At 55.6% G+C, this 57,671-nt stretch carries 48 protein-coding genes, 4 tRNA genes and 6 rRNA genes (2 of these 58 running past the window's edge); 46 read left to right on the top strand and 12 right to left on the bottom strand.

The features are described 5' to 3' along the window. The 8 genes from flhA to AC097P_RS00510 form a co-directional block, all read right to left on the bottom strand. Nucleotides 1-1,738 carry the 5' portion of a flagellar biosynthesis protein FlhA gene (gene flhA / locus AC097P_RS00545; protein WP_479608420.1) on the bottom strand. Its footprint begins 344 nt before the window's first position, so the window shows 1,738 of its 2,082 coding nt (coding positions 1-1,738); it begins with the start codon at nucleotides 1,736-1,738; the stop codon falls past the left edge of the window. Then, nucleotides 1,735-2,889, bottom strand: coding sequence for an EscU/YscU/HrcU family type III secretion system export apparatus switch protein (locus AC097P_RS00540; RefSeq protein ID WP_479608419.1), 1,155 nt, complete (start codon nucleotides 2,887-2,889; stop codon nucleotides 1,735-1,737). Before AC097P_RS00540 ends, flhA begins: the two co-directional genes overlap by 4 nt. Before the next feature lie 147 nt (nucleotides 2,890-3,036). Continuing rightward, nucleotides 3,037-3,426: a chemotaxis response regulator CheY gene (gene cheY / locus AC097P_RS00535; RefSeq protein WP_479608418.1), complete on the bottom strand. Its 390-nt coding sequence runs from the start codon at nucleotides 3,424-3,426 to the stop codon at nucleotides 3,037-3,039. A 101-nt stretch (nucleotides 3,427-3,527) separates the two neighbouring features. Further along, complete coding sequence (motB, locus tag AC097P_RS00530; protein ID WP_479608417.1) at nucleotides 3,528-4,430, bottom strand: flagellar motor protein MotB; 903 nt, start codon at nucleotides 4,428-4,430, stop codon at nucleotides 3,528-3,530. A 19-nt stretch (nucleotides 4,431-4,449) separates the two neighbouring features. Next, the gene (gene motA / locus AC097P_RS00525) at nucleotides 4,450-5,310 is read right to left on the bottom strand and encodes a flagellar motor stator protein MotA (RefSeq protein WP_479608416.1); all 861 of its coding nucleotides are present in this window, start codon (nucleotides 5,308-5,310) and stop codon (nucleotides 4,450-4,452) included. A gap of 243 nt (nucleotides 5,311-5,553) precedes the next feature. Further along, nucleotides 5,554-6,090, bottom strand: coding sequence for a flagellar transcriptional regulator FlhC (flhC, locus tag AC097P_RS00520; protein WP_479608415.1), 537 nt, complete (start codon nucleotides 6,088-6,090; stop codon nucleotides 5,554-5,556). A 36-nt stretch (nucleotides 6,091-6,126) separates the two neighbouring features. Next, nucleotides 6,127-6,453 carry a flagellar transcriptional regulator FlhD gene (gene flhD, locus AC097P_RS00515; RefSeq protein ID WP_479608414.1) on the bottom strand — a complete coding sequence of 109 codons (327 nt, stop codon included), beginning with the start codon at nucleotides 6,451-6,453 and terminating at the stop codon, nucleotides 6,127-6,129. A gap of 226 nt (nucleotides 6,454-6,679) precedes the next feature. Next, entirely contained in the window at nucleotides 6,680-8,182 is a 1,503-nt protein-coding gene (locus AC097P_RS00510) for a flagellin N-terminal helical domain-containing protein (RefSeq protein WP_479608413.1), read from the bottom strand. 432 nt (nucleotides 8,183-8,614) lie between these two features. On the opposite strand from AC097P_RS00510, the gene AC097P_RS00505 reads away from it, so the two are divergent. The 5 genes from AC097P_RS00505 (at nucleotide 8,615) to AC097P_RS00485 (ending at nucleotide 15,202) form a co-directional block, all read left to right on the top strand. Further along, nucleotides 8,615-10,120, top strand: coding sequence for a flagellin N-terminal helical domain-containing protein (locus AC097P_RS00505; RefSeq protein ID WP_479608412.1), 1,506 nt, complete (start codon nucleotides 8,615-8,617; stop codon nucleotides 10,118-10,120). Between the two features lie 374 nt (nucleotides 10,121-10,494). Beyond that, nucleotides 10,495-12,699 (top strand): tetratricopeptide repeat protein, encoded by a 2,205-nt coding sequence (locus tag AC097P_RS00500; RefSeq protein ID WP_479608411.1) that lies wholly within the window; start codon nucleotides 10,495-10,497, stop codon nucleotides 12,697-12,699. A gap of 249 nt (nucleotides 12,700-12,948) precedes the next feature. Beyond that, nucleotides 12,949-14,394, top strand: a complete 1,446-nt coding sequence (gene fliD / locus AC097P_RS00495) for a flagellar filament capping protein FliD (protein WP_479608410.1) — start codon at nucleotides 12,949-12,951, stop codon at nucleotides 14,392-14,394. Between the two features lie 71 nt (nucleotides 14,395-14,465). After that, complete coding sequence (gene fliS, locus AC097P_RS00490; RefSeq protein ID WP_479608409.1) at nucleotides 14,466-14,903, top strand: flagellar export chaperone FliS; 438 nt, start codon at nucleotides 14,466-14,468, stop codon at nucleotides 14,901-14,903. Next, complete coding sequence (locus AC097P_RS00485) at nucleotides 14,903-15,202, top strand: flagellar protein FliT (protein ID WP_479608408.1); 300 nt, start codon at nucleotides 14,903-14,905, stop codon at nucleotides 15,200-15,202. The genes fliS and AC097P_RS00485 overlap by 1 nt, the downstream gene beginning before the upstream one ends. Nucleotides 15,203-15,295: 93 nt before the next feature. Here the strand turns inward: AC097P_RS00485 and fliE are convergent, their stop codons facing one another. Then, nucleotides 15,296-15,613, bottom strand: coding sequence for a flagellar hook-basal body complex protein FliE (gene fliE, locus AC097P_RS00480; RefSeq protein ID WP_479608407.1), 318 nt, complete (start codon nucleotides 15,611-15,613; stop codon nucleotides 15,296-15,298). Between the two features lie 181 nt (nucleotides 15,614-15,794). Between fliE and fliF the strand changes: the two genes are divergently transcribed. The 13 genes from fliF to fliR all read left to right on the top strand — a co-directional run bounded on the left by fliF (nucleotide 15,795) and on the right by fliR (nucleotide 26,685). Further along, nucleotides 15,795-17,483 (top strand): flagellar basal-body MS-ring/collar protein FliF, encoded by a 1,689-nt coding sequence (gene fliF / locus AC097P_RS00475; protein ID WP_479608406.1) that lies wholly within the window; start codon nucleotides 15,795-15,797, stop codon nucleotides 17,481-17,483. Nucleotides 17,484-17,504: 21 nt separating this feature from the next. Then, nucleotides 17,505-18,506: a flagellar motor switch protein FliG gene (fliG, locus tag AC097P_RS00470; protein WP_479608405.1), complete on the top strand. Its 1,002-nt coding sequence runs from the start codon at nucleotides 17,505-17,507 to the stop codon at nucleotides 18,504-18,506. Next, a complete protein-coding gene (locus tag AC097P_RS00465; protein WP_479608404.1) occupies nucleotides 18,506-19,195 on the top strand; it encodes a FliH/SctL family protein in 690 nt (229 codons plus the stop codon). The genes fliG and AC097P_RS00465 overlap by 1 nt, the downstream gene beginning before the upstream one ends. 25 nt (nucleotides 19,196-19,220) lie before the next feature. Beyond that, nucleotides 19,221-20,600 carry a flagellar protein export ATPase FliI gene (fliI, locus tag AC097P_RS00460; protein WP_479609443.1) on the top strand — a complete coding sequence of 460 codons (1,380 nt, stop codon included), beginning with the start codon at nucleotides 19,221-19,223 and terminating at the stop codon, nucleotides 20,598-20,600. Beyond that, on the top strand, nucleotides 20,597-21,070 hold the full coding sequence (locus AC097P_RS00455) for a flagellar export protein FliJ (protein ID WP_479608403.1): 474 nt from the start codon (nucleotides 20,597-20,599) through the stop codon (nucleotides 21,068-21,070). Before fliI ends, AC097P_RS00455 begins: the two co-directional genes overlap by 4 nt. A gap of 211 nt (nucleotides 21,071-21,281) precedes the next feature. Beyond that, the gene (locus AC097P_RS00450; protein ID WP_479608402.1) at nucleotides 21,282-22,358 is read left to right on the top strand and encodes a flagellar hook-length control protein FliK; all 1,077 of its coding nucleotides are present in this window, start codon (nucleotides 21,282-21,284) and stop codon (nucleotides 22,356-22,358) included. 89 nt (nucleotides 22,359-22,447) lie between these two features. Further along, complete coding sequence (locus AC097P_RS00445) at nucleotides 22,448-23,044, top strand: flagellar basal body-associated FliL family protein (protein WP_479608401.1); 597 nt, start codon at nucleotides 22,448-22,450, stop codon at nucleotides 23,042-23,044. 21 nt (nucleotides 23,045-23,065) lie between these two features. Continuing rightward, nucleotides 23,066-24,070, top strand: a complete 1,005-nt coding sequence (gene fliM, locus AC097P_RS00440) for a flagellar motor switch protein FliM (RefSeq protein ID WP_479608400.1) — start codon at nucleotides 23,066-23,068, stop codon at nucleotides 24,068-24,070. Next, nucleotides 24,060-24,503 carry a flagellar motor switch protein FliN gene (fliN, locus tag AC097P_RS00435; protein ID WP_479608399.1) on the top strand — a complete coding sequence of 148 codons (444 nt, stop codon included), beginning with the start codon at nucleotides 24,060-24,062 and terminating at the stop codon, nucleotides 24,501-24,503. Before fliM ends, fliN begins: the two co-directional genes overlap by 11 nt. Before the next feature lie 9 nt (nucleotides 24,504-24,512). Further along, nucleotides 24,513-24,866: a FliO/MopB family protein gene (locus tag AC097P_RS00430; RefSeq protein ID WP_479608398.1), complete on the top strand. Its 354-nt coding sequence runs from the start codon at nucleotides 24,513-24,515 to the stop codon at nucleotides 24,864-24,866. Between the two features lie 14 nt (nucleotides 24,867-24,880). Continuing rightward, nucleotides 24,881-25,618 (top strand): flagellar type III secretion system pore protein FliP, encoded by a 738-nt coding sequence (gene fliP, locus AC097P_RS00425; RefSeq protein ID WP_479609442.1) that lies wholly within the window; start codon nucleotides 24,881-24,883, stop codon nucleotides 25,616-25,618. A gap of 16 nt (nucleotides 25,619-25,634) precedes the next feature. Further along, a complete protein-coding gene (fliQ, locus tag AC097P_RS00420; protein ID WP_479608397.1) occupies nucleotides 25,635-25,904 on the top strand; it encodes a flagellar biosynthesis protein FliQ in 270 nt (89 codons plus the stop codon). A gap of 13 nt (nucleotides 25,905-25,917) precedes the next feature. Then, the gene (fliR, locus tag AC097P_RS00415) at nucleotides 25,918-26,685 is read left to right on the top strand and encodes a flagellar biosynthetic protein FliR (RefSeq protein WP_479608396.1); all 768 of its coding nucleotides are present in this window, start codon (nucleotides 25,918-25,920) and stop codon (nucleotides 26,683-26,685) included. A 16-nt stretch (nucleotides 26,686-26,701) separates the two neighbouring features. On the opposite strand, the gene AC097P_RS00410 is transcribed toward fliR, so the two are convergent. Both AC097P_RS00410 and AC097P_RS00405 read right to left on the bottom strand, forming a co-directional pair. Next, nucleotides 26,702-27,331, bottom strand: a complete 630-nt coding sequence (locus AC097P_RS00410; protein WP_479608395.1) for a response regulator — start codon at nucleotides 27,329-27,331, stop codon at nucleotides 26,702-26,704. Beyond that, a complete protein-coding gene (locus tag AC097P_RS00405; RefSeq protein ID WP_479608394.1) occupies nucleotides 27,328-28,398 on the bottom strand; it encodes a sensor histidine kinase in 1,071 nt (356 codons plus the stop codon). The genes AC097P_RS00410 and AC097P_RS00405 overlap by 4 nt, the downstream gene beginning before the upstream one ends. A gap of 242 nt (nucleotides 28,399-28,640) precedes the next feature. Between AC097P_RS00405 and AC097P_RS00400 the strand changes: the two genes are divergently transcribed. The 17 genes from AC097P_RS00400 (at nucleotide 28,641) to rrf (AC097P_RS00320) (ending at nucleotide 46,606) form a co-directional block, all read left to right on the top strand. After that, the gene (locus tag AC097P_RS00400; protein WP_479608393.1) at nucleotides 28,641-29,084 is read left to right on the top strand and encodes a hypothetical protein; all 444 of its coding nucleotides are present in this window, start codon (nucleotides 28,641-28,643) and stop codon (nucleotides 29,082-29,084) included. A gap of 44 nt (nucleotides 29,085-29,128) precedes the next feature. Then, the gene (locus AC097P_RS00395; protein ID WP_479608392.1) at nucleotides 29,129-29,491 is read left to right on the top strand and encodes a response regulator; all 363 of its coding nucleotides are present in this window, start codon (nucleotides 29,129-29,131) and stop codon (nucleotides 29,489-29,491) included. 42 nt (nucleotides 29,492-29,533) lie between these two features. After that, entirely contained in the window at nucleotides 29,534-31,651 is a 2,118-nt protein-coding gene (locus tag AC097P_RS00390; protein WP_479608391.1) for a chemotaxis protein CheW, read from the top strand. A gap of 24 nt (nucleotides 31,652-31,675) precedes the next feature. Then, nucleotides 31,676-32,164 (top strand): chemotaxis protein CheW, encoded by a 489-nt coding sequence (locus AC097P_RS00385; RefSeq protein WP_479608390.1) that lies wholly within the window; start codon nucleotides 31,676-31,678, stop codon nucleotides 32,162-32,164. Nucleotides 32,165-32,230: 66 nt separating this feature from the next. Further along, the gene (locus tag AC097P_RS00380) at nucleotides 32,231-33,082 is read left to right on the top strand and encodes a CheR family methyltransferase (protein WP_479608389.1); all 852 of its coding nucleotides are present in this window, start codon (nucleotides 32,231-32,233) and stop codon (nucleotides 33,080-33,082) included. Between the two features lie 106 nt (nucleotides 33,083-33,188). Then, nucleotides 33,189-33,863, top strand: a complete 675-nt coding sequence (cheD, locus tag AC097P_RS00375) for a chemoreceptor glutamine deamidase CheD (RefSeq protein ID WP_479609441.1) — start codon at nucleotides 33,189-33,191, stop codon at nucleotides 33,861-33,863. A 9-nt stretch (nucleotides 33,864-33,872) separates the two neighbouring features. Beyond that, entirely contained in the window at nucleotides 33,873-34,967 is a 1,095-nt protein-coding gene (locus AC097P_RS00370; protein ID WP_479608388.1) for a protein-glutamate methylesterase/protein-glutamine glutaminase, read from the top strand. A gap of 481 nt (nucleotides 34,968-35,448) precedes the next feature. Beyond that, nucleotides 35,449-36,983, top strand: a 16S ribosomal RNA gene (locus AC097P_RS00365). A 99-nt stretch (nucleotides 36,984-37,082) separates the two neighbouring features. Next, a tRNA-Ile gene (locus AC097P_RS00360) sits at nucleotides 37,083-37,159 on the top strand. A gap of 49 nt (nucleotides 37,160-37,208) precedes the next feature. Beyond that, nucleotides 37,209-37,284, top strand: a tRNA-Ala gene (locus AC097P_RS00355). 403 nt (nucleotides 37,285-37,687) lie between these two features. Next, a 23S ribosomal RNA gene (locus tag AC097P_RS00350) occupies nucleotides 37,688-40,567 on the top strand. Nucleotides 40,568-40,737: 170 nt separating this feature from the next. Continuing rightward, nucleotides 40,738-40,850: ribosomal RNA gene (gene rrf, locus AC097P_RS00345) — 5S ribosomal RNA — on the top strand. A 354-nt stretch (nucleotides 40,851-41,204) separates the two neighbouring features. Then, nucleotides 41,205-42,739, top strand: a 16S ribosomal RNA gene (locus tag AC097P_RS00340). Between the two features lie 99 nt (nucleotides 42,740-42,838). Further along, a tRNA-Ile gene (locus AC097P_RS00335) sits at nucleotides 42,839-42,915 on the top strand. A 49-nt stretch (nucleotides 42,916-42,964) separates the two neighbouring features. Then, nucleotides 42,965-43,040, top strand: a tRNA-Ala gene (locus AC097P_RS00330). Between the two features lie 403 nt (nucleotides 43,041-43,443). Further along, nucleotides 43,444-46,323 (top strand): 23S ribosomal RNA (locus AC097P_RS00325). Between the two features lie 170 nt (nucleotides 46,324-46,493). Then, nucleotides 46,494-46,606: ribosomal RNA gene (gene rrf / locus AC097P_RS00320) — 5S ribosomal RNA — on the top strand. The 16S, 23S and 5S rRNA genes sit together here with 4 tRNA genes alongside, the layout of an rRNA operon. Before the next feature lie 95 nt (nucleotides 46,607-46,701). Here the strand turns inward: rrf (AC097P_RS00320) and AC097P_RS00315 are convergent. After that, nucleotides 46,702-47,448 carry an FFLEELY motif protein gene (locus AC097P_RS00315; protein WP_479608387.1) on the bottom strand — a complete coding sequence of 249 codons (747 nt, stop codon included), beginning with the start codon at nucleotides 47,446-47,448 and terminating at the stop codon, nucleotides 46,702-46,704. 103 nt (nucleotides 47,449-47,551) lie between these two features. On the opposite strand from AC097P_RS00315, the gene AC097P_RS00310 reads away from it, so the two are divergent. The 11 genes from AC097P_RS00310 to AC097P_RS00260 all read left to right on the top strand — a co-directional run. Next, entirely contained in the window at nucleotides 47,552-48,283 is a 732-nt protein-coding gene (locus AC097P_RS00310) for a GNAT family N-acetyltransferase (RefSeq protein ID WP_479608386.1), read from the top strand. Between the two features lie 86 nt (nucleotides 48,284-48,369). Beyond that, the gene (locus AC097P_RS00305; RefSeq protein ID WP_479609440.1) at nucleotides 48,370-49,239 is read left to right on the top strand and encodes an HlyC/CorC family transporter; all 870 of its coding nucleotides are present in this window, start codon (nucleotides 48,370-48,372) and stop codon (nucleotides 49,237-49,239) included. Next, the gene (gene lnt, locus AC097P_RS00300) at nucleotides 49,232-50,815 is read left to right on the top strand and encodes an apolipoprotein N-acyltransferase (protein ID WP_479608385.1); all 1,584 of its coding nucleotides are present in this window, start codon (nucleotides 49,232-49,234) and stop codon (nucleotides 50,813-50,815) included. Before AC097P_RS00305 ends, lnt begins: the two co-directional genes overlap by 8 nt. Before the next feature lie 26 nt (nucleotides 50,816-50,841). Next, the gene (glyQ, locus tag AC097P_RS00295; RefSeq protein WP_479608384.1) at nucleotides 50,842-51,750 is read left to right on the top strand and encodes a glycine--tRNA ligase subunit alpha; all 909 of its coding nucleotides are present in this window, start codon (nucleotides 50,842-50,844) and stop codon (nucleotides 51,748-51,750) included. Then, nucleotides 51,714-53,969, top strand: a complete 2,256-nt coding sequence (gene glyS, locus AC097P_RS00290) for a glycine--tRNA ligase subunit beta (RefSeq protein WP_479608383.1) — start codon at nucleotides 51,714-51,716, stop codon at nucleotides 53,967-53,969. The genes glyQ and glyS overlap by 37 nt, the downstream gene beginning before the upstream one ends. Nucleotides 53,970-53,994: 25 nt before the next feature. Continuing rightward, nucleotides 53,995-54,567: a D-glycero-beta-D-manno-heptose 1,7-bisphosphate 7-phosphatase gene (gmhB, locus tag AC097P_RS00285; protein ID WP_479608382.1), complete on the top strand. Its 573-nt coding sequence runs from the start codon at nucleotides 53,995-53,997 to the stop codon at nucleotides 54,565-54,567. A gap of 63 nt (nucleotides 54,568-54,630) precedes the next feature. Continuing rightward, nucleotides 54,631-55,371: a lysophospholipid acyltransferase family protein gene (locus AC097P_RS00280; RefSeq protein WP_479608381.1), complete on the top strand. Its 741-nt coding sequence runs from the start codon at nucleotides 54,631-54,633 to the stop codon at nucleotides 55,369-55,371. 12 nt (nucleotides 55,372-55,383) lie between these two features. Further along, on the top strand, nucleotides 55,384-56,313 hold the full coding sequence (locus tag AC097P_RS00275) for a M48 family metallopeptidase (RefSeq protein WP_479608380.1): 930 nt from the start codon (nucleotides 55,384-55,386) through the stop codon (nucleotides 56,311-56,313). A 184-nt stretch (nucleotides 56,314-56,497) separates the two neighbouring features. Further along, complete coding sequence (locus AC097P_RS00270) at nucleotides 56,498-56,938, top strand: Hsp20/alpha crystallin family protein (protein WP_479608379.1); 441 nt, start codon at nucleotides 56,498-56,500, stop codon at nucleotides 56,936-56,938. Between the two features lie 32 nt (nucleotides 56,939-56,970). Continuing rightward, entirely contained in the window at nucleotides 56,971-57,351 is a 381-nt protein-coding gene (locus tag AC097P_RS00265) for an Hsp20/alpha crystallin family protein (RefSeq protein WP_479608378.1), read from the top strand. Nucleotides 57,352-57,394: 43 nt separating this feature from the next. Next, nucleotides 57,395-57,671: the 5' portion of a DegQ family serine endoprotease gene (locus AC097P_RS00260; RefSeq protein WP_479609439.1), read on the top strand. Its footprint extends 1,187 nt past the window's final position; the window shows 277 of its 1,464 coding nt (coding positions 1-277); it begins with the start codon at nucleotides 57,395-57,397; its stop codon lies beyond the right edge, outside the window.

The raw sequence follows: 57,671 nt of genomic DNA, 5'->3' as shown, positions 1-57,671 counted from the left end.
ACAAGGCTACGCGCACCCGCTTAGCCAACTCCGCAGGGTCGGTAGTAGTACTGGCATGCTCTGCAATGGATTCGATGATGGTGCGGATGTCGCGGATGTGCACGGATTCGTCCAGCAGCAACTGCAGCACTTTCTGGAATACGGCAACCGAGACCATTTTGGGGACCACTTCTTCTATCAGTTTGGGAGCCAGCTTGGCGACGTGTTCCACGAGTTGTTGTGTCTCTGTGCGACTGAGTAATTTGGATGCCTGAACTTGCATCAAGTGTGACAAATGGGTGGCCATCACAGTCTCGGAATCAACCACGGTAAACCCGACCATTTGCGCCGTTTCTTTTTGTTGCTCGTCAATCCAGTGTGCTGGTAAGCCAAATGCAGGGTCGGTCGTGGGTGTGCCTATCAGCGGTGTGGTGATGCCACCCGGATTAATGGCCAGATACATGCCGGGGAAGGCCTCGCCCTCTCCGACGATGACACCGCGCAGCGTGATGCGGTAGCCGCTGGGCTTGAGCTCCAAGTTGTCGCGCACATGCACTGGTGGCGGCAGGAAGCCGACCTCTTGCGCAAACTTGCGGCGCACGCCCTTGATGCGGGTTAGCAAATCACCTTGGCGCGTCTTGTCCACCAGAGCGATAAGACGGTAACCCAGCTCCAAGCCCAACTGATCCACCGGTTGCAAGTCGTCCCACGACGCTTCGCCATCGGTCGTGGCTGGTGCCATCTGAGCCTGCGGGTCGACGGGCGGTGGCTTATGGGCCAGCAGCCATGCACCGTAGCCCAGTACCGCAGAGATGGTCAGGAATACGAAGTGCGGCATGTTGGGAATGACGCCCAATACGAACATGATGATCGCCGTGATGCCCAAAACCTTGGGCGATACAAACATCTGGCCGACGATCTGCTTGCCAATGTCGTGTTCCTTGCCCACGCGGGACACCACCATGGCCGCAGCGACGGAGATCAGCAGGCCCGGAATCTGCGCAACCAGTGCATCACCCACCGCCAACAGGATATAGGTGTTGGCCGCCTGCGAAGCGGTCAGGCTGTGCTGCAGGATACCGATCGCAAAGCCGCCAAAGATGTTGATCAACAAAATCAGGATGCCGGCAACCGCATCCCCCCGCACGAATTTGGATGCACCGTCCATCGAGCCGAAGAACTCGGCTTCTTCACCGACTTCTGCGCGCCTGCGCTTGGCCTCTTTCTCGTCGATCAGACCAGCATTCAAATCCGCATCCACGGCCATCTGCTTGCCGGGCATTGCGTCTAATGTAAAGCGCGCCGACACTTCAGCAATCCGCTCAGAGCCCTTGGTGACCACGACAAAGTTGATGACCACCAAGATGGCGAATACGATCAGACCTACCGCGAAGTTGCCACCGATCAGGAAATGCCCGAACGCCTCGATCACGGCGCCTGCCGCGCCGGGGCCCGTGTGGCCCTCCAGCAGCACGACACGGGTGGACGCGACGTTGAGTGACAGGCGCATCAACGTGGTCAGCAGTAGCACGGATGGAAATGCAGCAAAGTCCAGGGGCCGGATCATGTAGGCCGCCACCATCATGACCATCAGTGCGACGGCGATATTGATCGTAAAAAACGCGTCCAGCAGCAAGGGTGGTAGCGGTAGCACCATCATCGCCAGAATAGCCACCACCAACATGGGTGCCGAGGCACCTTGTATCAGGCCAGAGTTCGTGCTGAACCAGCGCCGTAGAGATTGGATTTGCGCGTTCATGCGTGTGCCGCCTTAACGGTTTTGGACAGTGGATCCAGGTCCGGGGGTACAAATGGGTGTGCCAGCTCTCCAGGCATAGGGCCATCCCCACGCATGGCCGCGCGCAGTTTGTAGACATAGGCTAAAACCTGGGCTACCGCGGTGTAAAGGCTGGACGGGATGTCCTGGTTCAGTTCCGAGTTGGCGTACAAAGCCCGCGCCAGCATCGGCGACAGCAGGACTGGTATGGCGTGGTTCTTGGCCACGTCCCGGATCTTCATGGCCAGCAGATCCGTGCCCTTGGATATGACCTGCGGCGCAGCCATGGTTTTTTCGTCGTATCGGATGGCCACGGCAAAGTGTGTGGGGTTCATGACGACGAAGTCGGCCTTGGGTACCGCGTTGACACTGTTCTTTTGCGCCATTTCGCGCTGTTTTTGCCGGATTTTGGCCTTGATCTGGGGATTGCCGTCGGACTCTTTTCCCTCTTGCTTGACCTCTTGGTGCGACATCTTCATCTCGCCCTTGTGTAGGAAAGTTTGCAGGGGAACATCCACCAGAGCGGCTAATAGCACCACCAGTAGCAATAGGCCCATGCCACTGGTCAGCCACTCCGTCAGGTGGCGGATAGCCGAGCTGGAGGGTTGCAGGATCAGCGCGGATACGGTCTGCAGGCCGGAACTCAAAAACATACCGGCGATCGCAAACAGAATGCCGGTCATCAACGCCATCTTCAGCACGGACAGCAGCTTCCTCTTCGTCAACAATCTGCCAAAACCTGCCAGCGGGTTGACCCGGCTGAAGTCAGGCATCAAAGGCTTCAGGCTGTTGACCCAGCCACCGGACGCTACTGCAGCAAAAATTGCAGCGGCCGAGATGATGCCTGCGAATGCAGCACAGCCCGCCAAACCGATGCTAGTGGCGTCTGACAGGCGTGTGAGCATGCTGCCCGTCTGCTGGACCGCGACGGCGTCAAAAGACAGTTGTTTGCCCATGCTATGTTGCAGGCGCTCGAACAGAATGGGTGCGAGCACCATGACGCTGACGGCGCCGGCTCCCAAGATTGCGAGGTGGGAGAGATCTTCTGAGCGTCCTACCTGACCGTCATCCCGCGCTTTTTTTAGCTTGCGCTCGGAGGCGGGTAGGTTGCGATCTTGACTGCCTTGTTCCATGGTGGGGCTCTATAGTTGCCACCATTGTCGTAACGGACCTATGGAACTAAAGGTCAATAAGCGAGGGTATATGCCTGCTTATTGGGAGCCCTGCAATCGCACATCTGGCCGGCAAACCGTTGGCCGCCAGCAGATGGGTTGGAAGGCTTATTTCAATCCTGTTTTGGTCAGGATGTGGTTGACTTTGTCTTCCAGTGTTGCCTTGGTGAAAGGTTTGACGATGTAGCCTGCGGCACCTTGCTGCGCTGCCAGCACAATGTCTTCCTTGCGGGCTTCGGCAGTGACCATCAGTACGGGAAGATGTTTGAGCTTGTCGTCTTTCTTGATTTCGCCGAGCAACTGGAACCCGTTCATATTGGGCATGTTGATGTCGCTGACGACGAAGTCGAAAGTGGAGCTGCGCAGTTTCTGCAGCGCCACAACGCCGTCTTCTGCCTCGTCCGCGTCGACGAATCCACTTTCCTTGAGCAGGTTGCGCACGATGCGTCGCATAGTGGAGAAGTCATCGACGACTAAAAAGCGCAGTTCTTTTGACATGGATTACCCTTTCCCGGGTGATTTTTGCATATGGCTAAGTATCACCGAATTTTGCGTTGAATCAATGGGCTGGTTACGCAACCGCAGCGGCCTTGGGTGTTTCAATTTTCCCCCGTGGCGTCGGCAAGGACCCGTTGCCCGCCCAGCAGGCGGTCTTCAGCGTCTTTGGTCATGACCAGTATGCTGATGCGGCGATTGCTGGGGCTTAAAGGATCGTCTGCGTCCAGCAACAGGCTGGAGGCCATGCCCACTACGCGGGCCAGCTTGTCCTCCGGCATGCCAGCGTTGGCCAGTTCGCGCCGTGACGCGTTGGCGCGGTCCGCCGAGAGCTCCCAATTGCTATAGCCCTTGCCAGCATTGCCATAGGCGCTGCGATCCGTGTGGCCGTCCAGGCTGATCTTGTTTTCGACACCCAGTAGAGCGTTGCCGATTTCCCGCAGGATGTCGCGCATGTAAGGTTTCAGGGTTGCGCTGCCACTGTCGAACATGGGGCGCTTCTGGTCGTCAACAATCTGGATCAGCAGACCGTCCGGGGTGATCTCCAGTCGGATTTGCGACGCGAATTCGGCCATTTTGGGGTTGTTGGAGATGGCGGCGGCGATTTTTGCGCTCAGCTCGCCAAGCATTTTGGCGTCGCGCTTGGCGGCCTCGGCCTTTTTGAGTTCGCCGGACATTTTTTTGGCCTTCTTGTCGGCGCCGTCCCCCCGCTTGGCCTGGCCCGTGCTTTGGGTCAGGTCGCTACCACCGCCGTTGATGACGCTGCTGCTTGCACCGGCACCCGTACCGCCCTGTATGGCAACTTTGAGCGGCGATTGGAAATAGTCTGAAATTCCCTTTTTGTCGCCTTCAGAGGTGCTGCCCAAGAGCCACATTAACAAGAAGAATGCCATCATGGCAGTTACAAAGTCGGCATAGGCAATCTTCCAGGCACCCCCATGCGCAGCGTGGCCACCTTTTTTGACCCGCTTGATGATGATGGGCTGCAGCTTTTTGGCGTCAGCCATGCTCAGGTATCCATGGCCTTCATTTCTTACCCTTCACGTAGCTTTCTAGCTCAATGAAGGTGGGGCGCTCCGTGGAGTAAAGAACTTTGCGGCCAAACTCAATGGCGGTGGTCGGGTTGTATCCCTGCATGCTGGCCAGCAGGGTGGAGCGAATGCATTGCAGTTCCTTGCCAGCTTCTTCGACCTTTTGTTCCAACACACCAGCCAGGGGCTCAGCAAACGCGTAGGCCAGCAAGATGCCCAGGAAGGTACCGACCAGCGCCGAGCCGATCATTCCGCCCAGCACGGCCGGCGGTTGGCCCACCGAACCCATGGTGTTGACCACGCCTAGCACGGCCGCCACGATACCGAAGGCAGGCAGGCCACCAGCAACGCGCTGGATCGCCGCAACGGCGGCGTGCTCTTCGTTGTGGTGGGTTTCGATTTCGCTGTCCATCAGTGATTCGATCTCGTGGGCATTCAGGTTGCCCGAGACCATCATGCGCAGGTAGTCGGTGATGAATTCCACAACGTGGTGGTCATGCCCCACGGCGGGATACTTCTTGAACAGCTCGGATTCGTGCGGCTCTTCGACATCTTTTTCGATCGCCATTAGCCCCTCCTTGCGGGCCTTCTGGAGGATGTCGAACATAAGTGCCATCAGCTCCATGTAGCGGGCCTTCGTGTACTTGCTGCCTTTGAAGCACGTGCCCAGACCTCTTATTGTGGCCTTGACCACCTTCATTTGGTTGTTGGCCAAGAAGGCCCCCACTGTCGCGCCGCCAATCGTGATCAATTCGAAGGGCAGAGCGTGCAGGATCACCATGATGTTGCCACCGTGGAAAATGTACACGCCGAAGACGCACACCAGAATGACCAGCCAGCCGACGATTACGAACATAGGCGCATTGTGACAGGGAGGCCTAAAACCTCAAGGGTTGAACAGACTGGCTTTTGATGGCCTATCAATATCATATCGGCGCTACCCGGATGTGCTTGAGAAATTTGACCAAGGCTTGGTGTAGCGTGTATGGGCTGCGCTCCGCACTGGTTGAGCGTGATGGCCTGTTGGCAGAAACCTTCAAGCCAAATCGGGCTGTAGCCCTCGTGCACAGAGCGTAAGCAGCTACTAAATTTATAGCGGCTAGTGCAGCAGGATTCCACCGGCTGCTGATCCCTTGCCAGCCCGTGCGGGCGGCGTGCACAGGCCACACTCGAAGTGGCGGCTGTTTTCGTAGGCTTCGCTGACGAAGTGGCCACCGCACTTGCAGCACTTGGTCATGGACAGCATGTTGTTGTCAATGAACTTGACCAGTCGCCAGGCCCGGGTCACCGACAGCAGAGGCTCTACGGCGCATGCCGTAATCTGTTCGCTGTACAAGCGGTAAGCCTTCATGATGGCGTCAATGTCGTCCATGGCGCACACCTTGGTCAGGTACTCATAGGTGTTCTGGAACAGCGACGCATGGATATTTGGCTGCCATGTCAGGAACCACTCGGTAGAAAACGGCAGTTGGCCCTTGCTGGGGGAGCGGCCCGCCACTTCTTTGTACAGCCGGAGCAAGCGTTCGTAGGACAAATTCGTCTCGCTTTCCAATACCTGCAGGCGGGCGCCGAGCCGGATCAACGCGACTGCGCGCTCTACTTGCTTGGAATCGTTCAAAACGCTTTTGGTGGCCATGGTGTTGCTCCGGGAGAAGGGGGCGAAGGGTTTTGCTTACAGGGTTTCGGCGTAGCGGCCGGCCATCAGGATGCTGGCATGCAGCTTGGTTGTGGCGTCGTTGTCAACCTTGTTCACCGAGTGGTTGGTCAGCAGATTCCAGACCATGTCATCGTCCACACGGAAGCGGCACAGCAGCATGTTGCCGGAGGCGATCTTCATGATCTGGGCAGGGGACAGTGCACCAATGAGGTCGGCCGACTCTTCGGACATGCCCAGGCGGAACAGTGCTTCGGGTTTGTCCTGGCGGATCAGGTTTTGCGCCAGCATGAGGTAGGTCATGTTAGCTTCGCGGATTTCGTTCAACAGCTGTTCGTTGGTCATTTCGGGCTCCTGGTGTGAGCGGTAATTCGTGTGAATCACCATGGAGCCAATTCTGGGCTGGAACGGCAAAAACTTAAATCGGATTGTGGCTAAAGCGTGTGTCGGGGAGTCCCCTTCAGGTTGTAAGGCAAATCCCTACAAACAAGATACCGCGGGAAATACGTCTCCACGCGCCACGCGGTGGCACAAGCTGCCGTCAACAAATAATACAGACTTGCCCCAGGGCTTAGCCCTTGAGGAGCGCCAATACGCTTTGCGGCAATTGGTTGGCCTGGGCGACCATTGCGGTACCGGCCTGTTGCAGAATTTGCGTCCGCGACAGGTTGGCGGTTTCTGCTGCGAAATCCGCGTCCATGATCCGTGAACGAGAAGCCGACAGGTTATCGCTGGTGGTATGCAGGTTGGAGATAGTGGTTTCAAAGCGTGACTGTAGGGCGCCGAAGCTGGCGCGTTGCCCATTTACCGTGGCAAGTGATGCGTCTACTGTAGACAGTGTGCGCGTCGCTGACTCGACGGTTGACACATCCAGCGTGCCGGCTGCCTGCAATTGGCTGCCGGACGCTGCGAGCGTGAAGTAACCGACGCCCGCCGCGCTGGCCGTGTTGGTGATACCGAAGGATTTGTCCGAATCCAGTGTGACCGCGCCCGTAACGTAAGCGCTGCCCCCTGCTGCGACCGCCACTCCGAGGGTGAAGGCACCGGACGTGGCCGATGACGTCACCGCGATGTCCGCGCCCGAGTCGTTGGTCAGCGTGATGCCGTTTCCTGCCGTGTTGATCTTGGCAGTCACACCGGTTGTAGCGGTTTTGTCGTTAAAGGCGTTGACCGCACTGGCCAAGCCATCCGCCGTGCTGCCTGCCGCGCCCACGGTGAAAGATATGGTGGCGGGCGTGGCGACAGGATTGTTTGAAGCAACGGACAAGGAATAACTGGTGCTTGCAACGAATGCCGTTGCGTCAATGAATGTACGCGCGGTGGCGGTTACGCCCGTGGTGCCTGCTTGGGCATTGATGTTGGCGGCCACGGTTTTGGCGCTGTCTTTTGCAACCACTGTAACCGTCGCACTGCCGGCGGCACCATTGACCACAATGGAATTGGCCGCAATCGTGCTGACCGCACCAGCAACCGCCGTTGAGGGATTGGCGCCGGCAGTGGAGCCGGTCACCAAATCACCCACGCCGCCAGCCGTGGGGGCAACTACCGAACCGATGCGGTTGTTGCCGAATTTGCTGGTGCTGAAATTGGCCGTGGTGGCGGTAATGGTCTGGTTGGCGTTGGCACCCACCTGAAAGGTGGCGGAGCCAAAGCTGCCATCCAACAGGTTTTGACCATTGAACTGGGTGGTTTTGGCAATGCGGTCCAGCTCAGACGTGAGCTGGCCCACTTCAGCGTTCAATGCCGAGCGGTCGCTGGCCGAGTTAGTCGCATTGGCAGACTGCACCGCCAACTCGCGTATCCGTTGCAAAATCGTGCCTGATGAGCCCAGTGCGCCCTCTGCTACTTGTGCCAGAGAGATGCCGTCATTGGCGTTGCGAGCGGCCTGCGTCGACCCGCGAATTTGTGAGGTCATTCGGTCGCTGATGGCCAGGCCCGCAGCGTCGTCCTTGGCGCTGTTGATGCGCAAACCTGAAGACAGGCGTTGCATCGAAGTGGACAGCGAGGTCTGCGACATGGCTAGATTGCGCTGCGCAGTCAATGAGTTGACGTTCGTGTTAATAGTTGAGGCCACAGCTTAACTCCTTAAAAATTGAATTGGCGTCGCCGCCGACTTCAAGGTCTGCCAGGCTGCAGACAATCAGTAACGATGGGTAAATTGTGGAGAAGGCGTGCACAGTTGATAGGTCGATAAACGAGTGAAAACCCGGCTAATTTGCCGCAGACAGGCTTTCTGAATAGGGGTAAACCCCTGTTTTTGCGAAATGGTGGGTAAAAGGTATTTAGATCTTCATGCTTCACTGCGGCGTACGTGATACGCCAAAGTAGCAGATGTAAGGGCTCAAGTTTCTGGAAGACAAGCCGAAATCAATTGCAACGGGTCATGACAAACCCGCCGTCCGGATAGTGCTTAGACTGGCACACCGGTCATGGAGGCTGGCGGCAACGCAGGCTTTAGGATCGGCATTTCGCCGGATTTGGAAGGTTACTTTTTAGGAGTTATCACATGTCGGCTACTATCAACACCAATGTCAACTCATTGACGGCGCAGCGCAACCTCTCGGCATCACAAATGTCGCTGTCCACTTCGATGCAACGCCTGTCTTCGGGTTTGCGCATCAACAGCGCCAAAGACGACGCGGCTGGACTTAATATTTCAGAGCGCATGACCGCACAGATCCGTGGCTTGACACAAGCTGGGCGCAACGCTAACGACGGTATTTCCTTGGCGCAAACGGCCGAAGGCGCCCTGGGTGCTGCTGGCACGATCTTGCAGCGGGTCCGCGAGTTGGCCGTGCAGTCCGCCAATGCCACCAATTCAGCCAGTGACCGGTCGGCGCTGAATGCTGAGGTTGGTCAGCTCACATCGGAGTTGGACCGTATCGCTAAAACAACCCAGTTCAACGGCCTGAACCTGTTAGACGGTAGCTTGGGTTCTGCTACCTTCCAGGTGGGTGCCAATGCCAACCAGACCATTACAGCCACTACGGCCAATTTCAGCACCAGCAAGTACGGCAACAATCGCATAGGCTCGGTCGTTGCCGCAACGGCGGGCGGTGTGGGTGATTTAGTGACCGGCTCCTCAGCTGGCGCCAATGCTTCCTTTACAGTTGCGAATGCCGCAAACACGACTGCTGCCAACTCCATCGTCGTCAACGGCGCCGCTGGCAGTGCAACAGTTACCGTGGCCGCCGCCGATAGCGCCAAAACCGTTGCCGCCAATATCAATGCACAAACGGGTACAACCGGCGTATCGGCCACTGCCCGCACCGCGATTGACATGACGACACTCACGGCCAGCACCAGCTATTCCCTCACTGTCCTGTCTAACAATTCAACAGCCGCCACGGTGTCGTTCACCGTTGGGTCTACCGGGAACACCGCAGACGGTCTGGCCAGTGCGATCACCGCCTTCAACGACAAGACCGCTTCCACGGGCGTGACCGCCAAGCTCAATTCCGCAGGGACCGGAATAACGCTGACCAACGAATCCGGTGCAGACATCAAGGTTAATTCAGCGGCAAATGCGGCCGGTGCTTTCACGGTCGGAACTGTAACCACAGCCGCCAACGCCGCCGGTGTTACCACCACCAGTGGAGCCGTCACCTTGGATTCAGACAAGTCGTTTGGCATCACCAATACCGCCAGTGCGGCAGGTTTGGGATACTTTACAGCGGCAGCGTCGGGCAGCCAGTTGCAAGCTGCCAGCACGCTGGATGTGTCGACTGTCGATTCCGCAACCCGGACTTTGAGTACAGTGGATTCGGCGTTGTCTGCCGTCAACGGGCAGCGTGCCAGCTTTGGTGCCCTGCAGTCGCGCTTTGAGAACACTATCTCTAACCTGCGCACCACGTCTGACAACCTGAGCGCATCCCGCTCCCGGATTCAGGACGCAGACTTTGCAGCAGAAACCGCGAACCTGTCGCGTTCGCAGATTCTGCAACAGGCCGGCACGGCGATGGTGGCCCAAGCTAACCAGTTGCCACAGGGTGTACTGGCACTGCTGCGCTGATCCAACTCTCGCAAGCTGTGACGGCCCAAGCCGTGACCCCACCGGAAAGCGGCGGACGTCACGGCTTTTTCGTTGGTGAACCGCCAGTCCCATTGCACCGTCGACGACCAATTTCAGCATCGCTCCCATCTATCCAGCAAGACGTTCCCAGTTAACCGCCAACTTGCGCTATCCAGCGCAGTCCTGCGCCACCAAGTCGATGCGGTCGCAGTTGTAATGCGGAAAATGTTTGAATGGTGACGGGACACAGGGTAGTATTTGCGAGCAGGCATCCAGTTCTTGAATCGAGTAGTGTCCGCAGCTTTCGCTATTCAAATCGCAGGGAGTTCAACCGGCTTGAGGAATTCTACAAATCCTTCTCGGAATAAACCAAAATGTTGATAACTATTGACCGAAACGCAAATTGCCCGTGCGGGAGCACTAAGAAATATAAACATTGCTGTCAGCGCAAGGAAAAAGCAACGGCCGCTAGCAAGCAAAATGCGAATTTCACCTTGGTTCCCAATTGGTTGAAACTTGGTACAGACCATTTGCGTGCAGAACGCATTGCGCCAGCACAAAATCTTTTTGAAAGAATTCTGGAAGTAGATCCCAGGCACCCAGATGCACTTCACTTGCTTGGCCTCATTGCACACAAGCAAGGAAATATGCAAAAAGCAGTTGATCTCATCCAGCAAGCGATTACCCAGCGCCCAACCAACGCATCTTATCTAGGGACTTTAGGGAATACCTATAAAGATTTGGAACAATTCGATCTGGCGATTGAGAGCTATCGCCAGGCGTTGGCGTTGAAACTAAACACAGCGGATATTCACAATAATCTTGGTGTCGCACTGCACGCGCAAGGCAAGCTGGATGAAGCAATTCAAAGTTATAAAAAAGCCCTTGAAATTATTCCAAACAGCGCAGAAATTATAAATAACCTGGGGCTTTCACTGTACGTGCAAGGGTTCGACACGCAGGCCATCCAGGCGTTTAAGAAAGCCACAGAATTAAATCCTAATCTATTTCAAGCATATTTAAATATAGGGAAGACGATGGTGCATCGCGCTCCCGTTGAGGCGATTCGATTCTTCGAAAAATCCTTGTCCCTAAACCCCAACTATTACGACGCATGGATCCTTCTCGGTATGTCATTAAGGCCATTTGGGGCAATAGCCGAGGCTGCTGCTTGTATTAATAGCGCGTACGCATTGAAACCCAGCGGTGGACTGAAAGTATTTCTTGCAATGCTGTTGCCACCCATCATGGGCACTAAAATCGAAGTTGAGTTAAGTCGAAAATCCTTTGAAGACAATTTGGAAGCAATTTCCCAAGAACAAATTACGATAGTTAATCCGATAAATGAAATTTTTTTTACCAGTTTTTTCATGGCGTTTCACGGACTAAATGATAGATATTTACAGAAGAAAGTAGCAGATTTCTATGCGCAGGCCTGTCCGAGCCTGCTGTACGTGGCACCGCATTGCGAGCTACCGCGGAATCCGGGTCGGCGGCGAATCGGTTTTTTATCTAGGTTCATTTCAAAGCACTCTGTTGCTTTGAGTTTTAGTGAAATAGTTACTGGATTGGCTTCGCTAGGGGGTTTTGATGTTAGTTTAATATCCTGGACCAAAATGAATGCGCACGCCCTGCAGGAAACATACCCAAATTTCGCAGGTGTTCATGTGAGTCTTTCGGAAGATCTTGCTGTTTCGCGGCAACAAATAGCTGAACTGGAATTGGACATTTTGGTCTATTTGGACATTGGAATGGATACGCCCACCTACTTATTGGCATTTGCGCGTCTGGCACGCAGGCAATGCGTATTGGGAGGCCACCCGGTTACCACCGGGATAGCGAATATGGATTACTTTATTTCGTCCGAGTTGATGGAGATAGAAGGGGCCCAAGAGCATTACACTGAAAAATTGGTGCGGCTTCCATTTGGCTTGTTTTATTTCAAACGCCCCACATTGCCAACATCATTCAAGTCGCGCGCTGAATTGGGCATGCCGTCGGGTGGCAACGTCTACATTTGCCCGATGATGCTACAAAAACTGCATCCGGACTTTGACGATGCGATGGCACGAATACTGGAGCTGGACCCAACCGGTTACATAATTTTAATTAATGACAAAACATACGGTTATTGGCAAGTCATGCTCGAAAAGCGATTTGAGAGAACCATACCGGAAAGTGTGCGCGCAAGAATTCAATTTCTGCCGTGGGTAGCGGATTACCATGACTTCATGGGTATGGTTAGGGCGGCAGATGTGGTGCTCGATTCATTTCATTTTGGTATCGGTACAACGGTTATTGCTACATGTTCAGTTGGAACGCCATTTGTTAGCAGACCATCAGAATTTATGCGTGGAAGAGTGGGAATGTTTTTCGCCAACTTAATGCGTGTGCCGGAGTGCATAGCGCGGGACTGCGAGGACTATGCCCAAAAGGCAGTCGCCTTTGCCACAAACAGAGTTATGCGAGAAGAAACCCAAAGAAAAATTCTTTCCAACAACCATGTGTTATTCGACAATGCGCAAGGCATCCAGGATGGAATCGATTTCTTCGGGAAGTTGGATGTTGAGGTTGTCTAACGCAGGTACCGCGATGGTGATCCAGGCCAACCAGTTGCTACAAGGTGTATTGGCATTGCAGCGCTGATTGGCTGAATGTTTGAGTGATTGATCGCTCAAGTCGCGCAACAAATTACCGATATGTAAAAGTGAGAGGGGTGCGAGCCCCTTTTTATTCTTTGATTTTGGGGTTAATCAAGGGTTTTTTGGTGCTTATGCCCCGGTTGAGATTGGGATAATACCTAGTCATTGAAGGTGTAGGAGGCTAATATGGCAATTTCATCTGCGGGCATCGGTAGTGGGCTCGATGTCAATAGCATCGTGAGCCAGTTGGTGGCATTGGAGAAACAGCCACTTAAGTCTTTGCAACTCAAAGCGACCACGCTTCAGGCGCAGGTATCTGCGTTCGGCCAAGTGCAGTCACAGTTTGCCGCGCTGACCGATGTGGCAACCCGTATCGCGGATCCAAATTCCTGGTCTGCCCGTGTTGCATCGTCGTCCAATACTAGCGCTGCCACCATCACTGCTACCAATGCAGCAAGCGCTACATCGTTCAGCTTGGATGTCGATGCGCTTGCCTTGAAACAATCGGCTTCTTCGGCCGCGATTGCGCCGGGCGCCATGCCCGGGGCTGGGACGTTGACTTTCCAGTTGGGCACATGGACCGGCGCGGGTGCTACCTTCACGCCGGGAACGTCTCCCAGTGTTGCCGTCACGGTAGGAGCGACGGATAGTTTGGCGACCATTGCCGGCAAGATCAATGTGGCCAACACCGGTGTTGTTGCATCGGTTTTCAATGATGGGGTCAACCAACGTTTGCTGTTCCAGTCTTCCGCTACAGGGGCAGCAGCCGGGTTTCGGGTGCAGTCTGCAGATGCGCCGCTGGCCGGGTTGGTGTTTGACCCGCAAAACAAACCCGGAGTTGGCATGGCCGCCGCCGGAATTCCCGTGCAGTATGGGCAAGATGCCAAGGCACGCATCAACGGGTTGGCGGTTACCTCGGCCACCAATACCTTGGAAGGAAATTTTGCGGGTGTGACTATCACCTTGGCGGCCACTACGACGACGAGCTATGGCCTGCCTGGCGAAGTGAAGAACTCGGTGACGATGGCGATACGGCAAGACGTGACGCCGTCCGTCAAAAACGTGCAGGATTTTGCAACGGCTTACAACACGCTGGCAAAGTCCTTGGCCGACCTGACAAAATACGATGCCACCACAAAGACGTCGGGACTGTTCCAGGGCGATCCTGCCATCGTTGGCTTGCAAAATGTGTTGAACAGGATGCTGGGGTCTATCAGCCAGGGCGCAACGTCCCAACGTTTGGCCGACGTGGGGCTGATCAAGCAACGCGACGGAACGATCAATATTGACACCTCAAAGTTGAGCGCGGCCGCCAACAATGGCACCTCCTTGCAGCAGCTCTTTACCAATAACAACCAAAACCCGCTAACCAACGGATTCGCCCTGAAATTCAGGGACTTTGGACAAGGAGTGGCTCTCAGAGGGGGGTCGGTCTTCAACGAAGCGGCATCGCTGCAAAAGCAAATTACGAGCAACTCCTTGGATCAGACCAAAGTCAATGACAGAGCGGCCCTGTTTGAGGCAAGGTTGCGCAAGCAGTATTCAGCCCTGGATGCGCAAATGGCGAGTCTGTCGGCGCTGAACTCCTATGTGGCGCAACAGGTGACCACTTGGAATAAATCAACGGGCTGATATTGCATATAGACCTTTAGTTTTGTCTCCTTTATGCCGATAATTCTCACAAGGACACAAGGAGTTTGAGCATGTTTAACCCCGTTGCCACGCGATCAGCCTCTGCCTACAAAAGCGTAGGTGTTGAAACCAGTATCAGCAGCGCTGACCCCCATAAGCTGGTGTCGTTGTTGTTTGATGCACTCGGTCAGGCTCTGGGTAGTGCGCGCCTGGCCATGCTAAGCGGTGACATCCCGCTAAAAGGGCGCAAGATTGGCCGCGCCGTGCGTATTCTGGAAGAAGGCCTGATGGCCCCGTTGAATCTGGAAGAGGGCGGGGAGTTGGCGGCCAACCTGAAAGACTTGTACAGCTATTGCGTTACCCAACTCACTCTGGCCAACGTGCGCAACGATGTTGCTGGATTGGATGAGGTCAGCCGTTTGATCGAGGTGGTCGCCAGTGGCTGGAAAGAGATTAACGGGAAGAGCCCAGCATATTTGCAACCCGTTTCCTTATCTGGAGCAGTTTGATGTCCCGCTTGCTGATTGACTACTACAAGGCAATCGAAGACAGCAGCGCCAAAATGGTAGACGCTGCCAAGTCGGAAGCCTGGGAAGATGTGGTGCGTTTCGAAGGTTTGTGCGCTGTTTTGATTGAGCAACTGCGCTTCAAAGCCCGCGAAGAAGAGTTGTCACCCGAACATCGGTCCGAGAAAACCCGCATCATGAAGCGCATCTTGCACAACGATGCACAAATCCGCTTTTTGGCCGAACCGTGGCTCGCGCACTGCGACGAGCAACCGGACGGGTCGCGCCATTTTCTGCATTGATTCGCTACTATTTTTATAGTTGATCACGCACATCCAACAGGGCTGCCAGCCTGTTTCTCCGATACTTCGCGAGTCAATTCGCGCCACGGGAAGTTACACCTGCATATTCATGATGTCAGTGTAAGCCTGAACCATACGGTTGCGTACGTGTAGCGAGGCCTGGAATCCGATTTGCGCCTTCTGTATGGCGACCATGGTTTCTTCCAGGCTGACTTTGGGATTTTCCATCTGCACTTCCTGCTGCAGGCGCGTGGCTTCGTTCTGCGCGGCGCTGACCGAATTCAGCGCGCCTTTGAGGGCACCTGCAAAGCCACCGCCCACCCCCTGGGCACCTGCCGCCGCAGCAGGACGCACGCCGGTGCTGGGGCGGACCGTCGTCGGCATGGTCACGGGGCTGAGCTTGAAATCCATGGTGGATCTCCCTGGTTGTTTGGGGTGCCGCAATCCTATTACCCGTGCTCGGTGGTCATTATTTTGAATTGGTAGGGAAAGCCGGTGCTTATCACCCTAATGTTTTCGGGGGTGGGTCGAATAATCAATCCCAGTCCTGCGGCCAACCCCGCCTCTTGCATCGGAATCATCGGAACACACAATGTCTGCAGTTGCCACCATTCCTGTCAATCCCACCCTAGCCCAACGCCTGGCCGGTCTGGACCAAGGGCAACGGCTGCGTCTGGCGATGGGTGTGGTCCTGTTTGTAGCCATCGGCATCGTTGGCCTGGTCATGGGCCGCCACGCTGAATGGCGGGTGCTGTACTCCAATTTGGCCGACAAGGACGGGGGCGCGGTGATAGCCCAGCTGAGCACCCTCAACGTTCCCTACAAGCATTCTGAAGGCGGCGGCGCTATTTTGGTGCCAGCAGACCGCGTGCATGACGTGCGACTCAAGTTGGCGTCGCTGGGCCTGCCCAAGGGGTCGGTCAATGGTTTTGAGATGATGGAGTCCAACCGATTCGGCATGACCCAGTTCCAGGAGCGTCTGACCTTTCAACGTGGGCTCGAAGGTGAACTGACCCGCTCTATCCAGGCCCTGTCTTCCGTGCAGAACGCCCGCGTGCATCTGGCCCTGCCCAATCAGAACGGTTTCTTCCGCGAACAGCAAAAGCCCTCTGCGTCTGTCTTGTTAAGCCTGCACCCTGGCCGCACGCTGGACCGTGCCCAATTGGCGGGCATTGTGCATTTGGTGGCATCCAGCGTGCCCGAGATGGCGCCGTCAGCCGTCAGCGTGCTGGATGACACCGGCAAGTTGCTGTCCAGCCCATCAGATGGATCGGGCAGCGCCTTGGGCGTGGACGCCGAGCAACTGCAGTACGTGCGCCAAGTGGAACAGCAATACAGCCAACGCATCCTGGATATTCTGGAGCCCATTGTTGGCCGGCAAAACGTCAAGGCCCAGGTGACTGCCGAGCTGGACTTTTCACAGACGGAGTCCACGACCGAATCCCACAAGCCCAACCAGGCTGCGGACAGCAGCGCCATCCGCAGCCAGCAAGTGGTGGAAAGCACCAATGCGGCGTCCAACAGCCCACCATCTGGCGTGCCGGGCGCCACCACAAACCAGCCTCCGGGTGCGACATCGGCGCCTATTAACGGTGCGGCCCAGACTCCGGGGGTGGGTGGGCAGTCCGCCTTGGCTGGTGGCGGTAAGCGGGAGTCCATCATCAATTACGAGGTGGACAAGACGATTCGTGTGGTCAAAGGCGCGTCCGGTATCGTCAAGCGCATCAATGCAGCGGTGGTAATCAACCATAACGTGACCACCAACGACAAGGGTAAGACCGTCACCACACCACTGACCGATGCGCAGATCGAGAAGATGACTGCCCTGGTGCGCGAAACCGTGGGATTCAACAAGGAGCGGGGCGATTCAGTCAATTTGCTGAATGCCGCATTTGTCGCCGAAAAAGTGGCGGTGGTGGACATACCGTTCTACCGCCAGCCCGAGGTGATAGATCTGGCCCGGAGTTTCGCATGGCCGCTAGGTACCCTGCTGTTTGGTTTGCTGGTGCTGGTGGGCGTTATCCGCCCTGCGATGAAGGCCATGGGCACGGCGTCGGCGACCGGAGGGCAGGCCAGCAATGTCAGCATCAACCAACTCGACGCCCTGGAATCTGACACGCCGGAGCGACCACAACTGAGCGGTCCTGGCGGCGCGAACGACCCGGCTGCACTGTCAGGCAGCGAGAAGCAACTTGAAGATGCCCGACAGTTGACGCGTGACAACCCGGCCGCTGTGGCAAACATCATCAAAACGTGGATGAACGGCGAGGCTCCGGCTTGATGGCCGGCGCAAAATAGCACCATGGCACAAGACGAAGGACTACAAGACGCGGCAATTCTGATGATGTCTCTGGGCGAGGCAGAAGCATCGGAAGTGTTCAAGCACCTGTCGCCGAAAGAGGTGCAAAAGCTGGGCGAGGCGATAGCCAAGACTACGCAGATCACGCGCGAGCGTGTAGACGATGTCGTCACCAAATTTACCGGGGTTGCCGCATCCCAGAGCCTGCTGGTTTCCAACTCGGGCGACTATGTTCGCTCGGTGCTTAAGCTCGCACTGGGTGACGACAAGGCCGCGCTGCTGATCGACCGGATTCTGCAGGGTGGCGACGTTTCGGGCATTGAAAGCCTGAAGTGGATGGACCCACTGTCGGTAGCCGAGCTGCTGCGCAACGAGCACCCCCAGATCGTAGCGGCCATCCTGGTGCACCTGGATTTCGACCAAGCGGCCGACGTGCTGAAGAACCTGACCGAGCGCCAGCGCAACGAGGTCATGCTGCGCGTGGCTACCATGGAAGGCATACAGCCCACGGCGCTGAAAGACCTCAATGAGGTACTGTTCAAGGTACTTGCCGGTGGCGACAAGATCCGCAAGTCGTCGTTGGGCGGTATCAAGACTGCGGCCGAAATGATTAACCTGATGGGCACCGCCATCGAGGGTACGGTCATCGAATCCATTCGCAACCACGATGCAGACCTGGCCCAGAAGATCATGGACAAGATGTTTGTCTTCGATGATGTGCTCAAGCTCGACGACAAGGCCATCCAGATGGTGCTGAAGGAAGTGTCATCCGACGTGCTGATCGTGGCACTGAAGGGTGCCCAGCCCGAGCTCAAGGAAAAAATCCTGGCCAATATGTCGTCCCGGGCCGCGGCCACGCTGCGCGAGGATCTGGAGTCGCGCGGGCCGATGCGCTTGTCTGAGGTAGAAGCCCAGCAGAAGGAAGTGTTGAAAATTGTGCGCCGCCTGGCGGACGAGGGCCAGATTGTCATCGGCGGTGGGGGTGGCGACGACGCCATGGTCTGATGACACGCAGCAACCAAAGCCGCTTTATTTCCAGTGCCGATATTGGTGCTGTCGTCGGCTTTGATTTCGGTGCGGTGGACCAGGCTTCGGTGCGTTTTGCCGCCAAGGTCAAGGCCCGCGAGGAAGCAGATGAGCGTGTCCGCGATGAGCAGGCCCGCCAGCTCGGGTTTGCAGATGGCTACGCCCAAGGCCACGCGCAGGCGACGCTGGAGGGCCAACGCCACATCTCGGAATACATAGAGATTCAAGGCCAGGACGCAGCACGGGAATATTTGCAGCGACTGGAACATGCCAATGCGCAGTTAGACCAGTCACAGCAGGTCATGGCACAGGGCGTGCTGGAGTTAGCCTGCGAACTCGCCCGCCAGGTGTTGCGGCACGAGCTGTCCAGCAATCCAAACGCCCTGCAACCCGTCATTCGCGAAGCGCTGGGGCTGCTGGCCACAGATTGCAAGGCCGCTGTGGTGCGTTTGAACCCGCTGGATCTGGATGTGCTGGAGGACGTGTTGCGGCAGGAATTTTCTGGTCTGGCGCTGACGCTGTTGGCGGACTCCAAGGTCACCAGGGGTGGCTGCCTGGTTGAGGCCGCCGGAACCGTTGTCGATGGCACGATGGAAAAACGCTGGAGCCGCGCAGTGGCCAAACTGGGGTTGGAGTCGTCGTGGGAGGTGCCGCGTGGAGATAACTGAAACCACAACCAAATGGACCGAGTACTTGGAGCGCGCCCGGAACAGCGTGGAACAGGACAGCACGCTAGAAGTGCGCGGCACGCTGACCCGCCTGACCGGGCTGGTGCTGGAAGCCAGCGGCATTCGTGTGCCGGTGGGCTCCCAGTGCGTGGTGTCCATGAAGGCGCGTGAACCAGTGCTGGCCGAAGTAGTGGGCTTTGCCGGAGAACGGGCCTTTTTAATGCCTGCCGGTGATGTGCATGGTTTATCCAGCGGCGCTGGGGTCGCACCGGCCGCAGCCTATATTCCCATACCCCGGCTGGGCGATTCCGCGGTGTCCAATGTCGCTTTCGGTGCCGGGATGCTGCGGTTGCCGTTGGGCAATGGCTTGCTGGGCCGGGTGGTGGACGCCCAGGGCAACCCCATGGACCGTCAAGGTCCGATTACCGAGGTGTCTTCCAAACCGCTGGACCGTCGGCCCATCAATGCCATGGACCGGGCGCCGGTGCGCCAGCCGCTGGATACCGGCGTGCGAGCCATCAATGCCTTGCTCACCGTCGGGCGCGGCCAGCGTATTGGCCTTTTTGCCGGGTCTGGCGTTGGCAAGAGTGTGTTGCTGGGCATGATGGCCCGCTACACCGAGGCCGATGTCATTGTGGTGGGCCTGATCGGCGAACGGGGCCGTGAGGTCAAGGAATTCATTGAAGATATTCTGGGCGCTGAAGGTCGCGCCCGCTCCGTGGTTGTGGCGGCACCGGCCGACGCACCGCCACTGTTGCGCCTGCAGGGCGCGTCGTATGCGACAGCCATTGCCGAGAGCTTCAGGGACCAGGGGCAGCATGTGCTCTTGCTGATGGATTCGCTGACGCGCTACGCCATGGCCCAGCGTGAGATCGCGCTGGCCATTGGCGAGCCACCCGCTACCAAGGGTTACCCACCGTCTTGTTTTGCGAAGCTGCCGCAGCTGGTGGAGCGTAGCGGCAACGGCCTTCACGGTGTTGGCTCTATCACCGCTTTTTATACGGTACTAACCGAAGGCGATGACCAGCAGGACCCTATAGCCGATGCCGCCCGGGCGATTCTGGACGGCCATATTGTGTTGTCGCGTCCACTGGCTGAATCCGGCCACTACCCGGCGATTGATGTAGAGCAATCGGCGTCGCGGGTCATGCACAACGTGGTGTCGCGTGAGCACTTCGAGCTGGCGCGGCGCTTCCGGGCGATCTATTCCAAGTTCGAGCGCGGCCGCGATTTGATCCAGATTGGTGCCTATGCCCAGGGCTCGGACCCCGCGCTGGACGAGGCGATAGCGCTGCACGACGGCATGAGCCAATTCCTGCAACAGGACATGTTCCAGGCAGCGCCCGCGGGGTATGTGCTGGACGAGCTGCTGGCGGCGACTAGCGTAGGGGTGGGTGCCGCATGAGCGCATTGAAAAGCATCCTGTTGGCCATCGAGCACGCCACGTTGGCACGTGACGCATTGGCCAAGGCCACGGCCCGGGTGGAGGGCACCCTGACATTTGCCAGGTCGCAAATGGCACAACTCGAAAACTACTCTGCGGATACCGATACCCGCTGGACGGGCACTGCCACCCGCGGCGTGTCCGTGGAACTGATGCGCCACCAGTACCAGTTTATGGACCGTTTGCAACAGGCCATTGCCATGCAGTCGGGCGTGCTGACCCAGTCCGAAGGCCAACTGGAGCATGCCAAGGCCAAGTTGCTGCAAGCTGAAGTTCGGTTATTGGGCTTGAACCAGATATTGAAGTCTCGGCAGACAGTCTTGTTGCGTACCCAACGACAGCGCCAGCAGCGCCATACCGATGAATTTGCAGCGATGCAGCACGCCCGTAATCGGGCACTGCCAATGAGTGGAGAGAAGCATGACGATTGAAACAGGTTCGGCACAAAACACATCACGCCCTACAAATACGGAGTCCAAGCCATCGAAAGCTAAGCTGGGAGATGCGCATGGCCCTGGAACCGGGGGGCTCGGGGGGTTTATGGCCGTCCTGGCGTCTTTGGACACCCCCGAGGAGACGGTGCCTGGTGTTACCGGTGTTCCCTTGGCAGTGGAATTGAGTGTTTTTCCGGGACCCGCACCGGTGTTGAAAGGACCCGGGGCCACGGACGTAATCGAGTTGGAAGAAGTCTGTGGGGATCTGGGTCTTACACCACCAGAGGACGACAAGGCCTTGCAGATCGGGCTGGGCGACCTTGCAATGCTCATGCCCGCTCCTGTGCAACCGGAGGTGGCGGTGGATGCAACTGCCCTGCTGGCCCAGGCTGCGCAGTGGTTCAATCCGCCACCAGCTAGCAAAGACCCCGCCCTTCCCAACGTAGCGGCTGTGCCGACAACGGATCTTGTAGGAGTGACAAAGGTGGCAACGGCTCCGGTCAGGCCGGAGCGCCCGGTCCCGGTTGTGGAAGTAGCCCTTGGTGTGGGAACCACTGAGCCTCCCGACAGCGGTGGTAAAGCGCAAAAAGATGCGTTAGCGCGCCTGGCGTTTGCTCAGGAGGCTCTGTCCACGCCCACCAATACCAATACAACGGCACCCGATATCCGCCAACTGCAGACAGTTCATCGATTGGTGGACGAGTCGTTGAATCCGGTTGTCGCGATGCTATCGGCGGCCAATGCTGTGACCCCTGCGCGGCGGGAAGATAGTGGGCGCGAGCGGTCGGTTTTCCGGTCCAACTTCTCGGACGGCTCTGCACCGGGTCAGACATTTTTGCAACCCGTAAACGGGGCGTCCGCACCTGTAGCGCCTGAAGCGGTGGCGTCCACTGCTACATATGTCGCGGACCAGGTCGCCTATTGGATTTCCAATGATATTCAGAACGCAGAGATGAAGCTCGATGGGATCGGAGACAAACCAGTGGAAGTGAGCATCCGCATGCAAGGGAACGAAGCCCACATTGCGTTCCGCTCCGACGAAATACACGCCCGCGCAGCGCTGGAGAATGCCAGTCTGCATTTGAAGGAAATGCTGCAAAGCGAGGGCTTGGTATTGTCTGGCGTGTCGGTGGGAACAGCGGGTGCTGGAAACTCGGGCGATCAAGAGCGCAGGCCACGCCAGGGTGCGCGTCAAGCGGGCGTGGTTTCCGTGCAACCGACGCGCGTCGAGAGGGGGGGTGTTTTCGGCCGATCTACTGGTGGCGCCTTGGATCTTTTTGTTTAGGGCGCTGAATGTGTCACTATCTAGGCCACGCTGCGACAGCGCGGTCCAATCGGCAATGAAGCCTTTTACTTTCGAACCAAGGAGCTTACGTGGCTGCTAAACCAGATGCTGGCGATGGAGACGCCAAGGCCCCGGCCAAGAGCAAGCTGATGTTGATCATCATCGTCGCCGCGGTTTTGGTGTTGGCGATCGGCGGGGGAGCGTTTTTCTATATCAGCAAGCAGCGCGCTGCGGCGGAAGAGGGGGACGATGCCACTCCGGCAAAAGCAGCATCACACTCCGCGCCCGCGTCGCCGCCGGCTTATTTGCCGCTGGACAGCATGGTTGTGAATCTTGCCGACCCCGGCGGTGAGCGGGTAGCGCAAGTGGGTATTACCTTTGAAGTGGCTGACGCGCCGGCAGTGGACAAGGTCAAGGCGTTCCTCCCCACCATACGCAGCGGGATTCTCATGTTGATTTCGCAGAGATCCGCTGCGGAATTGCTAACCCAAGACGGAAAGCAAAAGTTAGCCCGAGATATCCTGCGCGAAACGGCCAGGCCTTTCGGTGGGGGTGGGGAAGAAGAGGCAGACGCCGAACATGACACGTCCAAGGCCAAAAAGACAAAGTCGAAGGGCAAGGCAAAAGGGACCCATTCCGAATATCCCGTGGTTGGTGTGTTGTTTTCAAGCTTTATTGTTCAATAGCGGTTTCACAGGTATGTACATATGAGTGAGTCGTTTCTTTCGCAGGAAGAGGTAGATGCCCTTCTCGAAGGCGTTACTGGCGAGAGCCAGAAGACGGTCGAGGAGGCGGCGGAGCATGGAGAAGTCCGTACCTACAACATTTCCAGCCAGGAACGGATCGTTCGTGGGCGCATGCCTACGATGGAGATCGTCAACGAGCGGTTCACACGCAATTTGCGGGTTGGGCTGTTCAATTTCATCCGCCGTAGCCCAGAAATTTCGGTTGGACCCGTCACCGTGCAGCGCTACAGCGCGTTCCTGCGGGAGTTGGCGGTTCCTACCAACTTCAACATCGTAGCGATCAGGCCTCTGCGCGGTAGCGGTCTGATCGTGTGTGAGCCCGCTCTGGTATTCGGGGTCATTGATACCTTGTATGGCGGTATCGGCAAGTTCCAGACCCGCATAGAAGGGCGTGATTTTTCCGCAACGGAACAGCGCGTCATCAATCGCCTGGTGGACGTCATCACGGCCGAATACAAGAAGGCTTGGAAAGGCATCTATCCGCTGGAACTGGACTACCAGCGCTCCGAGATGCAACCGCAGTTTGCGAACATTGCCACGCCGAGCGAAATCGTCATTTCTACCTCATTTCAGCTGGAAATCGGCGATATCACTGGGGCGATCCACTTTTGCTTCCCTTATTCGACGCTTGAGCCCATTCGGGATGTGCTCTACTCCTCTACACAGGGTGACTCCATAGAGGTGGACCGCCGGTGGGTCAACTTGCTTACCCGCGAAATTCAGGCCGCTGAGGTTACCTTGGTTGCAGAATTGGCCCGTGCTGACGCGACCATAGAACAATTGCTGGCGATGAAGAAGGGCGATTTCATTGAACTGGATCGGCAGCCAAAAATCCAGGCATCGGTCGATGGCGTGCCAGTATTTGAATGCCAATACGGAACTCATAATTCAAAGTACGCCATTCGCATAGACAAAGCCTTACGGGGCAATGACCAAAACTGGTTGGGAGAAAGTAATGGCATCTGAAGACAAACCTGACGAAGCGGCCGACGACGGCATGGCCGATTGGGCGGAAGCCCTGTTGGAACAAAAGGCCACTGAGCCCGGCAGCAGTGACAGCCAGGGAGGCGTGTTGGCGGGGGAAGTGCCAAAACCGTTCTCGTCGATGTCCGGTGGCGGTGGCGATGCACCGATGCACGACATCAATATGGTGCTGGATATACCCGTTCAACTGTCGGTGGAACTCGGGCGTACCAAGGTACCGATCAAGCACATTCTGCAGTTGGGCCAAGGCTCCGTCGTCGAACTTGACGCGTTGGCAGGGGAACCCATGGACGTCTTGGTGAACGGCTATTTGATTGCACAGGGTGAAGTCGTGGTGGTTAACGACAAATTCGGTATCCGCTTGACCGACGTGGTGACGCCTTCGGAACGCCTGCGCCGGGTAAGCAAGAGCTGACAACGCCCAATGACTGAGTCGTGGCTTTTGGTCGGCGTATTTTTAGCGGTTTTGGTGTGTTTGCCGGTGGCTTTGAAATGGCTGAAACAACGGGTTCCGGGACGCTTTGCCGACGTCAGCGGTCAGTCGCGGTTCATTTCCGCACTGGCCGTCGGGCCACACCAGCGCGTAGTGACGGTGGAGGTGGGCCCAGAAGGCAAGCGCGTTTGGCTAACGCTAGGTGTTACTGGCCAGACCATATCGCGCCTGCACTGCGTTGGTGTAGATGCCCCTGCACAGGAGGCGGGCGTGGTGCGGGGCCTTGACGCAGCAACACCGTTAGCGAACGACCAGGAACCCCTTACGCGTGGAGAGCTTGTGTGAATCGCTTGGCCGTTATGTGTAGAAGCCTGCTGGGTTTATTTGTTTTGGTGCTGCATGCATCAGCTTCGGCACAATCCGGGGGGCAATTGCCACTGCTAGTGGGAACGGGGGGCTCCAATATGAGCTTTTCTGTCCCGATTCAAACCCTGCTCTTTTTCACTGCGCTGTCTTTTTTGCCCGCGGTATTGTTGATGATGACGGGTTTCACGCGTATCGTGATCGTGCTTTCGCTGCTCCGCCAGGCCTTGGGAACCCAATCGTCTCCACCCAACCAGGTCATAGTGGGGTTGTCTCTCTTTTTAACTTTTTTTGTCATGGGACCGACCCTGGACAAGGTCTATGCGGACGCTTATCTGCCACTGACAAAGAATGCGATCAGCTTTGAGCAGGCTTTGGAGAGGGGGGAAGCCCCAATGCGCAGCTTCATGGTCAAGCAAACACGGCAATCTGATTTCGCACTATTTGCCAAGTTGGCCAAATTGCCCCCGGGGGTTAAGGCTGACACCGCCCCGATGCGGGTTCTGGTGCCGTCCTTTGTCATCAGTGAGTTGAAGTCGGCCTTTCAAATCGGCTTCATGATTTTCATTCCGTTCCTGGTGATTGACATTGTGGTTGCGAGTGTCCTGATGTCTCTTGGCATGATGATGTTATCGCCAGTTCTGGTAGCACTTCCTTTCAAGCTCATGCTTTTCGTTCTGGCCGATGGCTGGAATTTGCTTATTGGCTCACTGGCGGCGAGTTTCGTGACTTAAGAAAGAAGGCCAGACTATGAACGCGCAAATGGTTTTGACAATGGGGCAGGATGCGCTATTGATGCTGCTGATGGTGTCCGCCCCGGTGTTGGGGACGGCGTTGGTGGTGGGTTTGTTAGTCAGCCTTTTTCAAGCGGTGACCCAGATCAACGAAGCAACGCTGGCATTTGTCCCCAAGCTGGTTGCGGTGATTGCCGTATTTGCGATAGCGGGCCCATGGATGCTGACCATGCTGGTGGAATACATTCGTCGCACGATAGAAGCCATACCCGGATCTGTCATTTAGCCTGAGATATGTCGTGATTTCCATCACTGAGGCACAGCTGGCGGCCTGGATATCCCCCATCATTTGGCCATTTTTGCGCGTACTCGCTGTTTTTACGGCGGCACCAGTTTTTTCTTCCAGGGCAATTCCCATCAGAGCCAAAGTCGCCTTGGCTTTTCTGGTCGCACTAGCCGCCCAGGCCAGCTTGCCGGAAATGGCGGTGGTGGGTTTTAATGATCCCGGCGCACTGGCTGTTGTAGTGCAGCAGGTGGGGGTAGGGCTAGCCATCGGCTTTGCGGTTCGGGTGGTATTTTCGGCGGTGGAGTTGGCAGGGGAAGTCGTCGGGTTCCAGATGGGGCTGAATTTCGCGGCGTTTTTCGATCCAACCATTGGTGCGCAGTCCAGCGCGGTGGCTCGGTTTTTCGGTCAGATGACCTCTTTGCTGTTCCTGGCTTTAAACGGGCACCTCATGGTGTTGTTTGCGATCATCCGGAGTTTTCAGAGCTTTCCTGTTGACCAGAACTTCCTGGAGACACTGGCGCATATGCGGCTCCACCATTTGGGGGCAGATTTGTTTGCCAGCGCGTTGTGGATAGCTCTGCCAATGGTTGGCATTTTGATGTTTGCCAATTTGGCTCTGGGAATTATTTCCCGCGTAGCGCCACAGATGAATATCTTTGCGATTGGCTTTCCAATTACGCTAGTGGTTGGGCTGATTGGTATCGCCGTCACGCTACCGATGCTGGACCAGCCCTTTATGGTGCTTCTGGAGCGTTCCATTGATATCTTTTCCCGCCAATAAGTGCGACGCGCTGAGCCTATACCAGCTGGTTTCGGATGGCGTAGACGGCTAGCTCCGCATTATTGGACAGTTTGAGCTTCTCCAACAGGCGAGCTCGGTAGACGCTGACCGTCTTGGGGCTGAGCATGAGTTCTTCAGCTATGTCAGACAGTCGTTTTCCGGACGCGATTTTCAGCAGTGTTTGTAGTTCCCGTTCTGACAGGCTGGCATGCAGCGACTCGGTACTTGGAGATGCCAGGTTGTCGACCAGCATTTCGGATATTTCCGGGGTGACGTATTTTCGCCCTTTAGCCAGTGCGCGGACGGCGGGAATCAGCTCGGCTGGGTCGCCCGCCTTGTTCAAGTAGCCATCCGCCCCTGCGCGCAAACATCGGATGGCGTACTGGTCTTCGGCAAACATGGACACAATCAAAACTTTGATGGGCGATTGGTCCTCGCGCAAGCTGGCCAGCACTTCAAGCCCCCCCCGTCCCGGTAGGTTCAGGTCCAGTATCAGCACATCGCATGGTGTCGTGCGGATCAATGCCCGAACCTCCACATAGCCGCCAGCTTCGCCTACCACTTCGATGTCCATGGCGTCCGCCAGGGTGTCTTTGATACCACGTCTGACCATAGCGTGGTCGTCGCAGAGAATCACCTTGATCACTTGAATTGTGCCTCCGGAGAAAGGTTGGTCCCTGTCGTAAGGGGGACGGAAAGAATGACGGAGGTGCCCTCACCTGGGCGGGTGCTGATGTCGAGCCAACCGCCAATGGTCTTCGCACGCTCGTGAAGGCCGCGGATGCCAAACGCATGGGATTTTTGCATCTCCAGCTCTGAAATGCCGACACCGTCGTCTCTGATTTCCATTGTCAAAAAATCTTCCGCGTCAGAGATATCAATTTGGACCAGGCTGCACTGGGCATATTTCGAGATATTGGTGAGTGCTTCCTGGGCCGTGCGGTAGGCCGTCAGCTGTATCGCCTTTTCGGGGCAGAGTTCTTCATTGGTCGTACGCAGGGTCGTCTTGATCCCCGTTCGCTTTTCAAAGCTCGAAGCCAACCACTGGACCGCTGCGAAGAGTCCTTGGTCCAGGATGGATGGGCGCAGGCTCATCATGATTCGCTGACTCGCTCCCAACGCGTGCTGGATCATGTCAGTTGCAGCCTGGATGTGTGCCTGCGCATTCGCGTCGGGGTTGTGTCTGGATATCCACGCCAAGTCAAGCTTGGCGGCCGCAAGAGAGCCTCCTATGTCGTCATGGATCTCTCGCGCGATAGACGCTCTCTCGCGTTCAATGGCTGTTTGGAGGTAGCCGTTCAATTCAGACAGACGTTTTTCGGAGCTGGCAAGTTGCAGATCGGCTTTTTCCTTGGCTCGGCGTGTGCGATACACATCCATCGCACGGGTGACAACGCGTCCTAACTGGCCTAGATCATCCTTGTGCAAATAGTCACTGATACCAAGGTGGATTGCCGCAACGGCGGCTGTTTCTCCTATTGCCCCCGATAGAAGTATGAACGGCGGGCGGTTGTCTCCGGGAGCCAAAGCAGACCAGGCATCCACTGCGGTAAATCCGGGCAGTCGATAGTCGGCCAAAATTAATTCATGGCGACTTGTCGAGACAGACTCTGTGAAAGCCGCCAGTGTCTCGACACGGGTAATCAAGTACGAAAAACCTGCCCTGTCCAGTGCCCTGCAGACCAGCTTATGGTCCTGCACAGAGTCTTCCAAGTGCAAGATATTTAGAGGGGGTGCCGCAGAGGAAGTGTCCATTTTTGCAATGCCATGGGTGTTCGATTATGGATGTTCTGCGGGACCGTCGGCCAAGCGTCGGTTATAGGGCTAAATCGTGTGCAAGTTTGCGAAAGTTCCACAACCCTACTGTTTCCTGCTAATCTAACAGCGTGAGACGTTCAGCTCCAAAAAAACGGAGCGAAACCTATGTGGAGACCGGTTACTTAGGACACATGACAATGCAGCCAACATTGACGACCCCCACTGTCCCCGCGGTTCAAATGCCGATCATGCTCGTTGCCGAAGTCCAGGATTCGCTGCTTGTGGTTGTGCACGACCTGACGAGGTTGGATGGGTTGCTTGCACACACCATGGAAAATCTCATGGAGCGGTTCACAAGTGCCAGCGCCAATTTGGCGACTCCGGAGTTGATGAATTCAAAGGAATTGGACAATGTTCGCAGCACTTTGCGCGCGGCGGTGACCGAGCTTCAGTTTCAGGATATGGCATCCCAACTAATAATTCATACGTCGAAAATCCTCCAAGGTTGCGCTTATCGGCTGGCGTCCGAGTCAATGGGTGTTGAGGACGGAGAGGCGGTACCCTTTGTTGAAGAAGTGCCCGAACGTCCAAATCCCGTGACGCAAGATGAGATGGATGCTGGCTCTATTGAGCTTTTCTGAGTCTAGATACTTGTTACCCCTAATCGAAATAGTCGGAGTTCCAAATGCCTTTAATTCTCGCCGTTGATGACTCACCTTCCATGCGTAAGATGGTTGCCTTCACTTTAACCGGGGCCGGGTACCAAGTGGTTGAAGCCGTTGATGGTCAAGATGCTTATGAAAAGGCGCAGTCGCAGTCTTTCGACTTGGTGCTGACGGACCAAAATATGCCCCGGTTGGATGGGCTCGGTCTCACCAGGAAGTTGCGTGACCACCCGCAATTTAAAACTACACCGATTTTGATGCTGACTACCGAGTCGAGTGACTTGATGAAGCAGGCAGGTCGCGCTGCCGGCGCTACTGGTTGGTTGGTGAAGCCGTTCGATCCAGCGCGATTGTTGGACGTTATCAAGAAGGTCATTCGCTGACTGTTGCGTAGTTTTCTGATTGTTAGAAGATAGGAGCGAGGTATGTCTGAAACGCATCAGGACAGTGGCGGTGGAAACGGGGATTTCGACCTAACCCAGTTTTATCAAATCTTTTTTGAAGAGGCGGGGGAAAACCTGGATCTGATGGAGCAGATGTTGCTCAATTTGAATCTAGAGTCGGCGGATGATGAGGTGCTCAATGGCATTTTTCGTTGTGCACATTCTGTTAAAGGGGGCGCTGCAACCTTCGGTTTCGCTGACGTAGCAGAGTTGACCCACCAGATGGAGTCGCTACTCGATCGTCTCCGTAGGCACGAGCTTTCGCCCAACGCGGCGATGGTAGATGTCCTGCTGGAATCCGCGGACGCATCCAGAAGTTTGCTTGCGCGCCACCAGGCCGGTGGTGAGGGTGAGGCTCTGCCGACAGGGGATCTAGTCAAGCGAATCAGTGAACTGGCATCTGGGCAAATTCCAGTTCTGGCTGCTCCGCGGCCTGCTGCTGTCGTGCCACCGCCCACCCCGGCAGCTAAGCCGCCTTCAGGTGTCAGTGCGGCAAAGTCAACCCGATCGCTTGAGGTTCGTATTGGGCCTTTAGAACGCCCCGAACAAGCTGATGCCGTGCAAGAACTATTCAGAGATATCCCTGGTCTGGGGACGATCGCGTCTGTACCTTGCGACGCTAAGAATACGCGCTTGTTTGCTATTGAAACAGCGTCCACGGACGAGGATTTGCTGGATTTGTTCGCATTCCATGTTTCCAGGGATTACATCCAGATCAAGACAGTCGAGGTAGTTTCCGAGGCCGAGGATCTGGTGTCGTTAGTCGCTGGAAGTTCAGACGATCCGACGCCAGGAACTCCGTTAGCGGCATTTCCTGGTTTCGGGTTTTTTGATGGGGCGCCGGGTGCACCTACACCAATTGCCGCAGTAGATCCAAAAGCGGCTGCAAAGACTGGGGCCACTAAGCCAGCGGCTGCCAGCGCTGCTGCTCAGCCTGAAGCAGCCACCATTCGCGTCGCGATCAGCAAAGTCGACCAGTTGATCAATTTGGTGGGGGAGTTAGTTATCACGCAAGCCATGCTTGCGCAAAACAGTAGGGCTCTGGATCCTGCGGTGTACCAGCAGCTTCTCTCCGGGTTGGCCGATCTTGATCGGAACACGCGAGACTTGCAAGAGTCCGTCATGTCCATTCGCATGATCCCGATGTCTATCGTATTCAGCCGCTTCCCGCGGATGTTGCGTGATTTAGCAACCAAGCTAGGCAAAAAAGTGGATTTCGTGACGCAAGGGGAGGCTACTGAGCTGGACAAGGGCTTGGTTGAGAAAATTACCGACCCACTTACGCACCTAGTCCGCAACAGTTGTGACCATGGTGTGGAGTCGCCCGCAGAGCGTTTGGCTGCCGGCAAATCTGAGACCGGAACAATCACCCTTTCTGCGTCACACCAAGGTGGGTCTATCGTCATTGAGGTGCGAGACGACGGCAAAGGCATGTCGCGGCAGCGGATTCTGACCAAAGCCCGCGAGCGGGGGCTGGATGTATCGGACCAGATGACCGATCAAGAGGTCTGGCAACTCATATTCGCCCCTGGGTTTTCGACCGCCGAGGTTGTTACGGATGTTTCGGGTCGTGGCGTCGGGATGGATGTCGTTAAGAAAAATATTGCCGCATTGAACGGGACGGTTGAAATCGATTCAGCCGAGGGCTACGGAATGAAAGTTTCCGTTCGACTTCCCTTGACGCTGGCGATCATGGACGGCATGTCTGTTGGCGTCGGTGGCGAGGTTTATATTCTGCCCCTGTCGTCGGTGGTCGAGTCATTTCAGGTCAAGGCAGATGCAGTCAGCACGGTTGGACAGGGCTCTCAATTGGTCAAAGTCCGTGATGAGTACATGCCGGTTATTGAACTTGAAAAGATTTTTCAAATTCCGCGGTTTGATTTCGAGAAATCGTGCGACATCATGGTTGTGGTTGAAGCGGATGGAAGTCGCGTCGCATTGCTAGTCGACGAGTTACTCGGCCAACAGCAGGTCGTGGTGAAGAATTTGGAATCGAATTACAGAAAGGTTCCTAACGTATCAGGAGCAACAATTCTTGGTGATGGAAAGGTTGCACTTATTTTGGATACCGGTGCCTTGGTTCGTCGCTCTCGGCATTAATGCCAACGTATTGAAGGAGGTGTTATGGGCGTGATGGAAAAATTAGATGGGCCAACATCCACGGATGCAAGGGAGTACCTGACTTTTCGTTTGGACCAGGAAGAGTATGGCATCGACATCCTTAAGGTTCAGGAGATCAGAGGCTATGAACCGCCTACACGCGTAGCGAATGCGCCGGCTTTTATAAAAGGGGTCGTGAACTTGAGAGGCACAATTGTGCCGATCGTAGACATGCGACTGAAATTTAGTTGCTCGAAAGCTGAGTACAACTCATTTACGGTAGTCATTATTTTGAACTTGAGGCATCGTATCGTTGGGATAGTAGTTGACTCAGTGAGCGATGTTATGGAGTTGCCTGCTGAGAGCCTTAAGGCCGCGCCGGATATTGAGAGTGTTATTGATAGTGCAGCAGTCTTGGGACTGGGATCTCTGGGTGACCGCATGCTCATCCTCCTTGACATTGAACGTTTAATGTCTGCACCGGATATGGGTCTCGTCGGTGCATCGGAGTGAGGATGTAGCGCTTAGGGATTTGCATTCCGGCAAGTCACCGGCTTGCAGGTGAAGCAATCTTAAACCTTGTCTGAAACTGGAGTGAATGTGAGCTCGTCAGCGGGAGTGCAGGGCAGGGAATTCGCGTGGACTGATGCTGATTTTGATCGGGTTCAGTCCATGATTTACAAGCGTGCTGGAATTAGCCTCCACGACGGTAAGCACGCGATGGTGTATAGCCGTCTTTCCCGTAGGCTAAGGGAAACGGGTCACCAGAGTTTTCGCGAGTATCTCGGGTGGTTAGAGTCTGCTGAAAGTCCCGAGTGGCAAGAGTTCGTTAATGCACTGACTACAAACCTTACGTCTTTTTTCCGCGAGCATCACCACTTTGAAATTTTCGCCGATCTCTTAAAGTCCAAGTCTCCCGGTATGCCTTGGAGAGTTTGGTGCAGTGCCGCGTCGACGGGGGAAGAGCCCTACTCCATAGCTATGACTGCGTTGGAGGCTTTGGGGCCGAACCCGAAATTCTCGTTAATGGCAAGCGACATTGATTCAAAGGTGTTGGCGTCCGCCGCGCAAGGCGTCTACAGAGTTGATGGGATGAAGGGTGTCGATCCAAGCAAAATGCAGCGCTTCTTCTTGCGAGGAAAGGGTGGGAACGACGGAATGGTTAGGGTCAAGCCGGAGCTATCCAAGTTAATTGAATTTTTGATGGTGAATCTAATTCGAGATGATTGGCCTTTTCGCGAACCATTCGACGCCGTTTTCTGTAGAAACGTCATGATCTACTTCGATGCCGACACGCAACGGAAAGTGCTGGAGCGTATCTACAAGATCATGAAGCCAGGGGGAATGCTGTTTGTCGGGCATGCTGAAAATTTCAGCGATTCGCGTGACATGTTCATTCTGAAAGGGAAGACAGTCTATGAGCGGCGTTAACGATTCCATTCCCCCCTCAGGTCGTACAGGGCTGTGACCTGACTGGCTTCCACAAATAACAACAAAGGCTTACATGAACTTGCCACAGTACAGCGCCGAGCCCTCTATGGGTAAGTCCCATGGAGCGGGCATATCCCAAACGAAGGTTCTTGCCAACGGGCGAGTGTCGAGAGTTGATCAACTTAAGGCCCTGCCACGCAAACCGGGCGAGGCTTCTTTTTTCTATGCGGACCACCACTTTCAATACGATGCTGTGAAAGTCTTGCCGGGCGAATACTACGTGTCAAACGAGGATTTAGTGGTGATGACCGTTTTGGGTTCCTGCATTGCTGCCTGCATTTGGGATGGAAAAGCCCGCACCGGAGGTATGAACCATTTCATGTTGCCTGATGGAGAGGGCGGGGAGGGATCCGGGCGTTATGGGTCGTTCGCGATGGAGTTATTGATCAACGAGATGTTCAAACTTGGTGCGCGACGGGAAACCATGCAGGCCAAAATATTTGGTGGGGCTCAGGTTATGGCCGGGTTCACCACGATGAATGTGGGAGAGCGCAACACCCAATTTGTGTTGGATTACCTATCCACTGAGCGGATTCCTGTTGTTTCTCAAGATGTGCTCGACATTCATCCGCGCAAAGTGTGCTTTTTTCCTGTAACGGGCAAGGCATTGGTAAAGCGGTTGGCGCACTCTCATCCTGAAACTTTGGCTGTCGAGGAGCGGCGCGGCAACGCAGCAAATGTCGCTAAGTCGAATTCTGGCGGCTCTGTTGATCTATTTTGAGGGCTAAGCGTGAAGAAGATTCGCGTTGTTGTCGTCGACGATTCTGCGCTTGTCCGGGGGCTGCTGAGTGAAATCATCAATCGACAAAAGGATATGGAGTGTGTGGGAGCTGCCAACGATCCGTTAATCGCGAGAGAGATGATTCGGGATCTCAACCCTGACGTCATAACGTTAGATATAGAGATGCCGAGGATGGACGGCATAGACTTTCTGGCTCGGCTTATGCGGCTTCGGCCTATGCCCGTAGTAATGATTTCCACATTGACCGAGCGCGGCGCGGAGGTAACCATGCGGGCGCTTGAGCTTGGCGCAATTGATTTTGTGGCCAAGCCAAGAATCGGCTTGACGGACGGGATTAATGAGTTGGCCGGGCAAATTGTTGAGAAAGTGCGTATCGCGGCGTCGGCACACATTCGGCGGGCTACGCAACCTATCCCGTCGTCATCTGGTAACGCCACCATTTCGCCTGGTGTGGCGCACCGCCCGGAATTGCTATCCATGGGACGGGTTTCGACGGAGAAGCTTATCTGCATAGGGGCTTCGACGGGAGGGACTGAGGCGATCAAGGAGATATTGATGCGCATGCCGGCAGACTCGCCGGGTATTGTTATCACGCAGCACATGCCGCCGGGATTCACGACAAGCTTCGCCGCACGACTGAACACCCTCTGCCAAATCACAGTTCAAGAGGCTGTGCACGGTGGGAGGGTGCTTCCTGGCCACGCCTATATCGCCCCGGGCGGCAAGCAGTTTAAGGTTGACAAGAGTGGGGCTAACTATATATGCGTAGTTGAAGACGGGGAGACGGTTAACCGCCACAAGCCTTCTGTAGAGGTCCTTTTTAAATCGGTGGCCCGCGTAGTGGGGCGAAATGCCTTTGGCATCATGCTCACGGGAATGGGTGGCGACGGGGCTAAAGCAATGCGGGAGATGAAGGACGCTGGCAGCTACAACTACGTACAAGACGAGGCTAGTTGCATCGTCTTTGGCATGCCGCGGGAGGCCATCCTTCATGGAGCGGCTGACGAGGTGCTGCCTCTATTAGATATTGCTGGCGCGCTCTTGACTCGCCTGGGAACTACTTCTGACCGTTACAGAGTTTGAGCCGAAGGGCGCGCAGAAGCCGACAAGCTAGTAAAACTGTGCCATAATCGAAGGCTTCGCTGGGAACAGCGGCCTCTCATCAGACTGAATGAGGCGCTGCAAAAAATTTCCAAAAATTTTGACAATGGATTTAAAACAGTGTCATAATCGAAAGCTTCTCTGGAAACAATTCCTTCTTGCTGAAAACAAGAAATGAAACGTAAAAAGTTTTCAAGAAGTTTGACGAAAGTATAAAAACTGTGTCATAATTCAAGGCTTCGCTGATCACGGTGAGGCAAACGAGGAAAGTAAAAACTCTTCGGTTCATTAAAAATTTACAGCCGATAAGCGTGGGCGTTTGAAGGTGATTGCCAAGTTCTTCGGAACTAGGTCTTAACTGACCTACAAACGCTCATGAATGAAAAGAAATGCGAACTTCAGTGATGAAGTTCATGTTAATTCCAGTTTATGAGTTGCTCGAAAGAGCAAAAAATTCAAGATCGAACTATAGAGTTTGATCCTGGCTCAGATTGAACGCTGGCGGCATGCCTTACACATGCAAGTCGAACGGCAGCACGGGAGCAATCCTGGTGGCGAGTGGCGAACGGGTGAGTAATATATCGGAACGTGCCCAGTCGTGGGGGATAACGTAGCGAAAGCTACGCTAATACCGCATACGATCTACGGATGAAAGCGGGGGATCGCAAGACCTCGCGCGATTGGAGCGGCCGATATCAGATTAGCTAGTTGGTGGGGTAAAAGCCCACCAAGGCGACGATCTGTAGCTGGTCTGAGAGGACGACCAGCCACACTGGAACTGAGACACGGTCCAGACTCCTACGGGAGGCAGCAGTGGGGAATTTTGGACAATGGGCGAAAGCCTGATCCAGCAATGCCGCGTGCAGGACGAAGGCCTTCGGGTTGTAAACTGCTTTTGTACGGAACGAAACGGTCTCTTCTAATACAGGGGGCTAATGACGGTACCGTAAGAATAAGCACCGGCTAACTACGTGCCAGCAGCCGCGGTAATACGTAGGGTGCAAGCGTTAATCGGAATTACTGGGCGTAAAGCGTGCGCAGGCGGTTATATAAGACAGATGTGAAATCCCCGGGCTCAACCTGGGACCTGCATTTGTGACTGTATAGCTAGAGTACGGTAGAGGGGGATGGAATTCCGCGTGTAGCAGTGAAATGCGTAGATATGCGGAGGAACACCGATGGCGAAGGCAATCCCCTGGACCTGTACTGACGCTCATGCACGAAAGCGTGGGGAGCAAACAGGATTAGATACCCTGGTAGTCCACGCCCTAAACGATGTCAACTGGTTGTTGGGTCTTCACTGACTCAGTAACGAAGCTAACGCGTGAAGTTGACCGCCTGGGGAGTACGGCCGCAAGGTTGAAACTCAAAGGAATTGACGGGGACCCGCACAAGCGGTGGATGATGTGGTTTAATTCGATGCAACGCGAAAAACCTTACCCACCTTTGACATGTACGGAATTCGCCAGAGATGGCTTAGTGCTCGAAAGAGAACCGTAACACAGGTGCTGCATGGCTGTCGTCAGCTCGTGTCGTGAGATGTTGGGTTAAGTCCCGCAACGAGCGCAACCCTTGTCATTAGTTGCTACATTTAGTTGGGCACTCTAATGAGACTGCCGGTGACAAACCGGAGGAAGGTGGGGATGACGTCAAGTCCTCATGGCCCTTATAGGTGGGGCTACACACGTCATACAATGGCTGGTACAAAGGGTTGCCAACCCGCGAGGGGGAGCTAATCCCACAAAGCCAGTCGTAGTCCGGATCGTAGTCTGCAACTCGACTACGTGAAGTCGGAATCGCTAGTAATCGTGGATCAGAATGTCACGGTGAATACGTTCCCGGGTCTTGTACACACCGCCCGTCACACCATGGGAGCGGGTTCTGCCAGAAGTAGTTAGCCTAACCGTAAGGAGGGCGATTACCACGGCAGGGTTCGTGACTGGGGTGAAGTCGTAACAAGGTAGCCGTATCGGAAGGTGCGGCTGGATCACCTCCTTTCTGGAAACTGCAATCTAATTTGAACGCTCACACTTATCGGTTGTTGGAAGGTTGTCGCTGACGACTATTGCTTAGGCTGTGGTCATAAGTGACCGGCTTGGGTCTGTAGCTCAGTTGGTTAGAGCACTGTGTTGATAACGCAGGGGTCGTTGGTTCGAGACCAACCAGACCCACCATTGTCGTACAACGCCCTTCTGGCTAGAATTTAGAATTCCTTGTGGAATTGGGGGTGTAGCTCAGCTGGGAGAGCGGCTGCTTTGCAAGCAGTAGGTAGCGGGTTCGAGTCCTGTCACCTCCACCAATCTTTTAATGACTTATCGAATACTTGGGTATTCAACACCAAAGTAGCTTTGTGTTCTTCGGAATAAAAAGGCTGCTTTGTTGTTGATCGAGATTTCTTGATCAATCGGCTGTTCTTTAACAATTTATAGAGTTTAATCAGCGTTGCTAACTTTAAGCTGCGTGGGGAAACTGCACATTCGTAAAGGTTTAGTGCAGACCGTGCCTCACCCAGTTGTTAGCAACAATTTTTGATTGCGTCAAACTGAATATCAAACTTTGTTTGAAATTCGAAAGTAAGTTAGACGAGCTTTTTACGTAAGTAGAGAGTGGCGTCATTTACGGCATAACGCGATTGGTGAAAGACCAATCAAACATTCCTTGAAAACAACGATGTAGTTTCGAAAGAAACGTCAAAGTTATAGGGTCAAGTGAATAAGAGCACATGGTGGATGCCTTGGCAATGATAGGCGACGAAGGACGTGATAGCCTGCGATAAGCTTCGGGGAGCTGGCAAATTAGCTTTGATCCGGAGATTTCCGAATGGGGAAACCCACCTGCAAAGGTATCGCATACTGAATACATAGGTATGCGAGGCGAACCGGGTGAACTGAAACATCTCAGTAGCTCGAGGAAAAGACATCAACCGAGATTCCGAAAGTAGTGGCGAGCGAAATCGGAGAAGCCTGCAAGTGATAGCACAAGACATAACGGAACAGCCTGGAAATGCTGGCCATAGCGGGTGATAGCCCCGTACGTGAAATGACCTGTGTGGTACTGAGCTTGCGACAAGTAGGGCGGGACACGAGAAATCCTGTCTGAATATGGGGGGACCATCCTCCAAGGCTAAATACTCATCATTGACCGATAGTGAACTAGTACCGTGAGGGAAAGGCGAAAAGAACCCCGGGAGGGGAGTGAAATAGATCCTGAAACCGTGTGCTTACAAAAAGTAGGAGCCTCGCAAGGGGTGACTGCGTACCTTTTGTATAATGGGTCAGCGACTTACATTCAGTGGCAAGGTTAACCGAATAGGGAAGCCGTAGAGAAATCGAGTCCGAATAGGGCGTCAAGTCGCTGGGTGTAGACCCGAAACCAAGTGATCTATCCATGGCCAGGATGAAGGTGCCGTAACAGGTACTGGAGGTCCGAACCGACTAGTGTTGCAAAACTAGCGGATGAGCTGTGGATAGGGGTGAAAGGCTAAACAAACTTGGAAATAGCTGGTTCTCTCCGAAAACTATTTAGGTAGTGCCTCAGGTATTACCGACGGGGGTAGAGCACTGTTTTGGCTAGGGGGTCATGGCGACTTACCAAACCAATGCAAACTCCGAATACCGTCGAGTACAGCCTGGGAGACAGAGCACCGGGTGCTAACGTCCGGACTCAAGAGGGAAACAACCCAGACCGCCAGCTAAGGTCCCTAAAATTGGCTAAGTGGGAAACGAAGTGGGAAGGCTAAAACAGTCAGGATGTTGGCTTAGAAGCAGCCATCATTTAAAGAAAGCGTAATAGCTCACTGATCGAGTCGTCCTGCGCGGAAGATGTAACGGGGCTAAGCCAGTTACCGAAGCTGCGGATTTGCAATTTATTGCAAGTGGTAGGAGAGCGTTCTGTAAGCCTGTGAAGGTGGTGGTGTAAACCCTGCTGGAGGTATCAGAAGTGCGAATGCTGACATGAGTAGCGTTAAAGGGGGTGAAAAGCCCCCTCGCCGTAAGCGCAAGGTTTTCTACGCAACGTTCATCGGCGTAGAGTGAGTCGGCCCCTAAGGCGAGGCAGAGATGCGTAGCTGATGGGAAACAGGTCAATATTCCTGTACCGATGTGTAGTGCGATGTGGGGACGGAGAAGGTTAGCTCAGCCAACTGTTGGATATGTTGGTTCAAGCCTGTAGTCGTGCCTGGTAGGTAAATCCGCCGGGCTTAGATGAGGGGTGATAACGAGTCTGCTTGCAGACGAAGTGAGTGATACCCTGCTTCCAGGAAAAGCCACTAAGCTTCAGCTACACACGACCGTACCGCAAACCGACACTGGTGCGCGAGATGAGTATTCTAAGGCGCTTGAGAGAACTCAGGAGAAGGAACTCGGCAAATTGACACCGTAACTTCGGAAGAAGGTGTGCCTTTAGTAGGTGAACCATTTACTTGGGGAGCCCAATGAGGTTGCAAAAAATCGGTGGCTGCGACTGTTTATTAAAAACACAGCACTCTGCAAACACGAAAGTGGACGTATAGGGTGTGACGCCTGCCCGGTGCTGGAAGATTAAATGATGGGGTGCAAGCTCTTGATTGAAGTCCCAGTAAACGGCGGCCGTAACTATAACGGTCCTAAGGTAGCGAAATTCCTTGTCGGGTAAGTTCCGACCTGCACGAATGGCGTAACGATGGCCACACTGTCTCCTCCTGAGACTCAGCGAAGTTGAAATGTTTGTGATGATGCAATCTCCCCGCGGAAAGACGGAAAGACCCCATGAACCTTTACTGTAGCTTTGTATTGGACTTTGAACAGATCTGTGTAGGATAGGTGGGAGGCTTTGAAGTAGGGTCGCTAGATCTTATGGAGCCAACGTTGAAATACCACCCTGGTGTGTTTGAGGTTCTAACCTAGGTCCATTATCTGGATCGGGGACAGTGCATGGTAGGCAGTTTGACTGGGGCGGTCTCCTCCCAAAGCGTAACGGAGGAGTTCGAAGGTACGCTAGTTACGGTCGGACATCGTGACGATAGTGCAATGGCATAAGCGTGCTTAACTGCGAGACTGACAAGTCGAGCAGATGCGAAAGCAGGACATAGTGATCCGGTGGTTCTGTATGGAAGGGCCATCGCTCAACGGATAAAAGGTACTCTGGGGATAACAGGCTGATACCGCCCAAGAGTTCATATCGACGGCGGTGTTTGGCACCTCGATGTCGGCTCATCTCATCCTGGGGCTGTAGCCGGTCCCAAGGGTATGGCTGTTCGCCATTTAAAGAGGTACGTGAGCTGGGTTTAAAACGTCGTGAGACAGTTTGGTCCCTATCTTCCGTGGGCGCTGCAGATTTGAGGAAGCCTGCTCCTAGTACGAGAGGACCGGAGTGGACACACCTCTGGTGTATCGGTTGTCACGCCAGTGGCATTGCCGAGTAGCTAAGTGTGGAAGAGATAACCGCTGAAAGCATCTAAGCGGGAAACTCGTTTCAAGATGAGATCTGCCGGGGCCTTGAGCCCCCTAAAGAGTCGTTCAAGACCAGGACGTTGATAGGTCAGGTGTGGAAGCGCAGTAATGCGTTAAGCTAACTGATACTAATTGCTCGTGCGGCTTGACCCTATAACTTTGATTCACGAAAGTGTCTCAAGGAAGTTATGCCAAGTTGACGCATTCAAAAATCCTGCCAGTAAGCAATTACTCGTAGGTTCGTTAAATCGATGAAGCTGATTAGCTCTATAAATTGGTCGTCTTGACTGGTTCATTCCAAATCAAGATGGCAAACAGTTATGTCTGACGACCATAGCGAAGTGGTACCACTCCTTCCCATCCCGAACAGGACAGTGAAACGCTTCAGCGCCGATGATAGTGCGGGTTCCCGTGTGAAAGTAGGTCATCGTCAGACTATTAAACCGAAAACGCCCAGTCGAAAGACTGGGCGTTTCACTCAGTGCTACGAGCTAGCACTGAGTGAAACGTAAAAAGTTTTCAAGAAGTTTGACGAAAGTATAAAAACTGTGTCATAATTCAAGGCTTCGCTGATCACGGTGAGGCAAACGAGGAAAGTAAAAACTCTTCGGTTCATTAAAAATTTACAGCCGATAAGCGTGGGCGTTTGAAGGTGATTGCCAAGTTCTTCGGAACTAGGTCTTAACTGACCTACAAACGCTCATGAATGAAAAGAAATGCGAACTTCAGTGATGAAGTTCATGTTAATTCCAGTTTATGAGTTGCTCGAAAGAGCAAAAAATTCAAGATCGAACTATAGAGTTTGATCCTGGCTCAGATTGAACGCTGGCGGCATGCCTTACACATGCAAGTCGAACGGCAGCACGGGAGCAATCCTGGTGGCGAGTGGCGAACGGGTGAGTAATATATCGGAACGTGCCCAGTCGTGGGGGATAACGTAGCGAAAGCTACGCTAATACCGCATACGATCTACGGATGAAAGCGGGGGATCGCAAGACCTCGCGCGATTGGAGCGGCCGATATCAGATTAGCTAGTTGGTGGGGTAAAAGCCCACCAAGGCGACGATCTGTAGCTGGTCTGAGAGGACGACCAGCCACACTGGAACTGAGACACGGTCCAGACTCCTACGGGAGGCAGCAGTGGGGAATTTTGGACAATGGGCGAAAGCCTGATCCAGCAATGCCGCGTGCAGGACGAAGGCCTTCGGGTTGTAAACTGCTTTTGTACGGAACGAAACGGTCTCTTCTAATACAGGGGGCTAATGACGGTACCGTAAGAATAAGCACCGGCTAACTACGTGCCAGCAGCCGCGGTAATACGTAGGGTGCAAGCGTTAATCGGAATTACTGGGCGTAAAGCGTGCGCAGGCGGTTATATAAGACAGATGTGAAATCCCCGGGCTCAACCTGGGACCTGCATTTGTGACTGTATAGCTAGAGTACGGTAGAGGGGGATGGAATTCCGCGTGTAGCAGTGAAATGCGTAGATATGCGGAGGAACACCGATGGCGAAGGCAATCCCCTGGACCTGTACTGACGCTCATGCACGAAAGCGTGGGGAGCAAACAGGATTAGATACCCTGGTAGTCCACGCCCTAAACGATGTCAACTGGTTGTTGGGTCTTCACTGACTCAGTAACGAAGCTAACGCGTGAAGTTGACCGCCTGGGGAGTACGGCCGCAAGGTTGAAACTCAAAGGAATTGACGGGGACCCGCACAAGCGGTGGATGATGTGGTTTAATTCGATGCAACGCGAAAAACCTTACCCACCTTTGACATGTACGGAATTCGCCAGAGATGGCTTAGTGCTCGAAAGAGAACCGTAACACAGGTGCTGCATGGCTGTCGTCAGCTCGTGTCGTGAGATGTTGGGTTAAGTCCCGCAACGAGCGCAACCCTTGTCATTAGTTGCTACATTTAGTTGGGCACTCTAATGAGACTGCCGGTGACAAACCGGAGGAAGGTGGGGATGACGTCAAGTCCTCATGGCCCTTATAGGTGGGGCTACACACGTCATACAATGGCTGGTACAAAGGGTTGCCAACCCGCGAGGGGGAGCTAATCCCACAAAGCCAGTCGTAGTCCGGATCGTAGTCTGCAACTCGACTACGTGAAGTCGGAATCGCTAGTAATCGTGGATCAGAATGTCACGGTGAATACGTTCCCGGGTCTTGTACACACCGCCCGTCACACCATGGGAGCGGGTTCTGCCAGAAGTAGTTAGCCTAACCGTAAGGAGGGCGATTACCACGGCAGGGTTCGTGACTGGGGTGAAGTCGTAACAAGGTAGCCGTATCGGAAGGTGCGGCTGGATCACCTCCTTTCTGGAAACTGCAATCTAATTTGAACGCTCACACTTATCGGTTGTTGGAAGGTTGTCGCTGACGACTATTGCTTAGGCTGTGGTCATAAGTGACCGGCTTGGGTCTGTAGCTCAGTTGGTTAGAGCACTGTGTTGATAACGCAGGGGTCGTTGGTTCGAGACCAACCAGACCCACCATTGTCGTACAACGCCCTTCTGGCTAGAATTTAGAATTCCTTGTGGAATTGGGGGTGTAGCTCAGCTGGGAGAGCGGCTGCTTTGCAAGCAGTAGGTAGCGGGTTCGAGTCCTGTCACCTCCACCAATCTTTTAATGACTTATCGAATACTTGGGTATTCAACACCAAAGTAGCTTTGTGTTCTTCGGAATAAAAAGGCTGCTTTGTTGTTGATCGAGATTTCTTGATCAATCGGCTGTTCTTTAACAATTTATAGAGTTTAATCAGCGTTGCTAACTTTAAGCTGCGTGGGGAAACTGCACATTCGTAAAGGTTTAGTGCAGACCGTGCCTCACCCAGTTGTTAGCAACAATTTTTGATTGCGTCAAACTGAATATCAAACTTTGTTTGAAATTCGAAAGTAAGTTAGACGAGCTTTTTACGTAAGTAGAGAGTGGCGTCATTTACGGCATAACGCGATTGGTGAAAGACCAATCAAACATTCCTTGAAAACAACGATGTAGTTTCGAAAGAAACGTCAAAGTTATAGGGTCAAGTGAATAAGAGCACATGGTGGATGCCTTGGCAATGATAGGCGACGAAGGACGTGATAGCCTGCGATAAGCTTCGGGGAGCTGGCAAATTAGCTTTGATCCGGAGATTTCCGAATGGGGAAACCCACCTGCAAAGGTATCGCATACTGAATACATAGGTATGCGAGGCGAACCGGGTGAACTGAAACATCTCAGTAGCTCGAGGAAAAGACATCAACCGAGATTCCGAAAGTAGTGGCGAGCGAAATCGGAGAAGCCTGCAAGTGATAGCACAAGACATAACGGAACAGCCTGGAAATGCTGGCCATAGCGGGTGATAGCCCCGTACGTGAAATGACCTGTGTGGTACTGAGCTTGCGACAAGTAGGGCGGGACACGAGAAATCCTGTCTGAATATGGGGGGACCATCCTCCAAGGCTAAATACTCATCATTGACCGATAGTGAACTAGTACCGTGAGGGAAAGGCGAAAAGAACCCCGGGAGGGGAGTGAAATAGATCCTGAAACCGTGTGCTTACAAAAAGTAGGAGCCTCGCAAGGGGTGACTGCGTACCTTTTGTATAATGGGTCAGCGACTTACATTCAGTGGCAAGGTTAACCGAATAGGGAAGCCGTAGAGAAATCGAGTCCGAATAGGGCGTCAAGTCGCTGGGTGTAGACCCGAAACCAAGTGATCTATCCATGGCCAGGATGAAGGTGCCGTAACAGGTACTGGAGGTCCGAACCGACTAGTGTTGCAAAACTAGCGGATGAGCTGTGGATAGGGGTGAAAGGCTAAACAAACTTGGAAATAGCTGGTTCTCTCCGAAAACTATTTAGGTAGTGCCTCAGGTATTACCGACGGGGGTAGAGCACTGTTTTGGCTAGGGGGTCATGGCGACTTACCAAACCAATGCAAACTCCGAATACCGTCGAGTACAGCCTGGGAGACAGAGCACCGGGTGCTAACGTCCGGACTCAAGAGGGAAACAACCCAGACCGCCAGCTAAGGTCCCTAAAATTGGCTAAGTGGGAAACGAAGTGGGAAGGCTAAAACAGTCAGGATGTTGGCTTAGAAGCAGCCATCATTTAAAGAAAGCGTAATAGCTCACTGATCGAGTCGTCCTGCGCGGAAGATGTAACGGGGCTAAGCCAGTTACCGAAGCTGCGGATTTGCAATTTATTGCAAGTGGTAGGAGAGCGTTCTGTAAGCCTGTGAAGGTGGTGGTGTAAACCCTGCTGGAGGTATCAGAAGTGCGAATGCTGACATGAGTAGCGTTAAAGGGGGTGAAAAGCCCCCTCGCCGTAAGCGCAAGGTTTTCTACGCAACGTTCATCGGCGTAGAGTGAGTCGGCCCCTAAGGCGAGGCAGAGATGCGTAGCTGATGGGAAACAGGTCAATATTCCTGTACCGATGTGTAGTGCGATGTGGGGACGGAGAAGGTTAGCTCAGCCAACTGTTGGATATGTTGGTTCAAGCCTGTAGTCGTGCCTGGTAGGTAAATCCGCCGGGCTTAGATGAGGGGTGATAACGAGTCTGCTTGCAGACGAAGTGAGTGATACCCTGCTTCCAGGAAAAGCCACTAAGCTTCAGCTACACACGACCGTACCGCAAACCGACACTGGTGCGCGAGATGAGTATTCTAAGGCGCTTGAGAGAACTCAGGAGAAGGAACTCGGCAAATTGACACCGTAACTTCGGAAGAAGGTGTGCCTTTAGTAGGTGAACCATTTACTTGGGGAGCCCAATGAGGTTGCAAAAAATCGGTGGCTGCGACTGTTTATTAAAAACACAGCACTCTGCAAACACGAAAGTGGACGTATAGGGTGTGACGCCTGCCCGGTGCTGGAAGATTAAATGATGGGGTGCAAGCTCTTGATTGAAGTCCCAGTAAACGGCGGCCGTAACTATAACGGTCCTAAGGTAGCGAAATTCCTTGTCGGGTAAGTTCCGACCTGCACGAATGGCGTAACGATGGCCACACTGTCTCCTCCTGAGACTCAGCGAAGTTGAAATGTTTGTGATGATGCAATCTCCCCGCGGAAAGACGGAAAGACCCCATGAACCTTTACTGTAGCTTTGTATTGGACTTTGAACAGATCTGTGTAGGATAGGTGGGAGGCTTTGAAGTAGGGTCGCTAGATCTTATGGAGCCAACGTTGAAATACCACCCTGGTGTGTTTGAGGTTCTAACCTAGGTCCATTATCTGGATCGGGGACAGTGCATGGTAGGCAGTTTGACTGGGGCGGTCTCCTCCCAAAGCGTAACGGAGGAGTTCGAAGGTACGCTAGTTACGGTCGGACATCGTGACGATAGTGCAATGGCATAAGCGTGCTTAACTGCGAGACTGACAAGTCGAGCAGATGCGAAAGCAGGACATAGTGATCCGGTGGTTCTGTATGGAAGGGCCATCGCTCAACGGATAAAAGGTACTCTGGGGATAACAGGCTGATACCGCCCAAGAGTTCATATCGACGGCGGTGTTTGGCACCTCGATGTCGGCTCATCTCATCCTGGGGCTGTAGCCGGTCCCAAGGGTATGGCTGTTCGCCATTTAAAGAGGTACGTGAGCTGGGTTTAAAACGTCGTGAGACAGTTTGGTCCCTATCTTCCGTGGGCGCTGCAGATTTGAGGAAGCCTGCTCCTAGTACGAGAGGACCGGAGTGGACACACCTCTGGTGTATCGGTTGTCACGCCAGTGGCATTGCCGAGTAGCTAAGTGTGGAAGAGATAACCGCTGAAAGCATCTAAGCGGGAAACTCGTTTCAAGATGAGATCTGCCGGGGCCTTGAGCCCCCTAAAGAGTCGTTCAAGACCAGGACGTTGATAGGTCAGGTGTGGAAGCGCAGTAATGCGTTAAGCTAACTGATACTAATTGCTCGTGCGGCTTGACCCTATAACTTTGATTCACGAAAGTGTCTCAAGGAAGTTATGCCAAGTTGACGCATTCAAAAATCCTGCCAGTAAGCAATTACTCGTAGGTTCGTTAAATCGATGAAGCTGATTAGCTCTATAAATTGGTCGTCTTGACTGGTTCATTCCAAATCAAGATGGCAAACAGTTATGTCTGACGACCATAGCGAAGTGGTACCACTCCTTCCCATCCCGAACAGGACAGTGAAACGCTTCAGCGCCGATGATAGTGCGGGTTCCCGTGTGAAAGTAGGTCATCGTCAGACTATTAAACCGAAAACGCCCAGTCGAAAGACTGGGCGTTTTTTTTGGTCTTTTATTTGTCGAGATCGATCGAGCGGCCTCAGGTCCTCATCGTCCGTCAGTGGCTCTTAGCCAGACACGCGTGAAGATCTGATACCCACAACGAGGAGTCCCCATGTGACAAACCCTCAATCCAGGCGGACTCGCGTGTTTGAATGGTCGCGAGGAAAACTTCAGCACTTCGCCCTTTGCCTGTCATCTTCGCAAACGTATCAAAGCCGGTTTCAAGAAAATCTTGCAACGAACCTAACCCGGCGGCTCTTGCAGGCCCCCGCATCATTCGCAGCATCAACCGTAATCCAGGTGTGCGGGTCAGGCGGTCTAAGTCTTTGCCGACGTTTAACACTACATTCAACTGCCGCTTTCGGTCGTCAAAGCCCGCGGTGGCTCGCCAACAGGCAACATATTGCGCGGCAGCATCGTTTGCGGGAACGTCCCCACGGCCAGCCCATTGCACAGCCATCCGCCAGTCCAGTTCCTCGGTCAACAGGTGCAGCTGCGCCAGCGCGACAGCCGTAGAAGTCACTTGTTGTGGAAACAGACGCTGCAAAGCGCCCGCAATGCGTGAAAATTGGGCATCGCGCTGCGAATAGTCCTTGTCGCTGTACAAATCTTCCAAAAAGAACCGCGCGGCGGCGCCATACTCGTCAGAGCGCAGTAAATCGGCATATGTGCCGGCAAATCGTTGGGCTTGTAGCGCCTTAATAGTGACCAAAGCCGCGCGAAGGCCAGGTTTATGACCCGCTTCCGCCCGAAGGGCGCTTACCCGTGCAACTGCGTCCCGTATCGTGTTTGCTGCGTCCATACGCTAACCAGTGTACAGAAACGCTAAGCCGGCAGAAGCATAGAAGTAGCAGAATAAGCGTCTTTGGGGTGCAGAGACTAGGGAAAACCCGTATATTCGAAAGATGCGCTCTGCAACTCAGCTTATTAAAGCCTCCTTGGAAGTGGGGCGTGACTTTTTACGCCCCCCGCAGGACGGACAGGACCAACTGCCCTCCAAGCGCCCAGCTCCTCTATTGATCCCCATCCGCTCCCTCGGCGCGAACCACCGTGACCGTATTGCCAAACACCTGTTGTCGCTGGACCAGCAGGATCGTTACCTGCGGTTCGGTTATCTGGCGCAAGACGAGCATATCCAGCGTTACGTCGACGGGCTGAACTTCGAGCGCGACGAGATCTTCGGCATCTACAACCGCAAACTCGAACTGATTGCAATGGCCCACCTTGCGCAGGCTGCGGACAAGAACCACCAGGCCTGCGCCGAGTTCGGCGTCTCCGTATTACCAACCGCACGCGGTCGCGGCTACGGTGCGCGATTGTTTGAGCGGGCCGCGATGCACGCTACAAACGACGGCATCAACCTGCTCTTCATTCATGCGCTCAGCGAAAACGCCGCAATGCTGAAGATCGCGCGCAATGCTGGCGCAAAGGTCGAGCGCGAGGGCACCGAATCCGAAGCCTACTTGCACTTGCCACGAGCAACGTTTGACAGCCAGATGACCGAGCTAATTGAAGAGCAGGTCGCTCAAACCGACTACCGCATCAAAGTCCAGGCGAAACAATTCTGGAGTTTCCTGGCTGACGTGCAGGAAGTTCGGCGCAATGCCATCGACGCGCAGAGCCGCAGCTCCCCCTGACGCCAGTAGCCAGCCGAGTTGGGCGGTCACGCAAATCCGCTATCCTTGAGGGTCCGAAACAAAGGCAACCTGTTGCCCCCATGTCAGTGTCAGACCCACACCCCGCGCGTACGCCCGACAAAGAAGACAAGCGTACCTTTTTGCGCAAGCTGGCCGAGTTCATTCACCCAGGCCCCGATTCGACCGCCGAGCTCATAGAGACGCTGGCGGAGGCGGAGGACAACAACATCATCGCCGCCGATTCGCGCGTCATGCTTGAGGGCGTGATACGTATGGCCGACATGACCGCAGGCGATGTGATGGTTGCCGCCACGCGCATGGACATGCTCAATATCCAGTCCCCGATGGACGAGTTGATGCATACCGTCATCGACACTGCACACTCACGCTTTCCGGTTTACGAGGGCGAACGGGAAAACGTCATCGGTATCCTGTTGGCCAAGGACCTGTTGAAGCTGCAGCGCGCACCAGAGCTCAATATTCGCGCGCTATTGCGCCCCGCCGTGTTCGTGCCCGAGACCAAAGGCCTTAACGACTTGCTGCGCGATTTTCGCGGCACTCGCAACCACTTGGCTATCGTCATCGACGAGTTTGGCCGTGTGGCGGGCTTAATCACCATCGAGGACGTGTTGGAGCAGATCGTTGGCGAAATCGAAGATGAATTCGACATCGCCGAAGACGCAGGCGACATCTTTGCACTGGCCGACCGCACCTACCGCGTCAGCGGCGACACGCCCATCGAGCGCGTCAACGATGCCTTCTCCGTCGCCTTGAACGGCGCCGATTCCGAGCAGCACTTTGACACTATTGGCGGGCTGATTGCCCACCAGATGGGCCACGTGCCCAAGCGTGGCGAACGCTATTCGCTCAGCGGGCTGGATTTCCTGGTGCTGCACACCAAAGGCGGTGCCGTAAAGTGGTTCAAGGTCTCGCCTGCTGCGGATGTGGATGGCTGACGGCGTAGTGGAGACGGAGCCCGGGTCGCTCCGCCCCGAGTCTTCTTTGTTCAAGACTGCTATTGTTTTGGTAGCTGCTTACGCGCAGTCTGCGGGGGTTAGCTGGCCTTTTTCCTTTGGATTCGAAACCGGGCAGTCCGTGTGGTGGCTGCAGTGCGCAGCCTTGGGGGCGCTTGTAGGTGTGCTGCACCGCAGTGCCAGTGCGAAGGCGGCGGCGGCTTGGGGGCTGCTGTTCGCGACCACATGGTTGTGTGCGACGTTCTGGTGGCTATACATCTCCATGCACACCTACGCCGGGCTGAACAGTGTGTTGACTGCAGTTGCCATCGCATCACTGGCGGCAGCCCTGGGGCTGTACTACGCGGCAGCTTGCAGTTTGTACTGGCGCTTGAAAGGAAATAGTCCTTTGCTGGCCAGCCTGGCCTTCGCTGCGTTGTGGACGATGGCTGAGATGGCACGGGGTACCTGGCTGACGGGCTTTGGCTGGGGCGCCATTGGCTACGCGCACCTTACCGGGCCACTGGCTGTTTTTATACCCTGGCTCGGCGCCTATGGCGTGGGCGCACTTGCTGCATGGCTGGCCTGCGGAGCGGTGCTGGCCTGGCGCAGCGGAACGGTGTTGCGCGTTGCACTTGCGGCGGTGATTGGAATGGGCGCACTGGTGCCATTGGTGCCATTGATGCAGCCAGCCTGGTCGCAGGCGGCGGGCAGCCTGTCAGTGACGCTGCTGCAGGGCAACATCCCCCAAGATGAAAAATTCCAAAGTGGCTCCGGCATCCCATTGGCCTTGCGTTGGTACGGCAATGAATTGAATCGCAGCGCCACCGACTTGGTCGTTGCGCCTGAGACCGCGCTGCCCGTACTCCCCCAGGACCTGCCAGATGGCTACTGGGACGCGCTCGCTACCCGCTTTGCCAGGGGTGGTCAGGCCGCGCTGGTTGGTTCACCCTGGGGGAACATGCGAGAAGGGTATACCAACTCGGTGTTTGCCTTCAGCCCCAACCGGACGCAGGAGTGGCGGTACGACAAGCACCATCTGGTGCCCTTTGGCGAGTTCATTCCTCCGTTGTTCCGCTGGTTCACGCAGATGATGAATATCCCGCTGGGCGACTTCAACCGCGGCGCCATAGGTCAGGCCTCTTACCCGTGGATGGGCCAGCGATTGGCCCTGAACATCTGCTACGAAGATCTGTTTGGTGAGGAGCTGGGCGCACGCTTTCTGGACCCGGCCGTTGCCCCGACCATCTTCGTCAATGTCAGCAATATCGGCTGGTTCGGCGACTCGGTTGCCATCGACCAGCACTTGCAGATCAGCCGCATGCGGGCCTTGGAATTTGGGCGCCCCATGCTGCGCGCTACCAATACCGGCGCTACCGTCATCATTGACCACACCGGCCGCGTCACGCATTCCCTGCCGCGCTCCACCCGCGGCGTGCTGGTGGGTGAGGTCCAGGGCCGCACAGGCACCACACCGTTTGCATGGTGGGTGGCGCGCCTGGGCTTGTGGCCCATCTGGATAGCTTCACTTGCTATTATTTTGGTAGCTGCTTACGCACGGCGGACGAGGGCGGTCTAGTGGTTTCGCCCCTGTAAAATCGGGGCATGCTCACATTTCAACAAATCATCCTGAAATTGCAGGCCTATTGGGCCGACCAGGGCTGCGCGCTCTTGCAACCCTACGACATGGAAGTCGGCGCCGGCACCTCGCACACCGCGACCTTTTTGCGCGCCCTCGGGCCTGAGCCCTGGAAGGCGGCTTACGTGCAACCCAGCCGCCGCCCCAAGGATGGCCGCTACGGCGAGAACCCCAACCGCCTACAGCACTACTACCAGTACCAAGTGGTGCTCAAGCCCGCGCCCAGCAACATCCTGGAGCTGTACCTGGGCTCGCTCGAAGCGCTGGGCTTTGACTTGAAAAAGAACGACATCCGTTTTGTCGAAGACGATTGGGAAAACCCCACGCTCGGCGCTTGGGGCTTGGGCTGGGAAGTCTGGTTGAACGGCATGGAAGTGACGCAGTTCACCTACTTCCAACAGGTCGGCGGTATTGACTGCAAGCCCATCACCGGCGAGATCACCTATGGCCTGGAACGCCTTGCCATGTACCTGCAGGGCGTGGACAACGTCTACAACCTGACGTGGACCGATGGCCTGAGCTATGGCGATGTCTACAAGCAGAATGAGGTCGAACAATCGACCTACAACTTTGAGCACAGCGACGCTGATTTCCTGTTCACCGCATTCACTGCGCATGAGAAACAGGCCAAGCATTTAATGGAACAGCAACTGGCTTTGCCAGCGTACGAACAAGTGCTCAAGTGCGCGCACAGCTTCAACCTGCTGGACGCCCGCGGCGCCATCAGCGTCACCGAACGCGCTGCCTACATAGGCCGCATACGCAACCTGGCGCGCGGCGTTGCACAGAGTTATTACGAGAGCCGCGAGCGCCTGGGCTTCCCCTTGGCGCCACGCGAATGGGTCGCACAAATGCCGCCGAAGAAGGAAGCCTGATGGCCGCGGAAAAAATGAATATGACTACCAAGAACCTTCTCGTTGAACTGTTTGTCGAAGAGCTGCCCCCCAAGGCGCTCAAGAAATTGGGTGAGGCCTTTGCTTCCGTGCTGGTGGACGCGCTGAAAGCCCAAGGCTTGGCCAGCGCCGACGCAGCGGTCACCCATTTCGCCTCACCACGCCGTCTGGCTGTGCACGTTACCGCTGTTGCAGCGCAGGCCGCAGACAAGGCCGTATCGCAAAAGCTGATGCCGGTCGCCGTGGGTCTGGATGCCGCTGGCAACGCAAGCCCCGCATTGCTTAAGAAGCTGCAAGCTTTGGGTGCCGACGCCTCCGCCGTCGCGGGCTTGAAGCGCGCTCCCGATGGCAAGGCCGAAGCCCTGTTCTATGACAGCACTGTCAAAGGCGCCACGCTGGCCGTTGGCCTGCAGAAGGCACTGGAAGACGCCATTGCCAAGCTGCCCATTCCCAAGGTCATGACCTACCAGTTGGAAAGTGGTTGCGAACTGCCCGGATGGAGCAGCGTCAGCTTTGTGCGCCCCGCGCACAGCCTGATCGCTCTGCATGGTGCCGATGTGGTGCCCGTCCAGGCGCTGGGCCTCAAGGCCGGCAACAGCACCCAAGGCCACCGCTTTGAGGCCAAGGTTTCACCCGTGGTGCTGAAGGATGCGGACAGTTATGCAGTGACGCTTGCGCAAGATGGCTCGGTCATCGCCAGCTTTGTCGAGCGCCGCGCCGAGATTGTCCGCCAGCTGGCAGCCGCTGCGGCCAAGGTCGGCGGTGGCTGCAAGCCGATTGAAGACGACGCCTTGCTGGACGAAGTGACGGCGCTGGTCGAACGCCCTAACGTACTCATTTGCGAGTTCGAAAAAGAGTTTCTCGATGTACCGCAAGAGTGCCTGATCCTGACGATGAAGGCCAACCAGAAGTACTTCCCGCTGCTGGACGCGGCCAACAAGCTGACCAACAAATTTCTGGTGGTCAGCAACATCAACCCGGAAGACGCCAGCTTTGTAATCGGCGGCAATGAACGCGTGGTGCGCCCGCGCCTGGCCGATGCCAAATTCTTCTTTGACCAGGACCGCAAGAAGACGCTGGAGTCGCGTGTCGACGGCCTCTCCAAAGTGGTCTACCACAACAAACTGGGCAGCCAAGGGGAGCGCGTGGCGCGTGTGCGTGCGATTGCCAAGGCCATTGCCGCACAATTGGGCGATGCAACTTTGGTGGCGCAAGCCGACCAGGCTGCGCAACTGGCCAAGACCGATCTGGTGACCGACATGGTCGGTGAATTCCCCGAGCTGCAAGGCACGATGGGCCGCTACTACGCGCTGAACGACAAGCTGCCAGTAGCAGTGGCCGATGCGATTGAAGACCACTACAAACCGCGCTTTGCGGGTGACACATTGCCCCGTGGTGATGTGGGTGTCGTGGTCGCGCTGGCTGACAAGTTGGAAACGCTTGTTGGCATGTTCGGCATTGGCAATGTGCCGACCGGTGACAAGGATCCGTTTGCGCTGCGCCGCCATGCGCTGGGCGTGGTGCGAATGCTTGTCGAAAAAGATCTTGCACTTGATGTGGAGGATTTATTCACGGCGTGTGTAACAGTCTTCGATATAGAAGCGAAAAGCAATAGTGGCATTCGCTGGGGCTTGACGATGTTGATGGAAGGGCGCGATCTCCCTCGGATCAAAATTGATGAAGATACCGTCGCCAACCTGCTCACCTTCATCTACGACCGCCTGGCCGGCTCCCTGCGCGAACAAGGCTATAGCGCACAAGAGGTTGACGCCGTCCTCGCGCTGCGCCCCCAACGTCTGGGCGACGTGCCCAAGCGCCTGGCAGCCGTACGCACCTTCGCTGCTTTGCCCGAAAGCCCGGCCCTGGCCGCGGCCAACAAGCGCATTGGCAATATCCTCAAAAAGGCCGATGGCGCAGTCGACCCGCATGTCAGCGAAGTGCTGTTGCAAGAGGCCGCCGAAAAGGCCTTGTACGCCGCCATGCAAACCGTGCTGCCCGCAGCCCACAAGCAGTGGGAGGCAGGTGACTACACCGCGTCGCTGCAATCCCTTGCGGCGCTGCGCATGCCCGTTGACGCCTTCTTTGAAGACGTCATGGTCAATGCCGAAGCAATGGACCTGCGCCTGAACCGCTTGGGCCTGCTCAGTAGCTTGCACGTGGCCATGAACCGTGTGGCCGACCTTTCCAAGTTGGCCACTTAGCAACAACAAGCGGATGCCACAGCCTATGAAACTCGTCATCCTCGACCGCGACGGCACCATCAACGAAGACAGTGCCGACTTCGTCAAGTCCCCGTCCGAGTGGCAGCCGCTGCCCGGTGCGCTGGAAGCCATTGCCCGGCTCAACCATGCGGGGTGGCATGTGGTGGTGGCGACCAACCAGTCCGGCTTGGGGCGAGGTCTGTTTGATGTGGCATCGCTCAACGCCATGCACGCCAAGATGCACACCATGCTGGCAGCGGTCGGTGGTCGGGTGGATGCCATCTTCTACTGCCCCCATGCGCCTGACGAGGGCTGCCGCTGCCGCAAGCCGGAGCCGGGCCTGTTCGAGCAGATTGGCGAGCGCTACGGCATTTCGCTGAAAGGTGTTCCAGCCGTGGGGGATGCCCCGCGCGACTTGGTGTCTGCCGTTACGGCCGGTTGTGAACCACACTTGGTCCTGACCGGAAAAGCCGTAGCCTTGGGCGGACGGCCCTTGCCCGAGGGCTATCCGGCCGATACCGTTGTGCACCAGGATCTGGCGGCCTTTGTCGAATACCTGGTCATGCAGGACATGCGCCCTTCCCAGTACGATCTGTAGCGCTCCACTTTTGGTAGCGCCATAACTAATGAATACGAGGGCTAAAGGCTCATTTTTCTAACTATGTCCTTTTTTCGATCGCTCGTACACATGGCTTGGATGGTGCTGACCGTGATTCCCTACACGTTGGCCATCATTGGTGTGGCGGTGCTGCGCTTGGACCGCAGCTACCGTTACCGTATCGCGTCCGCCTGGCTGGGCTTGAGCAGTATCGGAAGTGCGCGCGTGCTGCTGGGCATACACACCCGGGTCACCGGCATGGAGAACCTTCCCACCGGCCAGAAGAGCCCCGCCGTGCTGCTGGTCAAACACCAGTCCACGCTGGAGACCTTCTTGATGCCGGCGTTGATGCCGCATCCTTTGGCCTACGTCTTCAAGAAAGAACTGCTCTACGTGCCGTTCTTCGGCTGGGCAATCGGCCTGCTGGACATGATTTATATCGACCGCAGCCTGCGCACCCAGGCCTTTAAAAAGGTCGTGTCGCAGGGTAAGGAGAGGCTGGCACAGGGCACGTGGATCATCATGTTCCCGGAAGGTACACGCATGGCACGCGGCCAAAAGGGCGTCTACGAGACCAGCGGCACGCGTCTGGCTGTGCAGACCGGCGCACCGGTGATCCCGATTGCGGTGACGTCAGCCAAATGCTGGCCGCGCAAGGCCTTCATCAAGACCCCCGGTGTGGTGGATGTATCCATCGGCAAGCCCATTCCTAGCGAGGGCCGCCACCACAAAGAGCTGATGCAGGAGGTGGAGAACTGGATCGAAGCCGAGATGCGGCGCCTGGATCCCGAGGCTTACCAGTGATGGGTACCCACCATGCGCGAATTTTTCCAGTACACCTTGGACCTGTTTGACGCGCTAGCCCCCGTGGCGCGCCCACAAGCCGCTCCTGAAACTATAGCGCCTGCAGTTGCCCACCCGGTTGCACCGCCTTCCCCCGGCGTCAGCCACAAGCTGGCCCAGCCGCTGGACCAGGCTATCATTCCAGCGACCTTCACCCACCCGCGCGCCAACCGCGAATTGCGGCTGGGCGATGCCACGGTAGGCTATCTTTTCCAGCGCGCCAAGCGGCGCACGATAGGTTTTGTTGTCGGGCCGGACGGTCTGGTGGTGCGTGCGCCCAAGTGGACACCGATATTTGAAGTGGAAGCTGCGCTGCACGAAAAATCGCAGTGGATTACACGCAAGCTCGGCGAATCGCGCGAGCGCCAGGCCCGCCAGCACGAGGCCCGCATTGACTGGCGCGATGGCGTGGTCTTGCCCTGGTTGGGCGACAGCATCCAGGTGGTGCTGGACCCGGCCCACAACTTCGGCGCGGTCGGTGCACAACTGGACGCTGCAGCGCACGGTGCACAGCCCCGCGCGCTGCGCGTGGGCCTGCCCAAGACCGCCACGCCCGAGCAGATCCGCGATGCCGTGCAGGCCTGGTTGATGCGCCAGGCACGCCAGCATTTTCTGGAGCGCCTGACCCACTTTGCACCGCAACTGCAGGTGCAGTGGACCAAGCTCAGTCTGAGCAATGCCGGCACCCGCTGGGGCAGCGCCAAGTCCGACGGATCCATCCGGTTGAACTGGCGCCTGGTCCACTTCCGCCCGGCGGTCATCGACTACGTCGTCGCCCATGAGCTGAGTCATCTGCGCGTCATGGACCACAGCTCCCGCTTCTGGGACACCGTGCGCAGCGTGGTGCCCGACTATGCCGAGCTGCGCGGACAGCTCAAGGATGACGCGATACCGAAGTGGTGATCGGTAACTAGCGCCTCCTGCTACCACGCAGCAGCGCCGTGGATGGGCGCAGCCACGTGTCCAGACGATGCGGTCCACTCGACTGCATTTCGGCTCAATGTCGGCCCTTGAAATCAAAAAACAGCGCCCCAATTTCTCGCCATGAAGCCGCCGGACGGGCCGGCGGCCCTCTTGGAGACCAGCTATGTACCGAACCTACACATCCAGTGATCTGCTGTCGGAGTTGGGTCGCCTGCAGCGCCAATTCCAACGGTATGCGGGCACCACCACGTCCAACATCCGCGGCGAGGGGCGCACCGATTTTCCGGCCTTGAATATTGGCGGCACACCCGACTCGGTGGATATCTACGCATTTGCGCCGGGCCTGGACCCCAAATCGATTGACGTGACCATAGAGCGTGGCGTGTTGACCGTGTCCGGCGAGCGCCAATCCGACCTCGCGCCGGAGAGTCGGGATGCGGCCGTGCACATCCACGAGCGCTTTGCCGGCAAGTTCCGCCGTGCCGTCAGTCTGTCCGATGACGTGGACCCGACGCAGGTCACCGCCCGGTATGTGGACGGCATCCTCAGCGTCAGCGTCAAGCGCCGCGAGTCGGCACAGCGCCGCCAGATTGAAATCCAGTAGCGAAACCTCGTACCACTGAAGGAGCAGTAACCATGATCGAAAAGAACATCAGCAAAGAGCAGACCAGCGACTCCGGCGAAGACGGCGCCACAGTGCCCTTGGTGGACGTGGTGGAGGATTCCTCAGGCATTACGCTATATGCCGACTTGCCGGGCGTGCCCAAGGACAAGCTGCGCATCCGTGTGGAGTCCGACACGCTGTTCATCGATGGCGACGTCAGCCTGCCCTGGGTCAAGGACCTGCAGGCCAGCCACGTCGAAGTGCCATACCCCCGGTACCGGCGCACGTTCACGCTGGGCAAGGAGTTGGACCGCAGCAAGGTGGCGGCCGAGTTCCGCAACGGGGTGTTGCGCCTGCACATTCCCAAGGTGGAACATGTCAAACCACGCAAGATAGAAGTGCAAGTGGCTTGATACGCCGCGCGCACGTTTTGTTTTGGAGTTGCCAATCATGGAAGTGAGGAAAAAAACATTCATCCAATGGGGCATCGCCTGCGCGGCGTTGTCGCTCGCAACCGCGTTTATGGGCGGCTATGCGTACTCTCAAAAGACCCAGAACCACGGCGACACGGCCGCCCAGGTGCCTACGGCATCCGCACTGGTTACCCATGCGGGGGCGGCGCTGCCGGATTTCTCGGACATTGCAGCCCAGCAGGCGCCTGCCGTGGTCAACGTCAGCGTGTCCGGCAAGGTCAAGGCCGCGTTCTCGGGCTTCCCCGGCTTTCCGCAGATGG

The sequence above is a fragment of the Rhodoferax sp. ZS1R8 genome (genome assembly GCF_056521325.1).
This window is presented reverse-complemented; position numbering and strand designations above follow the sequence as displayed.

Bases quoted from the DNA above. Each gene is read 5' to 3' on its own strand.
- AC097P_RS00540 (WP_479608419.1), bottom strand. From the start codon at position 2,889: ATGGAACAAGGCAGTCAAGATCGCAACCTACCCGCCTCCGAGCGCAAG.
- cheY (WP_479608418.1), bottom strand. From the start codon at position 3,426: ATGTCAAAAGAACTGCGCTTTTTAGTCGTCGATGACTTCTCCACTATG.
- motB (WP_479608417.1), bottom strand. From the start codon at position 4,430: ATGGCTGACGCCAAAAAGCTGCAGCCCATCATCATCAAGCGGGTCAAA.
- motA (WP_479608416.1), bottom strand. From the start codon at position 5,310: ATGTTCGTAATCGTCGGCTGGCTGGTCATTCTGGTGTGCGTCTTCGGC.
- flhC (WP_479608415.1), bottom strand. From the start codon at position 6,090: ATGGCCACCAAAAGCGTTTTGAACGATTCCAAGCAAGTAGAGCGCGCA.
- flhD (WP_479608414.1), bottom strand. From the start codon at position 6,453: ATGACCAACGAACAGCTGTTGAACGAAATCCGCGAAGCTAACATGACC.
- AC097P_RS00505 (WP_479608412.1), top strand. From the start codon at position 8,615: ATGTCGGCTACTATCAACACCAATGTCAACTCATTGACGGCGCAGCGC.
- AC097P_RS00500 (WP_479608411.1), top strand. From the start codon at position 10,495: ATGTTGATAACTATTGACCGAAACGCAAATTGCCCGTGCGGGAGCACT.
- fliD (WP_479608410.1), top strand. From the start codon at position 12,949: ATGGCAATTTCATCTGCGGGCATCGGTAGTGGGCTCGATGTCAATAGC.
- fliS (WP_479608409.1), top strand. From the start codon at position 14,466: ATGTTTAACCCCGTTGCCACGCGATCAGCCTCTGCCTACAAAAGCGTA.
- AC097P_RS00485 (WP_479608408.1), top strand. From the start codon at position 14,903: ATGTCCCGCTTGCTGATTGACTACTACAAGGCAATCGAAGACAGCAGC.
- fliE (WP_479608407.1), bottom strand. From the start codon at position 15,613: ATGGATTTCAAGCTCAGCCCCGTGACCATGCCGACGACGGTCCGCCCC.
- fliF (WP_479608406.1), top strand. From the start codon at position 15,795: ATGTCTGCAGTTGCCACCATTCCTGTCAATCCCACCCTAGCCCAACGC.
- fliG (WP_479608405.1), top strand. From the start codon at position 17,505: ATGGCACAAGACGAAGGACTACAAGACGCGGCAATTCTGATGATGTCT.
- AC097P_RS00465 (WP_479608404.1), top strand. From the start codon at position 18,506: ATGACACGCAGCAACCAAAGCCGCTTTATTTCCAGTGCCGATATTGGT.
- AC097P_RS00455 (WP_479608403.1), top strand. From the start codon at position 20,597: ATGAGCGCATTGAAAAGCATCCTGTTGGCCATCGAGCACGCCACGTTG.
- fliM (WP_479608400.1), top strand. From the start codon at position 23,066: ATGAGTGAGTCGTTTCTTTCGCAGGAAGAGGTAGATGCCCTTCTCGAA.
- fliN (WP_479608399.1), top strand. From the start codon at position 24,060: ATGGCATCTGAAGACAAACCTGACGAAGCGGCCGACGACGGCATGGCC.
- AC097P_RS00430 (WP_479608398.1), top strand. From the start codon at position 24,513: ATGACTGAGTCGTGGCTTTTGGTCGGCGTATTTTTAGCGGTTTTGGTG.
- fliP (WP_479609442.1), top strand. From the start codon at position 24,881: ATGTGTAGAAGCCTGCTGGGTTTATTTGTTTTGGTGCTGCATGCATCA.
- fliQ (WP_479608397.1), top strand. From the start codon at position 25,635: ATGAACGCGCAAATGGTTTTGACAATGGGGCAGGATGCGCTATTGATG.
- AC097P_RS00400 (WP_479608393.1), top strand. From the start codon at position 28,641: ATGCAGCCAACATTGACGACCCCCACTGTCCCCGCGGTTCAAATGCCG.
- AC097P_RS00395 (WP_479608392.1), top strand. From the start codon at position 29,129: ATGCCTTTAATTCTCGCCGTTGATGACTCACCTTCCATGCGTAAGATG.
- AC097P_RS00390 (WP_479608391.1), top strand. From the start codon at position 29,534: ATGTCTGAAACGCATCAGGACAGTGGCGGTGGAAACGGGGATTTCGAC.
- AC097P_RS00385 (WP_479608390.1), top strand. From the start codon at position 31,676: ATGGGCGTGATGGAAAAATTAGATGGGCCAACATCCACGGATGCAAGG.
- cheD (WP_479609441.1), top strand. From the start codon at position 33,189: ATGGGTAAGTCCCATGGAGCGGGCATATCCCAAACGAAGGTTCTTGCC.
- AC097P_RS00315 (WP_479608387.1), bottom strand. From the start codon at position 47,448: ATGGACGCAGCAAACACGATACGGGACGCAGTTGCACGGGTAAGCGCC.
- AC097P_RS00310 (WP_479608386.1), top strand. From the start codon at position 47,552: ATGCGCTCTGCAACTCAGCTTATTAAAGCCTCCTTGGAAGTGGGGCGT.
- lnt (WP_479608385.1), top strand. From the start codon at position 49,232: ATGGCTGACGGCGTAGTGGAGACGGAGCCCGGGTCGCTCCGCCCCGAG.
- glyQ (WP_479608384.1), top strand. From the start codon at position 50,842: ATGCTCACATTTCAACAAATCATCCTGAAATTGCAGGCCTATTGGGCC.
- glyS (WP_479608383.1), top strand. From the start codon at position 51,714: ATGGGTCGCACAAATGCCGCCGAAGAAGGAAGCCTGATGGCCGCGGAA.
- gmhB (WP_479608382.1), top strand. From the start codon at position 53,995: ATGAAACTCGTCATCCTCGACCGCGACGGCACCATCAACGAAGACAGT.
- AC097P_RS00280 (WP_479608381.1), top strand. From the start codon at position 54,631: ATGTCCTTTTTTCGATCGCTCGTACACATGGCTTGGATGGTGCTGACC.
- AC097P_RS00275 (WP_479608380.1), top strand. From the start codon at position 55,384: ATGCGCGAATTTTTCCAGTACACCTTGGACCTGTTTGACGCGCTAGCC.
- AC097P_RS00270 (WP_479608379.1), top strand. From the start codon at position 56,498: ATGTACCGAACCTACACATCCAGTGATCTGCTGTCGGAGTTGGGTCGC.
- AC097P_RS00265 (WP_479608378.1), top strand. From the start codon at position 56,971: ATGATCGAAAAGAACATCAGCAAAGAGCAGACCAGCGACTCCGGCGAA.